Origin of the sequence: Legionella gratiana, assembly GCF_001467695.1 — a bacterium.
GTDB lineage: Bacteria > Pseudomonadota > Gammaproteobacteria > Legionellales > Legionellaceae > Legionella > Legionella gratiana.
Map to the genome: position 1 here is coordinate 57,672 of NZ_LNYE01000009.1, position 51,353 is coordinate 109,024.

Consider the following 51,353-nt stretch of genomic DNA (forward strand, 5'->3'; position numbering starts at 1 on the left):
TTCCTGCTGAAACGCAGAAACAATTTTCAGAAGAGTACGTACAATGTACAGCAACGATAAATAATTGCTCACGGCGTTTTTTATAGCGTGGATCAGGATGTGCGCTTTCGATGAATATTTTATCTTGGATGCTCATTGCTACTAAATCACAGGAACGTGCACCAATAAAAGCTATAGGCATCTCCTCTGCTTGATGGGGTTTAAACGTTAATTTTCCTTCTTTATTGCGTTCTACTTTCCATACTGTTTCATGAGGTTTAAATAAAATGGGTTTTATTGCTTGAGGGCCGTTTGCAAAAGCAAAAGCCTTGTGTTCCTGAATTTTTTCTAAACTGTAACTACCCGGAGTTTGGTGATCACGCATTCCCCAGGGTAGTTGATCCGCATGTTTGAGTACATCATAAACAATAGCACCATCTCGTATTTGAGGACCGACACAGGAAAAACCAGCCTCTTGTAATCCTTGAAACAGATTTTGCAATTGCGTGTAAGGCAAAAAATAGGGTGTCATAAAATTCCTTTAACAAATTCTAGGCAATTGTTCCCCTGCCAGCCAATCAATAATTCTCATTCCACCTAATTTTGTTTTTAGTTGGACAAAATGTCGCTCATCTTCAATGACTTGACCAATATCTTCTGCATATAATCCTAGAGGATGTGAACGCATTACTGCTAATAGTTTGTTGGCATTATTGGGGGGGCAAATAGCAATTAATTTTCCTTCATTAGCAACATATAAAGGATCCAATCCTAGTAATTCACAAGCACTGGCGACTTCAGTACGAATGGGAATTTTATTTTCATCAATCATAAAGCCAACATTTGATTGTAATGCTAATTCATTTAATGTTGTTGCAAGACCGCCACGCGTAGGATCACGTAAACAATGGATATCAGGTACAGCATCAGTCATGCAGCGCACCAAATCATGTAACGAAGCAGTATCAGATTGTATTTTTGTTTGAAATTGCAAATTATTACGATGTGCCATAATCGCAATGCCATGATCACCAATATACCCACTGACAATGACACGATCTCCCGGGTTTGCTCGATCACCTGAAATATGAATTCCTTCGGGCAGTACCCCAATCCCAGTGGTAGTAATAAAAATGCCATCTCCTTTACCGCGCTCAACGACTTTAGTATCGCCAGTAATAATTGCGACATTAGCGTGTCTTGCTGCATGAGCCATGGATTCTACAATTTTTTGTAAATCAGCAAGTGGAAATCCCTCTTCTATAATAAAACTGGCTGATAAATACAATGGTTTGGCCCCAGACATTGCGACATCATTAATTGTTCCATGAACCGACAAAGAACCGATATCACCCCCGGGGAAAAATAAAGGTGAAATAACATAAGAATCTGTGGTCATAACCATTTGGCCAGGTGATACTGTAAAACAAGCGTGATCATTTTTTTGAGCCAGCCATTGATTATCAAAAGAAGCTAAAAATAATTGCTCGATTAATTGAGCCATAACTCGGCCACCGCTACCATGAGATAGATTAATGATTCCTTCTTTAAAATTAAGTCTGAGAGTTTTAATTTTTTTAGTTATTGTGGCCTCAGTCATCATGCATTTATCCGCCCATAAGCATATACTGCAGCACATGCACCTTCAGAAGAAACCATGCAAGAACCTAATGGATTTTCTGGCACACATGCTTTAGCAAATAATTTACATTCCATTGGTTTTTTTACCCCTCGAAGTACTTCACCACAAAGACATTGTTTGTGTTCTTGTGAGACAGAATCGGGTAATTGAAAACGTTGTTCAGCATCAAATTCAGCATATTCTGCTCTAATTTTTAAAGCACTTTTTGGAATAAATCCAAGGCCGCGCCATTCAAATTGATCACGTAATTCCAAAACCTCGGTCATAATTTCTTGAGACGTCGCATTGCCTATATGATTTACTGCACGCGTATATTGAATTTCTACTTCGCAACGTTTTTCATTGAGTTGTTTTATTAACATTAAAATTGAGTGTAACAAATCCAAAGGTTCAAAGCCTGAAATCACAATGGGTTTATGATATTTTTTACACACTGCCTCATAGGGTCTACTTCCAATAACTATGCTCACATGTGCTGGACCAACAAATCCATCTAATTTGACCTCGTCGGATTGCAGTAAGCTGTTCATAGCGACAGGCGTCAAGACATGATTGCAAAAAACACTAAAATTAGAGAGTTTCAATTTTTTTGCCTGTTTTATTACTAATGCTGTTGGCGGTGTTGTTGTTTCAAAGCCAATGGCAAAAAATATCACTTCTTTTTGGGGATTTTCCTGGGCTATTTTTAAAGCATCATTTGCTGAGTAAATCATTCGAATATCAGCCCCTAATGCTTTAGCGTGTAATAGATTTTTTTGCCCAGTACCAGGAACACGCATCATGTCTGCATAAGTGCTAAGGATAACATTGGGTAAGGTGCTTAATGCAATCGCTTTATCAGTGATGGTCATTGGTAGTACACAAACAGGACAGCCTGGGCCGTGGATCATTTCAATATTATTTGGAAGTAAGCTTGGAATTCCATAACGATGTATGGCATGGGTATGTCCCCCACAAAACTCCATAAATTGATAGGATTGATTGGGATTTACCTGAGCTGCAATTTCTTTAGAAAGTACTTTAGCAAAATCGCCATTTCTAAACTCTTCGATGTATTTCATATAGAGGCATCCTGGGCCATTTGTGCAAATAGGTTTAAGGTTTTTAAAGCTTCTTGCTCATCCAATCGTGTTAAGGCATACCCCACGTGAATAATAACGTAATCACCTTCAGTTACTTTGTCTAATAAGGCAATTGAAATTTCTTTAATGATACCCCCTAAATTAATTAAGGCTCTTTCTTCATCAAGAATTTGTGTAATTTGTGCAGGTATTGCTAAACACATAGAGTTATCCTTTTATTCCTCCAATCCAAGCCTGTCCCAAAGAAATACCACCGTCATTGGGAGGTAATTTTTGTGGTAGTAAAGGAGTGATCCCGGATGCGCTGAGTGTTTTGCTCAATCCTTCAGCTATTATTTGATTCAAAAAGCATCCGCCACTTAATACTACAATATCAATCTTTTTTTCTCGACTTATTTTTTTAATCCATTCTGTAAGACCTGCTATAAGTGTTCCATGAAAGAGATTGGCACCTATTATGGGATTTTCTAAGTCCAATAGTTGCTCCAATGTGGGTATCATATCAAAATGATGATCTTTTATTTGCCAGCCATTGGGTATGATTTGTAACTGAGTAACCAGACTTTCCAATTGCATTGCAGCGTGTCCTTCATATTGTGAAATCAGCTGAACTCCTAATAGGGCACTTGCTGCATCAAATAAACGGCCGCAACTGCTGGTACTAGGACTGTTTATTTTTTTATCTAAAAGATGATGGATCAAATTTGCTTGAGAACAGTTTGGAAATCGTTTGACAATTTCACCGCTTCGGCCTAACACATGTAAAACACTGGCCCCCATTCGCCAAGGTTCGCGTGCTGCTCTATCACCACCAGGTTGTAACAGTGGGTAAAAAGATCCGATCCGTTCAAATGAATCGTGATTTAGCAACAAAAGTTCACCTCCCCAAGCTTCTCCATTTAAACCGTATCCATACCCATCTAAAGCTAACCCAAGAACTTGTTTTTGGATGCCATGTTCCGCAATAACTGAAGCCAAATGGGCATGATGATGCTGGATTGCAAATGCAGGTACGCCATATGATTTCGCAAATTGAGTAGTGTAAAAATCGGGATGTAGATCATGGGCAATTCGTTCGGGCTTTACATTCAGAAAACGCAATAAATGATTTAATGATTCATGGAAGAAATCAATGGTTGCCTTGTTATTTAAACTGCCTAGATGTTGTGAAACAAAAGCCTCATCACCACGAGTAATACAAAAGGTATTTTTAAGAAGCCCCCCAACTGCCAAGGTAGGAGGGATAGCACGCGGAAGTTGAATAGGAATAGGCAAAAAACCACGAGCACGTCGAATAAATATAGGAGTATCATGAATAAGACGCATCACCGAATCATCAATGCGCGTGACAATTTGTCGATTGTACGTGACAATTTTATCTGCAATAGTTCTAAGCTCATGTGCAGCACTCACATCCTCCCTAATGAGTGGGTCACCACCCAAATTGGCACTAGTAACTACTAAAATCATAGGTTGATATTCATCGAGCCAATCACAATTATTTTTGTTGGCTGCAAACGCATTAAAAAGTAAATAATGTAAAGGGGTATAGGGAAGCATTATTCCAAAATGATTTAGATTTGGAGCAACTCCAGCAAGTTCAATCTTTTTTTTGAGTAAGACTATAGGACGTTCAGCACTTTCCAATAACGCTCGGCAGCGTTTACTTAGTTCAGCAATTTCGGCAACACTTTTGCTATTAGCCATCATTAGCGCAAATGGTTTTTTATCACGTTTTTTTCTTTCTCGAAGTTTGAATACAGCTGTCTCATTGCTGGCATCACAAAGAAGTTGATACCCACCTAGACCTTTTAAAGCAATTATTTCTCCTTGTAATAAGGATTGTGCGATTTCTTCTATGGATAATGAGAGTTGGGGACCGCAACGAGCGCAAGCAGTAGGTTGGGCATGATAACGTCTATTGTCAGGATTTAGATAGTCTGCCTTACACTGTTGGCACAAAGGAAAAGCATCCATGGACGTATTGCAGCGATCATAGGGAAGATTTTGTGTGATAGTGAATCTGGGACCGCACTGAGTGCAATTTAAAAAAGGATAACGAAAATAGTGGCTAAGAGGATCAAAAAGCTCTTTTAAACACTCAGAACAAATGCAGGTATCAGGAGAGATAATCGTATTCGACTCACCTTGGTCACTTTCAATAATATTAAAGGTATCTTCATTTGTTTTAATGGAGACAGTTTGAAGTTGAAGGTGATTTATTTTAGCCAGTGGAGGTAAATTAGCTTTTAAATAAGGGACGAATTGGTATGCTAAGGTTCCTTGAACCTCCAGTAAAACACCTGCAACGTTATTTTTTATCCAACCGGTTAACTGGAGTAGCTTTGCTATCCGATAAACATACGGCCTAAAACCAACCCCCTGAACTCGACCTTGAATACTAATCTGCAAGCGCTCGATTTCCATGAGTGCTCACTGACATCAATTTTTGCTTTAACCAGCTGTACCAATCATCCAACCCATGACTTTTAGTAGTTGAAAGAGTTATTATGTTCACATTGTGTTTAATTCGACGCGCGTATTCGATACATTGATCCAGTTTGAAATCTACGTAAGGGAGCAGATCGGTTTTAGTGATTAGTATTAAATCAGCACAACGAAACATCTCTGGATATTTAAGTGGTTTATTATCACCTTCGGTCACTGAAAGTATGACCACTTTAAACTGTTCACCTAAATCAAATAAAGCAGGGCAAACAAGATTACCTACATTTTCAATAAATAATAGTGATTTTTCTTTTATAGAAAGATCTTCTAATGCATGGCTTACCATGTGCGCGTCTAAGTGACAGACTCTTCCAGTATTTATCTGGATGGCATCGCCGCCACTGGATTGAATTAATTCTGCATCATGGTTTGTTTGTTGGTCACCAACAATAACGGCAATATCTAATTCGCTTTTTAAATCATGAATTGTTTTTGCCAAAAGAGTAGTTTTTCCTGAGCCAGGACTAGACATTATATTGATTGCCAAAACATTTTTATTGGTTAAATAATTTTTATTATCAAGGGCAAATTGTTGATTTTGGGCTAAAATATTTTTCTCAATATGAATTAAATGTTTGTCATGCTCATGTTCATGATGATCAAACTCCGTATTTTCTTCAGAACAACCACATATTCCACACATTATTCCACCACCATTGATTGAACACGTAATTCTTCACCTTGAAGAATCTTTAATGAATGACTACCGCATGCTAAGCATCCTTCATAATACTGTCGCAAAGGAACTACTTTTTTGCAAGACTCACAGAATGCTTCTGCTGAGATATCAATGATTTCAAGCACTGCATTCTCTGCTATGGTTCCTTTACTCGCTATGTTAAAGCTAAAAATTAAAGTATCTTTTTCAACTGCAGCAAGCTGCCCAATCTCTAAAATTACTTTTTTTACAAGAGTACACTCTTTTTTTATGGCATTTTTCTTAATAATCTCGAGAATGCTTTGACACAACCATAATTCGTGCATATTAAGGCTCTATGAATATACTTTGAGACAGTTCATTATGCCCACGATGAGACTAAAAGATGCAATGATTAGTCCAGACATACGTGACAATAATAAAGACATTCTATCAGCGCGTTGGATTAATGTTGAGACAAATAAACCATTAAGCCCATCTGACGTCATCATTCCCAACATAAATACTATACCTAATAGTCCTGAAAATAAAAATCCTGCCATTGCTTTTGCTGAAAGTGAAAATAAAACCACCTGACTTACGGTATCAAAAGAAAAAGCAAAGAGTATCCCAATAGATACAATATAGAAGGGATTAATATTTTTCTTGATTAATTTTCTTGATAGATAATTTTTTAAACTGGTAGGTATCGGTGCTGTTGATGGGGATTGAAAAACATTCCAAAGTGTTAATGAGCCAAATACAAAGAGAAATGTAATGGAAATGCAGTCTCCTAATCCATTTAACCATTCTGGAATATATGATGGTGTAAATCCATGACCGACGATGAGACTGATTAAAATGACTACCATGCCGTGCCCCAACGAGAATAAAAAACCTACAACTTTTGAAAGATTTCGATGTGGGCCAACGATTCGTGTCATAGAATCTATAGTTGCCAAATGATCCAGATCAAAACCATGGCGAACTCCTAAAAAGTACGCCATTATAACTGAAACCCAGAGTGTTTTTTGCATTATTCTTCTTCTTTTTCAACACGTGCATGTCACATGGTTACAATTTAAAGATTTTTATGGGTAGTTTATTCTGCATCATGAGTTAAATCTATTTTAATTTTTGTGCCCCAGGTCAATCTTAATGAATTAAGAATTGCAAGAATATCAATGAGTTCTTGCAAAAGTGCACCAGTAACAGGATTAATGAATCCTAGTGCAGCAAATATCATCCCGATAAGACTCAGAATCATTCCTCCAAGAGCACTTTGTAATGCGATTTTGCGTGTATATAAGCTGAGGTGTATTAATTCATCTACTTTGCGTAATGTATTTTCCATAATTACGGCTCCAGCTGCTTCAGTTGTAACACTACTGGCTTGACCAAAAGCAATCCCAACTGTAGCTGCTGTTAATGCGGGGGCATCGTTAATACCATCACCCATAAAAACCGTTGGTGCTTTTAATCGTTCCTGTCGAACAAGAGCAAGTTTTTGCTCAGGACTTTGGGATGCATGCAGTTCGGTCACATTTAATAAGCTACCTAAATAGTTTACTTCAGATTCGCGATCTCCAGACACGAGCATAATTTTTTTAAATTGATGAGAGGGTGCCAAATGGCTGATAAATGACTTGCTATCAGTGCGAGGAGCATCATGAAAATGTAATGAAGCAGCATATTCATTATCCACTAAAACAATACATTCCAAACCCGGTGACGTGGGAGGAAGTAAACTGGCATATTGAGGTAGGTTTTCTAAAAGCTTTTTTCGCCCAGTAATTTGAATAAGGTGTTGATTAATAGTACCTTGTAATCCTTTTCCTGGTTCTTCCGAAATATTTATTGAGTTAAGTAAAGTTGTATTATTTTTTTTCGCCGCATTTAATACTGCATTTGCTAATGGATGCTTGGAATATCGTTCTATGCTCGCAACATATTGGAGGATCATTTCTGGTGCATAATTTGCAACCGTTATAATTTCAGTTAAAGTCGGTTTCCCATAAGTAAGAGTGCCCGTTTTATCAAAAATTGCTGTTTTACATGTGATTAACCGTTCCAAAACCGTTGGATCTTTAATGATAATTGCCTGTTTTGCCGCTCTTGAAATGGCACTAATCAAAGTAATTGGAATCGCTATTAATAATGGGCAAGGTGTTGCAATGACCAGGACTGAAAGAAAACGTAATGAGCTGCCAGTAAAATACCAAGTAACAAGTGCAAAAGTGAGTGCAACTGGCGCGAAAATTGCTCCAATTTGATCTCCTAAGCGTCTGATTGAAGGTCTTTTTTGTTCTGCCTCCTCGAGTACTTTAACTATAGCGGCAAATCGTGAATCTGAAGGCAAGGCTGTTGTTTTTATTGTCAACAATGACTCCCCATTAATAGCCCCCGATAAGACATTGGTTCCTGGCGCTTTTGATATTTGATAGGGTTCACCTGTTAAATAGGACTCGTCCATTGCTCCATGTCCTTCTGTAACGATACCATCTACCGGACAAGTTTCATGAGGATAAACCAGTAGTTCATCATGAATATGAATTTCTTGTAATGGAATGTCTTCAACTCCTTTTGCTGTTTTTCGATGAGTAATTGATGGCATACGTTCTATTAGATTAAGTAACACTGAAGATGCTTTACGCATCGCAAAAACTTCTAAAGTTTGACCACTAGCAAGCATAAGGATAATTAGAGAAGCGGCAAGATATTCATCTAAAATAACACCGGTTATTAAAGCAATTGCTGCTAGTAGATCCGCTCCTAAATTGCCCTGTAATAATTTAAATAAAATTTGTAAAAATAAGGGTATTCCTCCGATAATGATGAGAAAAAACAGTGGAAACAAGGATAATAAAGGATCAAAAAAACGCATAAATAGATGTACACTAATAGCAATTAATGAAAAAAATGCAATATACGATTGCCAGTGATATTTATATTGGATTGAAGTCATTGTATTCCATTGAATTCATTAAATTTTTTAGTATAAGTATAAGTGGTAGTATTTTGCTATTAGGTTGATCAAGAGTACAGACTGAAAAAGCCTTTTTATTTTTAATTTTTGAATTAATTCGAATATAAGATTCGCTATCAGGGAATGTATGGATTTCTGCTTTACCAATTTCAATAGATAGTTTGTTGCTTAAGGCTTGAGTAAGTTCCTTGTTTCCTGGTAATGAAAAAAGAATGGGATTGCCCATATTTAATGCTCCATATTTTTTTCAGGTGCGATTTTAATAACATTGGGCATAGATAAAGCATAGGTACAGGCATAGTCCAATATCCCTTTAGATTCAGCATGGATTCGATACAACAATTGCCCTTTTTCCACATGCGTATTTAATTTTGCAAAAAATTCTATTCCCGCTGCAGGCTCATAAGGAGCTCCTGCCAATTTCGCTATTTTAGCTAGATTCCTATTATCGATTTCAGTAACAAGTCCATTTTGGAGCGCAACAACGTCATGTGTAAATGATGAAGTAGGGGGAACTTTAAAACCTCCCTGAGCGTCACAAATGGCTAAGAATTTTTTTAATGCAGTACCATTTTCTAATAGTTTTATTGCTAACTCTGTGGCTTGCTGAAGGGGTATTTTTTTTCCTAATTCAAGCAAGATCGCAGCAAGTGTAATTGCTTTATTTTTTAAATCGATAGGTGCATCCTTTTCATTATGCAGGACAGCCAAGATATCTTTTGCTTCTAAAGCTGGGCCAATCCCATTTCCAAGAGGCTGATTTCCATTTGTTTTTAAAGTAATAACATTCAGTTTAAGAGCATTGCCTACTAAAGAAAAATAATTTTGATATTTTAAAAATTCAAGCTCAGAGCGAATTTTTGCTGTCGGCCCCACTGGAACGTCTATAAGCACATGCGTAGCACCAACCGCAATTTTCTTAGAAAGTACAGATGCTATCATTTGTCCCATAGGATCAATATCCAATACTCTTTCTACTCGAATAAGGATGTCATCTGCTGGGCTTAAACCTAATGCACCACCCCAAACCATGCAGCCTCCTTCACGTGCTACTACCTTTTGAATTTTTGAAAGAGACAGATTTACTGTTGTCATAGTTTCAATCGTATCGATAGTACCTGCAGGAGAGGTAATTGATCGTGATGAGGTTTTGGGAATAATAAGCCCAGCTGCAGCCACAATAGCCACAACTATGGGTGTTGTTCTATTACCAGGAATACCACCAACGCTATGCTTATCTAGAATAATAGGATGGTTCCAATGCAATCGCTTGCCTGTTTTAACCATGGCGTGTGTGAGGTAAATAATTTCTTTAATGCTGAGATTGTCATGACCACAAGCAGTAATAAAACTTGATAAATGAATATTGGAGTATTTACCAGCTACAATATCACTGATAATTTCATAAAATTGAGAGGCTGTTAGTGCATTTCCATATATTTTAGAACGGACATAGTTTATAGAATTTACAGGAAGTAGGTGAGATATATGGATCAGGCTGCCTTCTTTTGCACCAATTTGTTCCCAAGCACTTTCGGAAAGACTGGCTTCATGCTTTTGCAAAATATCAGAATGAATAATATTCAAGCTTGCAATTATCGATTTTTTATTTAACTGCACGATAACTCGTGCTTGTGTTTCGAATCCTTCCGAGATACAAATAAAACAATCTGAACGTATAAAAAGAATAAACTCCTGTCTCGTATCAATGCCTAATTTAACTAATTTTAATTTATTTGATCTTTTATGTGATTTATTATTCATCTTAATTTTTCTTGATCTAAATAATTAGGAATTAAGCAACTCCAATGAAATCGCTGTTCTATTTTCATTTTAAGCGATTCGGCTGACTCTTTTTCCCCATGAGTAATAAAAATTTTTCGGGGCGCATTTTTTAAATGTGCTAACCAAGACAATATTTCAGCATAATCTGCATGCGCAGAAACATTTTCCATCTGTATCACCTCAGCTTGAATTGGAATCATTTGCCCAAACATTTTTATTTCTTTTTCGCCACGAACCATTCTATCCCCACGAGTTCCGCCTGCTTGAAAACCACTGAAGAGGATGGTGTTTCTATAATTGGGAGCAAAATTTCGTATGTGATGTATCACTCGACCGCCGGTAGCCATACCACTAGCAGAGATTAAAATCATGGGCACTTTTTGTTGGCTTAGTGCAATAGACTCTTCTGTGGTGCGTACATATCGAGCAACACCACAAAGTTCAGCACATTGCTGGGGATTTAAGCGATTTTCATTTGCATGACGGGAAAAGATTTCTGTCGCATTCGTAGCCATTGGACTATCAACAATAACAGGAATATCTGCAATTACTTTTTTTGATTTTAATTGTTGAATGTAATACAACAAACATTGTGTGCGACCGACCGTAAAAGCAGGGATTAAAACGATACCACCTCGTTTTACTGTACGGTTAATTATTTCTCCAAGTTGTTCCTCAGGATTCGTTTGCTCATGCAACCGATTACCATAGGTTGACTCGACAACTAAATAATTTGACTCTAATGGTGCTTGGGGTGGATTCATAATTGGATCCTGGGTTCGGCCGAGATCCCCTGAAAAAAGTACAGATACATTATGATGACAAATTTGTATAAAAGATGCTCCAAGAATATGACCTGCATAATGAAAGCTTGCATAAAAATCATCATGCATTTTAAATTGCTTATTGAAGTCTGTAGGATGAAAGTAGTTGAGGGATAATTCAGCATCTTCGCGAGTGTAAAGAGGAAGAGCGGGATGATGTTTCGAATAGCTTCTTTTATTTGCATAAAAAGCTTCCTCTTCCTGAAGGTAGCCACTATCAGGTAATAGTATTTTACATAAATCATATGTAGCTTCAGTACAAATTATTTTTCCACGAAATCCATTTTTTACCAGCAGTGGAATATATCCACTATGATCAATATGAGCATGTGTGAGCAAGACAGAATTGATATTTTGAGGCTTAACAGGTAGTGATGCCCAATTGCGTAAACGAAGTTCTTTATAACCTTGAAAAAGACCACAGTCGACAAGGACGTTCATATGTTCCGTTTGTATTAAATATTTTGAACCAGTGACTGTTTGAGTAGCACCTAAAAACTGAATTTCCATGAATCACCCTTTAGTGTATGGATATTATCTATTATAGGTTGGTTTAGGAGAAATCTGAGAAATTAACGATTTCGAAATTGCAATTAGAATTTTCACTTTTTTGTTTACTCTTATTCAAATAAGTTTGGAACTCTTCAGAAGTGCAGGGTGCAGTTATAAAAGGAAAATGAAAGTTGCGGCTATTTTTCATTGTAGAAATAAATGCAGTTTCATCTTGGGCAGAAGGTTCGCGTAGTAAAATCATTTTTAACTCAGTAGGTATTTTGTTTGGTTGAATATGGTATCACGCTGTCTTGTTTCTCATTAATGCCGTGGAAGTGCAATGGTGAATCTAGCGCCTTTTAATATCGGTGATTGCGTAGCTGTTACTTTTCCTGCATGGAGATTAACAACTTTTTTAGCAATAGCTAATCCTAATCCAATATGTTTGTTTTCAATTCCTGTGTCTTCGGCAATCGTATATTCAGAAAAAATGTCAACATCATTTGGCAAGCCTGGACCATCATCATCTACGTGAATTAAAATATGACGATTATCCAGCGAAATGGTTAAAGAAATATGGCGCACTGCAAATTTCATGGCATTTGTAATCAAATTGGTAACCGCATGTTTTAAAATATTTTCATCTATGTATGCGCTCAAAGAATCTAACTCATGAGTATGAAATGTAATTTCAAATATTGATGAAGAATACGGCTCTAATAACTTTTTTAACCATAATATTATATCTGTCTTGGACAAGTTTAATTTTAATTCACTTGAATGCATTTTTGAGTAAATCAAAAAAGTGCTAACGATGCGATTCATGCCTGCAATATCTTCTTGTATGCTGTTCACCTGCTTATTGAGTAATACATCGTCTACGTTTTTCCTTTTGATACTGTCCGTCGCCATTTGTATGGTTGACAAAGGGGTTCTAATTTCATGTGCGACAAATCGGCACATTTGTTTATGTGATTCAATCAGTTCTTTTAAGCGCTTACCCATGTGGATGATATTTATATAAAGCCCATACAAAACAGAGGTGGTGCCTATTTTTCGATGAAAATCGAAGTTTCCTTGACTAAAATTTTTTGTTATCTGATATACTTTCTTCATATTTCTAACAAAAAGCAGTGAAAAAAATGCAATAAGACAAAGAGACAAGGAAAAGAAAGCCACTATGAAATAATACATAACATCACTAATTCTTGCCATAACTGGTAGATAGCTTAGTGGGCCAATTTTGAGTATTCCACCACTAAAATTATAATAAAGAATAACAATTTGTGACGAGTTTTTATTTGTTTCAAATACTAGACGCTTTGTTGATAAAGAATTAGTTATATTACTTGGTAAGAGTTGACTCTCGGTTTTATAAACATGGAGAGGGAAACCATATATTTTTTCTAAATTTACTAGTTCATTACTCCATGTATTTTTCGATTTTGATAATAAATGTTGAACAATTTGTTTTAAAACAGGATTCATATAATTAAAAATAATTTGGCTAGGATCTGAAAAATTGTAAGCTAATGCGTATGGGGTATTACCAATTTTTTTATATGCAGTATGTTCTACAATTACCTCGTTTAGAAATTGATAGGTTGTGCCTGATAAAAAAATTATCTCACCATTATTTAATTGGTTATTCTGCGCCAGGGTAAGTTTTAGACTGTCAATTGCTATAAGATCAACACTGTCATCTCTCTTTTTCTTTATTAGTGTACCCCAGTTTGATTTTGGGTTTTTAATTAATTCATTTTCTAAACTAATTAAAAGTCCTTGTGACATAGTTTTTCCTGCATTAATAACTATTTCTTTCTCAACTGACTTTAAATAGTTACAAAATGCTAAAACAAAAAATAAAAAAATCACAAAGAACGCAGTCAATATTTTAATATATATATTAAATTTCATTACCATACACTCTAAATAACGTGAGTTTGACGTAAAAGGCATTTCTATGCCTTAGATATTCTTTAGTAAGAAAAGCTTATTTTATGAGGTTCTTTATCAAGGGAAATCATAAATTTTTTCTAACACTTAATGGCTTTTTACCAATACCCATCAATCCCTCAGTCCAAAAAATTGGTTTTTCTTAACGTTCTCTTAATGATTAATATTTAAACTTAAAGTAATATTATTTTTCATAACGGTTTATGTCATGGTAACAATTTCTTTTGGTCAAGCACTATTGCTTTTAATGAATAAGTACAAAGATAACACATCCCTCTGCAATGCTTTGAAGCAATTCTATATTCAAGGTATCCTTTCTTCAACAGAACTCAATTACATGAAACAATTATTTAGCGAAAGTGGCTTAACAAAAGAATATGAAATTTCTTACAGTGAAAAAGAGATCGATGAGGATCCTTCCAGGCGCTATTTTGAGACCCATTTGGCATTTGAAACTTTATTAAATTCCTTGGATAAAATGAATGGAGAAGATCTTTTAAAATATTATCAAGCACTCTATAACGCTTTACCTGAAGAAACTAAAAATAAATATAATAGTTATATGGAAGGTAAAGTTTCTCCAAAGGAGGATAATTTTGCTACGGAATATATGGATGCATTCCAAAAAGTGCAAAGCCATAAAAATTATCAAAAACTAACACCGGGGCAACAAGAAAAAGTAATATTAATATTAAAAGCATCTTGGTTAGGCGTGTTACATGCTAAAAATCCCCAGATACCTCTGAATCTTTATGGTACAGGATTTTTCTCGGAAGCAAATAGAGGTAGGATAATTAAGGAAAAACCTAGCTTACCTACTGAAAAATCACCTTATTATTCCAATCATTTTGGGCTGATGAAAACCTACATGCCAGTGCCTCGCAATGATATCGCTTATGCAGAGAATGGTTTCACGTTCCTAAAACCCTCCGATCAAAATACGTTTAATCCAGAATCAGCGTGGGCTAAGCAGAATTTTTCAAAATTAGTTCATCCATTTTCCTGTTCCATATCTGGTACGACATTATGTCAATTACGTATCATGAAAAAATTACAGAACGAAGGACAACTGCCATTTAATTTCCAAGAAAAATTTACTACTTTTTTAAAATGTTTTATGTCTAGTTTATTATTTAACAGCGGTGGTCATTGTTTCAATGAATTCTTAAGTGTTTTGGAAATACCTCAAATCAAAAAGGAATATAGCTTTATTGATGGGTTTGAACAAATCAATGCGACAACTTTATTATTGCATGGAAATGAAGATGCTTTTGAGAAAGCCCTAAAGGATACACTAGATTATACCCAAGTATTATTGGCAAAAAAGGAGATGCACAATGAACTGAAGACTCAATATGGATTTTAATATGAGCTCAACGACTGTTGCCATGGATGGGAGACAGCCTGGTTTTTCTAATTTTCGCTATAGGGTGGTTTTTTCTGTAAAATTTTTGGGAACGCCCATCCATTGCGATTTCTTGTTGTGACTCAATAAATAAAAATACTCAGCATCTTCTACCTTTTTATTGAGGCGTTTCCTTCTTATTGAAGAACAAGAGCATTTAAATTATTGCACATGGTAAACAACCCCTGTTTGCGCACCTTCTACACTTTTACTATAGGCCAAGGCAACTCGTTTTACAGGCACAGCCTCAAAACCACGGAAAAAGGGTGCGTAGTTTTCCATTGATTCACTGATTACCGTTGGACTTACGGCATTAATACGAAGATGGTGGGGCATTTCAATAGCTGCACTTTTTACAAAAGAATCAATAGCTCCATTGACCATAGAAGCAGATGATCCCAGTAAGATTGGATCATGGCTTAAAATGCCACTTGTTAATGTAAAGGAGCCTCCTTTATTGATGTATTTAAGACCCGCTAGAACTAATCTTACTTGTCCCATCAACTTACTATTCAAACCTATGTTATACTGTTCCTCGGTAAATTTAATTAAAGAGCCATAGAATACTTCACCAGTTACAGCGACTACAGCATCGAATGAGCCAATTGTTTGATAGAGTAATTCAATTGAGTTGATATCTCTAATATCAACTTGAAAATCCCCATTTGTATGTCCAACTTTAATGATCGTATGACGCTCTGATAATTCTTGAGTTACAGCTTTACCTATTGTTCCCGTTGCTCCTACGACAATAATTTTCATTATTATTTCCTTTTGTTGCAGACCAATATGTAACTTTCTCAATAATCGGGTCAAATATAATCCTAAATTCGGCAGTTGAATCTACTACGAGTGCCCACTGCACTGATTTTTCTGTCTATTTTTCTGATTTTTCATCTCACCGTATGGGTGATACGCCTTCGATAAAAAATCAGCATATTAGACCCTTTCGCTACGATTCAACTGCCGAATTTAGGATAATTCTCCTATTTCTGCGGCTTGTTCCTGAGAGGCACACAAAATTTAAACTAAAAAAAGCTTTTGATCTATTCTATAGTAGATTCCCTCTAATTCATACGCTATTCTCAATTAGGGAAGACAACATTTTCAATCAAAGGAGTGATATATAATGACCTTTTCTATGTTAAAAGGGACAGCTGTTGTTCTTACAATGTTTTTTTCTTTCACTGTTCATGCAGATCCTCAACAACAAAGCGGAGATTTCCAAACTTTATGTACCGATGCTTGGATGAAAAAGGCTGATGAAGCAAAAGATAAATTAGATTATAAAAATTTTGGTGAAAAGTATTGTGGTTGTGCGGCAAAACAATCCTTAGATAATGATGATGCAGTAAAAAAGGCAATTCAACTATGCATGTCAAGAACGCTTTTGCATGATGCAATGGATTCTTTAGAAGAAGAGATTACTTTAAGTAAAGCCAAAGAAAGTGATATTAATGATTATTGTCTTGATAGATGGAGTGTTGTTTTGCCGAAACAAACAGATGATGACAAAAAATTAATCAATTCTTATTGCCAATGCGCTCAGCCAAAATTAATGGAGCTGATTAAAAAATCAGATAACATGACTGATAAAGAATATGAAGCAGGCATCGATAAAGTTGCTGATGATTGTGCCGATAATACGCTAGCTACAAAGCCTACTCCAGCCCAGTAATCCAGACAACATTTACTCAGGTATGTTATCGGAGAGAGTACTTGAGGGGTAGCGAAAGCACTACATAGTGCTTTCTCTGAAAATCTTATCAAGTTAAGGAGTATCTTTTTAATATTGGGTCGTATTTTGTGCTCGTTTTTATGCTAGTTTTTCGTGAACTTTTTTCATATTAATCGATTTTTGCCATTTTGAAATAATCAATGCCGCAATGGCATTACCGATCATATTGGTTAACGATCTCCCTCCGGACATGAAGCGATCCACCCCAAGTATTATAACCACTCCAGCAACAGGTATTGTCCCTATAGTAGCTAAAGAGCTGGCTAATATAATAAAACCACTGCCTGTAACACCAGCAGCTCCTTTTGAACTGATAATCATAATCATTAATAAAAAGATTTGTTGATTAAGGGGTAAATCTGAGTTGGTTGCTTGTGCAATAAATAAAGCTGCAAGAGTAAGATAAATTGCTGTTCCATCTAAATTAAACGAGTAACCGGTGGGTATAACCAGATCCACCACTGATTTATCACAACCTAATTCAATTAGTTTTTCCAGCAAATTGGGCAATACTGTTTCAGAAGAAGATGTTGCAAAAACGATAAAAATTTCAGTTTTAAAATACCGGATCACTTTAAAGACATTTAAGCCTAAAAGAAAATAGAGTACGCTGCCTAGTATGACTAAGATAAATGCAATACATGTTAAATAAAAACAAAGCAATAATTCAGTCAGTCCAAGTAACGAATGGACTCCATATTTACCTACGGTATAGGCCATAGCGGCAAAAGCGGCCATTGGGGCATAATGCATCATGGCATGAATGATATTAAAAAATATATTGGTTAGATGCTCGAAACCCTCTAAGATAAATTTTCCTTTACTTCCATAAGACATCAAACCTAATGCAAATATGATTGCCACAAATAATACTTGCAGAATTTCTCCATGAACAAATGCACTAAAAAATGTTTCAGGAACAATATTGAGAACAAAATCCTGGACATTGCTCATCTGTTCCGTTTTACCAAGATAGGATCGTGCTTCTGATATATTTAAAGAAGACGGATCAATATTCATACCTGTTCCAGGTTGAACTATATTCGCAATAACTAACCCAAAAGCTAAGGCACAAGTGGTAGTTATCAAAAAATAAAGCAGCGAGATACCGCCAATTTTACCCACTGCTTTTATATCACTCATTGCAGCAATTCCTGAAACGAGTGTTAAAAAAATGATGGGGGTTATCATCATTTTTATTAACTTTATAAATAAATCTGCAAAGGGTTTAAATGAAATAGCTAGTGCTGGAGCAACAATACCTAAAATGATGCCAATAATAATTCCTGCAATAACCTGAGCATGTAATTTTTTTAAATATCTCATAAATAAGCCTAATAATTGAGTTCGACATAAAAGCATAGAGAAGCCTTTTATGTCGTTAATCGAATGGTATCTCACACAGCTTGTGCCCATATAAGTGTTTGTGAACAGTATTTATACATGATCCAGTCTCAAATAAAAACAGTATTAGAACTTTTTTTAATTCTAACGACTCTCTAAAAATCAGATGCAAATAAATTTTTACCTGTTATGATGTCAACCCGTTTTTCTTGAGGTTTTTAATAAATTATGACTGATATAATTTTTATTGGCGCAGGACCTATTGGTCTTCTAGGTGCGATACAATTAAAATTGCAATTTCCAGAAAAAGAAATTCTTATGTTTGAAAAATATGAAGTTCCTGTACGTAATCACGCTATGTATGTGGAACAAAGCTCCTTTTCTGGAATGGATAGGAGTAAGGGTTTTGGAGAGGTACTTGATAGTATTCCTTCCAAAGTATTAATCAGTGATTTGGAAAAAAAACTCAGGGAATATGCCGCGTCCATTGGAATTAAAATTCAATATCAGGAAGTAAAAGATTTTAACGAATTAAAAAAACAATATCCTGAAACTGATTATTTTGTAGGAAGTGGTGGATTAAGAGGGATTATCCATCCTCAAGTTTTTAATGGGGAAAATCAAATCAATGAGTCCCTGCGTTATGCAGTTGAAGTTAAATATAAAGCCTCTGGCACCACAAGGGCACTTAATAAAGTCACCGAACTTCCAGGTGTACTTGCTTATACCAACCATTTGGTTTCCGAATATGTGGGGCATTTAAAAGAGGGACAGACGCCAATTTCACTCAGAATTTTTATTGATGAACCTACCTATCAAGCGATGAAAGGTGCAACGTTTAAAGCCCCATACACTCTTTCGGAAGATAAAATTCCCTCTAATTTATATGAAACCATAACCACCTATTTAAAAGGCAGGAAGCATCTAGCTGGTGAACTAATCGAAAAAGACAGTTTAAAAATTTCTACGATTACCTTATCTCTTTATGCAAGCAAAGATTTTTGTAAGCAAGTAGATGGAAAAATAATTTTTCAAATTGGAGAAGAGGGTTTTGCCTGCCCATTTTACCGAAGCTTTAATGATAATGCATCATGCATCCCATTTTTTACTAAAGCGATGAAAGCGCTCTTCAAAAACAGCAATGTGGAATCGAATAAAATTGGTTCAAGCTCAATTTTTAGTAGTTCTACTGTTGAAGAAACGCCACTTGAATACTATCAACATAACGTACAAGGCTTAGTAAATAGTGAGATTCGAACCATCCATTATTTAAATTTCGGGATTGATATGCTTGAAACTTCAGTTGCTTCATCTCAATCTGTTCCTAAACTCACAGGAGCGAAATTAAATTTAAAAAGAGGGGGGAAGACTTTCTTGAATGAGGTAGAAAGAGAGCCTCAAAACGATGAATCAGAAAAGCGTTCTTCATCAACGTGTGTGCTTTTATAAATAAAATACATAGGAGTAAATAAAATGCCAGGAGAACTACAAGGAAAAGTAGCTTTAATTACGGGAGGTACTAAATCAATTGGTTTAGGGATAGCTAAAAAATTTTCTCAGAATGGGGCAACAGTCATCATTACTGGAAGAACTTCTCAAGCAGAGGGAGAGCAAATTGCAGGTAAAATTGGAGCCACGGCTATTTATTTATGTTTGAATGTAGCCTCCGAAACAGATTGGGAATGTGCGGCCACATTTATCAAAGAAAAGTTTGGTCAACTTGACATCCTGGTTAATAACGCAGGTATTGATTCACCTCCAAATACAAAATCTCCCCAAGATCCTGAGCATTGTTCTATAGAAGATTGGGAGGAGGTGCATCATGTTAATCTGCGTGGTGTATTTCTTGCTATAAAATTCATGCTGCCATTTTTAAAAGAAAGTTCTGCTGCCTCAATTATTAATATGGGGTCTCGTTCGGGTTTAATTGGTGTACCGGATTATGCCGCATACTCATCCAGTAAAGCAGCTGTTTTAAACTATACAAAAACGGTTGCGATTTATTGTAAAGAACAGGGATACCCCATTAGTTGTAATGCTATTGTGCCGGCGGCGATAGATACTGAAATATGGGATAAAGATTTTGGTCACGGGCTAATGCGTGAAGAACAGGTAGCACAATACAGTAAGAAAATTCCTTGGGGGCGAATGGGAACCGTAGAAGAAGTAGCAAAACTGGCTTTATTTCTTGCCGCCAATCCTGATTCATTTATGACTGGTGCTCCATTTATTATTGATGGGGGTATTACTGCCGGCTCAGGTTCATATAGTCATAAAAAAATGGACACTGTGTTGCCAACAGTTGATGAAAAAGACGTACCTAGATTTAATGAAAAAAATATCATCTCAGCTGAGGTTCTTCCCAAGCATTCTATTTTCAGATTTCCAGAACGACCCGCTAATACAGCGACTATAGAAAATCCATTGCAGGAGATGGGACAAAAGCTTTAATCTAAAAGACCGGCAGGATAAGTTACTGAAGGGAAAGATGAGGTTTCGAGGAGCTCACGGTTTCGAAAGAACGTCGCCCTCCGCGAAAGTGGAGGGTCTAAATAACTTGCTAAACAGTCAGCGCTTTGTTTCTAGAACAATTGTGCTTTTATAGTAAGGCTTTTGATTGAGCCCCCCGCTTTCGCGGAGGGTGACGATTTGCCTAGAGACGAAGATTGGTCCTTAAGTCATTACGTGAGCGATTACGTTAAGACAGCTGATGGACGTGTTGACTTTGATACATATTTGAAATGTACTTTTAGTTCGAGATTAAAACATGGCATTTCCTACTGTAATCCATGTAAGGACTCACTTATGGTATTATAATCAAATTGGAATCCGCTCTCGAGTAATCGTTTTGGTTGGACTCGCTCAGAATCTGTTAATACAACAGATGATTCGCCGATGAGTAATTTTAATACTGACTCAGGCATGGGTATTCCAGGGGCCCATTTAATCAATCTCAATTCCCTTAACATTTCAGAATTACTGCTGGGTTGTGGTGCAGTTATATTTATTGCACCGTCATTGAGCGTATCGCTTTTGGCAATAAATTCAATCGCCTTCGCCACATCTTTGACATGCACAAAGGGAACAAATTGATTACCGGAACCAAATCGACCAGCACAGAAAAAACCAGCGAATCGATAATAAGGTAAAAGACCACCTTCATTAGATAGAACATGTCCAATTCTCAAATTAACCACGTTGCAATTCGCTTTATTGGCTCTTTCTTCAATTTCCTTACACACGTCTACTCTGAATTTTGTTCCAGGATCAACCCCAACAACGGAATCACTGTCTTCAGTTAAAATCGTATCGCCAGCATCTCCATAAAATCCTGCTGCGGAAGCTTGTAGATATTTTAATGGTTTTTCTTGAGCTCTTTCTATGTTTTGAATTATTGTGTCAATTACCCGAATGCGTGATTCGGCTATATCTGATTTTACCGAAGGAGTCCATCTGTTAGCGCCTGGATTTGATCCACTTAAATTTAATATGATTGTATTTTTATCAATTAAGTCGGACCAGTCTTCATTAATGAGCCTGACTTTGACGCCTTCAATATTTAATTGTGTTTGTGCAGAACGACTTAAACAATATACATCATATCCTTTTTTGATAAACTCCAAACAAACCTCTTTGCCAATCATTCCAGAACCACCTGCTATAATAATTCTTTTATTCGTTACAGCATCCTTTTTGTCAATTTGGAATTGACCATAATAATGCAATAACGTACCAATCATAGGAAAAGAAACCTTGCCATCAAATTTCCATCCTTCTTTTATTGGTGTTTCAATCCACTCTGATTTGGGTAGTAAAAATGTGGGTAATGGTACTTGGAATGAATCAAAAAATGTTATACCTTGAGACTCATATTTTAATGACTTATCGGATTGAAGTTTTATTTGGTAAATAAATCGAAACGCTTTGTCTAGAAACCCACCCATTCCCTCACTTAAATACATTTGTTGGTTAAACCCACGATAGGTCGAGTGGGTGGTTGAATATGTTTTCTGTTGAGGGGTATTATAGCCAAATACCCTACTCCAACGCTGTACATTTTTAGATAAATTGGTTACTTGAGCATAAAAGGGTTGCTGCTTCATATCACGGGGAAAACCTGCAAAAGTTCCCAGTATCTTTGCAAAAGAGGAAGGTTTTTCTACGGTAACAACACCTGTCCCGCTGCCGCCAATACTCGACGTTTTGAACTCTTTTACAGGATTATCGAGTTGATCAAGTTGGGGAAAAACACTGCCGAATAAAGAAGATGATGCATCATCTGTTATCGATAATCGAGGGGCCTGCCAATATTTCGACTTCGTTGAGCCGCCTAAGCTGAACGATACAAAATATTCAAATATGCTCCGTTGTAACGAAGGAAAAAAACTACTCGCAGTACGCATTACCCCATTTCGTATCATTTTAAGTATTGGATTTTGAACCTGTCCTACGGACGCAATCAAATCAGCAACATTTTGCACTGTTTTAGCACGTGGTTTTCGTTCTTGCTCGTACTCGGATAAGCCTTCTAAATAATCAACTCGATTGAGCTTAGAAGCCAGGCACGCTGCATCTTCGATACATAAACCAGCTCCTTGCGCAATATTCGGTGCAGTAGCATGTGCTGCATCCCCCATCAACACCACCCGATTGTCTCGTGATGTCCAAGGAAATTGCTCAACGCCTTGAATTTTAGCAATATCTGTTCTTAGTATTTTGTCCGTTGAATTAATTAATTCTTCGTAATCAACTACAACCTCCCCAGAATCCGTACAAATAGGTTTCCAGTCTTTAATCAATTCTTTTAGAAATTCCTTAGTGTCTTCGTTAACTACCTGAACTCCATTAATTGGCGATAAATATTTGTGATCTTTTTGTGTTTTAACCGCGATAAACCAGAAGGCATTTGGTGGTTTTAGTGGAACATAACCAAAACGAATTTCATGATTTCCATACTGTTTAGAGGTACCATTTCCCCATGTTTCAAATGCTGCGGACCACCATTTATGCTGGGTGTCTGCTGGAAGTTGTGTATTTGCACGAAAATAAGTATAACCAAGGTCGGTTTCTAGGACTGGTGGCAGTTCTAATTCAGACATCAGACAATTTCTGATTTTTGAGTGAATGCCATCACAAGCGATTAGTAAATCACCTTCATATTTAGTACCATCAGCATTAATTACAATTTGATCCTTATCTCTTTCATATCCGCGGATTTTTTGTGACGTAACAATTTCAACATCATCCCTATTTTTTAAACCTGCCGACAGCATATTTATTAAATCATCACGGTTTAAACATTGAACAGGAAATCGGTTACCAAAGTCTTCATTAGCTCTTGCTAATATTTTACCCTCTACATCTCGGTAACTCGGAGATGGCATAATATAACCAAATTGTTCTATAAAATTTTGATAGTTTGGTATGTTTTTTAATACGGCCTGACTTGGTGGCCAAATGCCTATTCCCCCTCCGATACTTTGCTTATTACTATCGCATGACGGCCGAGATTCAAATAAAGTTACGTGAAACTTAACGTCTTTATTGCTCTGAATTAATAAATTAGCTAAAGTCAATCCCGAGATACCACCGCCGACTATTAACACACGAACTGATTTAACCACGGTATTCGTCCTTATTGATTATAAAATATACATATTAGCATGATTTTATCATGGGTTAAATCAACTGAGAGGTATTATTCAGTTCATAACATTCATTTCACAGATTTTTTTATGATAATCTTCTAAAAACAGTTGTATTTTTTCTTTATTTAGTTCTTTGATATTGTTGATAGTTTGTGAGATATCTTTAATCATTTCTTTCTGAATGAGTCTAATGGAATTGATATAACTGTATGAGTGTAAACTAAAGCAAGTTAAATTGTGGTATGTAGCAAAAGAGTCTTTAAAATTTACCATAAGATAATGTTCTATCTCACGCAACAATATCGATTTTTGTAAATCAGAATCGAATAATTCAGGATAATTTTCTAGTGACATAATAGTAATAGCATTAGTATCTTTTTTTCTTAGTTCTTCAAAAGCGGGAATAGCTGTTTGCCAGTCATCATTATATTTATCCAAAAATTGATTAAATAAATAGCAATCTTCAAAGCAACAATTTAATCCTTGCCCCAAAAAAGGTACCATCGCATGCATACTATCGCCCATTAATGCAACTTTATCTAAGTTCCAATGACCTTCATTAATTGTAACTAATGAACCTATGGGATTATTATAAAGATCATTTTCTAGATTGCTAATGAATGGAAAGACATCTGAATATTGATCTTTAAAGTAAGTAAGCATTTTCTGCGGTGGGTGATCTTTCTCCAACATTTCAAAACTATATTCACCTGTACTCGGTAAAAGAAATGCGCATGTAAAAGAATGATCATAATTCGGTTGTGCAACTAACATGCTATTTTTACGAGGCCACATGTGCATGGCTTCAAGTTGTAGCGGGTGATTTTCCAAATAGGGTATGGTTAATTCTTTATATTGATATGGAAAATAACTGTGTTGAAACGTACTCTCTTTTTGTTTTTCAATACACTTCCTAACCATTGAATTGGCGCCATCGCATCCAAAAAGAAAAAATGGTTTGATGTTATACTGTTTTTTTAAATTATTATCGAAGAGGATAGATTCACCTGATGTTGTATCCATGTCAACAAAGACTTGATTGAAATGTACCATGATTGCTGGTACGGATTCAGTTTCGTGCAGTAAATCAAAATGCAGTTGGGAGCGTGATACGGTATGAATGCAATCATTCTCATATTTTCCATACGCAAGAGAGATTATTTCTTCGTTAGGTAAATGAATGATTCGATCGCGCATTGGAACGGATTTACTTAGTATTTTTTCAGCCAAACCTATTTCTGTTAAAGATAATAACCCACGAGATGATAGGTCAATACTCATCTTGCGTCCTTTGTCAAAGCGATGTGTTGTCATTCTAGGATCTGGACGTTGCTCATAAATATCGATCTGGTATCCTCTGCGGGCTAGATAAAGTGATAACATTAGTCCAGTTAAGCCCGCGCCAATAATAGCAATCCTCATTGCCTCTGCTCCTGCAAAAATTTACTTATAGGTAAGGTCTCTAATTTGTTATTGTACGAATTGCATGAATTAACTTTTGAATATCTTCTTCATTATTGAAAAAATGGGTAGATACTCTTAGTCCACCTACATTTGATGTATAGCGCAAAGATAAATATATTTTCTTTTCTAGCAATGCTTTAAGTAGGGCTAAGTCTTTTTCGGCATTATTATAAAAACTGAACACGGTAATGCCCGATTGTGAGGCTTCATCTTCTTGAGTAATTTTAAAGACATTTAGCTTGTTAAGCTCTTGATGTAATAAATTACTTAGTTCACGAATTCTTGATTCAATGGACTTAATTCCAATTTGATTAATAAGTGAAATGGATTTTCCCAGCCCAATTGCGCCTACATAATTTGATGTACCACCAATCTCAAATTGTTTTGCAGTTTTAGAAAAATTAAAAGCTTGAAAAGGAGTAATAGAAGGTGTCCTAAAATAAGTTCCCCATCCTCCTTGTGGTTCTTCGAGGGACAAATAACCGAAAGAATTAGGCGAGAGTTCATTTAAGACGCGGTCAGAGAGATACATTATCCCACAGCCAAAAGGTGAATTTAGCCATTTATGTCCACCAGCAATGTAGAAATCGACGTAGTGTTTTTGGAGATTGACTTCCATGGCACCCATTTCATGGATTCCATCTACAACTAACCAGATTTTATTTTGTTGACATAGCCTTCCTAGTGCTTCGAGATCAATTCGATACCCTGTGCACCATTGTACTGCCGATACACAAATCGCTTTTGTGTTTTTATCTATCCTCTTTTCAAATTCATTAATAGTTAATTTTCCATTTTGTGTCTCAACTGGTTTAATTTCTATGCCCTTGCTTTCTTGTTTTTTGATCCAAGGAATAGAAACTTGCAAAAATTCGGAATCCGCTATCAATACATTATCGCCATGATTTAAATTTAAAGCGTTTGCGGCTATGTTTAATCCAAACGTAGTGCTTTCAATCAAAGCTAGATTTTTGACGTTAACTTGAAGTAATTTTGCGGCTTCATCAATGGCTTCTAATCTCAATCTATCCATTTGAATGTGATGTGATGAGGCATCTTCAGCGTAGCAGTGCAAAGCTATATCTAGAAAATTATCAATTGCTAGCTTAGAAGGAACAGGAAGTAAACTAACACAAGCTGCGTCTAAAAAAACTTTATTCATTAATCCTGGAAACAATTGTCTTACTTCTGAAAATTTCATACTAAATTCCTTTTTCTTAAATGATGAAGCGTGTAAATTATGCATTAACTATTAGGTGTCAATCAATATCAGGTATTTTAATGATCCATCATTCAGTGGTTATATCGAGTAGAATAATCCTAAAAAAGAGATGCATGGATTACACCACTCATATTGTTTATGATGGCAAATATCAATCTGAACGGTTTACGAGTATCTATATGTTGTTTGATTATGGTTGTATCGGACTTTACCGGAAATAAGAATTAACCAATAGGCTCATGTGAAGAGCCTTGGAGATAGCGATGGAATATGAAAAACAACAAATGGGTGAAAAGCTCATAGCTGGTTTCCAAAACCCGCCACTTCCGACAACATCAGCTGAATTTATTACTGTATTAGCTCATTATCATCGAGCTGAGATCGGTCGCATGGCCGGCTGGCGAGACCGAATCGATCGAACCACTAACTGGGCAATCACCGCTGTAGCCGCAATGCTTTCACTCTCACTCTCAACTGCATTGGCACATCATGGGGTCCTGCTGTTCGCGATGATACTCGTTTTGCTACTTCTGCTCATAGAGTCAAGAAGATATCGATTCTTTGATGTCTACAGAGGACGTGTGCGTCTCATTGAGCGACACTATTTCGCTCCGATGTTCACTGCGGCCAGAGCAATTGAGGAGCACTGGGCAGAAACTCTGGGACAAGACTTACGTGAACCACGCTTTCTTATGAGTCTCCGTGCCGCAATTTCACGACGGCTGCGTAGAAACTATATCTGGATGTTCCTTATTTTGTTAATGGCATGGATCCTAAAAATATCTTCCCCAAAGCTCCAAAATATCGGCACACATCAGGAGATGGGGATGTCTTTCAGTCGAATCGTGAAAAATGCCGCATTAGGTCCAATTCCCGGATGGGCTGTGATTACAACCGTTGCTGTATTTTTTGGATGGCTCGCCTATGCGTGCCTTTATTCCCCTAAATATATTGGCGAGTTGTCGTATGGCGATGTTCATGTTTGATGATGCATCTAATGGCTGGTGAGGATGTTAAAGAAAAGTACTGGTGATTTATAAACTTTATCTATAGAATACCTCATTTGTATTGATCTCAGATGAATCATTCTGACTTTTATTATATATGATTATGAATTTCATTAATAAAATAGTTTTACCAACGCTAACGGCGTTAACAATAACGAGTCAGTGTTTTGCGGTTACCCCCAATAAACCTCCAGTACAAGGTCTGGTGAACATGGGGGATATTACTTTTTATAACCAGCAGGATAGTATCGATCCTCCATCTCCAAATAATTCTTTAGATAAATTAACATTGCCTAATACAGTACAACTATTTGGTGGTACAGTAATAAATGTTACTTGGGCTCAGTTACAACCTAATCCACCTGATGAAAACGGTATTATTACGCTCGATACAACAAGTATTGATCAAGCACTTAGTGCTATAAATGCGTATAATCAGGCCAATCCTAATGCAAAGATTTATGCTAAGTTGAGGGTGTGGGCGGGATTTACTGCTCCAAATTGGGTAAAAAATTTAAATGGAAATGAGCCAATTAATATTGTTGCTCAAAAAGGTACTATAACCCAGAAGGGTTCAGTGGCTCATTGGTGGGAAGATGATTACTTAGAAAACTGGACAAATTTTTTATCTGCCTTGGCAAATACAACAGATATAAACGGTTATACTTATGATGCAGAACCATTGATAAGAGAGATCAGTATTACTTCTTGTGCTTCAGCAACTGATGAACCTTTTATTTCATGGGCTGATCCAAATGCGGAAAATACGCTAATTAGTGCAGGGTATACGGATCTTGCGCAACAGAATTGTTTGTCAAATGCTATAAATGAGCATTATGCCGCTTGGAAAAATACGTGGCTTGATTTTCCAATCAGTCCCTATTTTCCCATGCAAGCGGAAAATTCAAAGCCCAATTTTGCTTTTTCATACAGCGTAATGCAGCAATGTGCTGATAGTGGAACTTGTATTATCAGTAATCAAGGTTTGAATCAACAGTCTTTTTTGAACAGTAATTTGGTGCAAATATATCAAAAAATATTGAGCTTTGTTGCTAATGGTAATTCATATGCTGATTTTCAAACCGTTTCCCCTGCTGTGTTGGCAAGTAATGAGAATGATAATTTGTGTTATGTGATCCAAACTGGAGCGCAATATTATGCACAATCGATTGAATTATGGCCTTCTGTTGCTAAATTAAGCGGCTTCGATACATTATCGCGTAATCAAATACAAATCTTGGCAGCAATTCTTCAAGGCAATACAAGTGTATCGTGCGAGGGTTTTCAGTTTATCAAAAAGTATAAAGACTATTAATAATTGGTTAAGTTTTGAGTGATACAATTAAATTGTAGCGATATTAAATCTCCTAGGTTATAAATCACTTTTTTTATCGCTACATTCAACTTTATGCTATAGCAGAAAAAAATAAATAGCCCGGAATTGCGTAATGTCCTTTGCTTCGTAGAAGAAATCTATATTGAGAGTTTAAGGATCAATATTCCGTGATTTATTAGAACAATGCATGATGACCTTCTGTAAAATCCAAAACTGTTGTTTTAAGGAGTTACTGAGCGCATGATGGGATTTTGCAGTGAGATAAGTGTTTCTGTTGAGTGTATTTCATCGATAAATTGAATTTTATTCACTAAGAGTTGTTGTAGCGCATCTATTGATTGGCACATTACTTTAATAAAAATATTAAAATGATGGCCAATAGTGTAATAAGCCTCGATGACTTCCTCCAGATCTTCCAATTTTTTAAGAGTAGATTGGTACTCTTTTGCATGGTTCAGAGTAATTCCAATGAAACAACAAACATCATACCCTAATCGTTTTGGGTTAATATGCACATGCACTCCCTCAATAATACCCGCTTGCCGCATTTTTTCTACACGCACGTGAATCGTAGCAGGGCTTACAGCATATGCCTTGGCTAATTCTGCATAAGGCGTACGTGCATTTTTCATTAATGCATGGAGTATTTTTTTATCCAAATCATCGATTTGATAATTTTCTAGGTCTTTCATTGTTAATTTTTAAATATTATTTAATAAAAATTAAATTTTATTAAATTAAATCTTGTATATCAATGTTTATTTTATTTTAACAATAAAAATAATTGGAAAATTCAATATAATATAACATTCATATAATCTGAGGTAACATGATGAAACAGTCATTTATTGAAAAACAAAGGCAAATAAGCTTTGTTAAAACTTTTTTTTCGCGGGAATTGGAACAAAAATTAGGTCTCCTTGAAGTGCAAGGACCATTATTAGCTTGTGTAGGTGATGGTATACAAGATAATCTCTCAGGTACAGAACAAGCTGTTTCTGTTAAGGTTAAAGCCATACCTGGGCGTAGGTATGAAGTTGTGCATTCATTAGCTAAATGGAAAAGAAAGTTACTGGGGGAGTGTGCTTTTCAAGCTGGAGAAGGTATTTATACTCATATGCGCGCTTTAAGACCTGACGAGGAAGTGTTAAGTGCTACCCATTCGGTTTTTGTCGATCAATGGGATTGGGAGCGGGTTATAGATGATAAGGACCGTTGTTTAAGTTATTTGAAGAAAACAGTCATTGAACTTTATGAAGCACTAAAAGAAACAGAAAAAGCTGTTAGTGATCTTTACGGTCTAAATCGATTTTTACCCCAATACATACATTTTGTTTATACGGAAGAGTTACTTGGCTTATATCCCGATCTATCGCCTAAAGAACGAGAGCGAGCGATTACTAAAAAATATGGAGCAGTTTTTTTAATTGGAATAGGGGGAGCTTTGTCCGATGGCAAACCTCATGATTTACGTGCTCCCGATTATGATGATTGGAGTTCGGTGAATGAAGTAGGATTAACTGGGTTAAATGGAGATATTCTAGTTTGGAATCCGGTAATAGAGGATGTTTTTGAACTTTCTTCTATGGGAATTCGAGTCAATGAAGCCATGCTAAAATATCAATTGGCATTGACCGGTTACCAACATCGTTTGGATTTTGATTGGCATCAGAAATTACTCTCCGGTGCTTTACCTCAAACAATCGGTGGTGGTATTGGTCAATCTCGTTTAGTGATGCTTTTTTTACAAAAGGAACATATTGGACAAGTGCAATGTAGCGTTTGGCCTGATGAAGTTGTAGAAATTTGAACCATGAAGAAAGCTCGAGCGTATTCCAATAGTCTAGAATACGCCCTCGCTTATATTACTTATAGTTTTTATAATTTGCCAAATCCCCAATTTATTTGTATTAAAATGTAACAAATTTGCGCGCAATAGCGCGTTTGTTTAGAATACTATTGCTTTAAATGAATCAATCTTACTTGATAGATTCCATCCCAACTCACATTGGTTCCCAAAAGCGATAAGTACCGTTTTTTCCTTTTTGGTTATCTCTTCTAGCGAGTTAGGCAGGGGGGGTGAAACTCTATAATTTCTAGATTTTTATTGTTTTTTAGTAATGTAATAAGCGTGTCGGTTTGCGCTAATGTGTTGTCTTTTAAAAGTATTATTTTATTCATGTTATTTCTACTGCTTTATCCACGTTTCATGTAAATGTCGCCAAAGCAATGGTTGTTTTGGATTGTTTGTTGGAATAAAAATTGCTGTGGATAAACGTCTCAACTGCTCCTTTTCGGTGAGTTGCTGAAGTTCCTCATAGCTAACAATAATATTTTCTGGACAAGAAAAAATTTCTTTAAAATGTTCAATTTTAATTGTTACTTGCGGGCGAGAACCTGCTGCCTTAGCGTACCAATTGCTAAGCCATATAAAATCTCTTAAGATTCCATCAGGTTGGATTATAGTAAAATACGGATGAAAATAACTTAAGAACGGCAATCGAGTTTCGTCCATAGTTTTGTTGTGGAATAAATTTTCAATTTGGACATGAAGTTCAATGACTTCTTGATAGGCTTGCGTAACTTGCATCGATGTATTTTGCATTTTAACTCTGATAAAGTAGCAATTTTTTTCATTATAACGTAAAGCCGTAAATTTACGTGAATTCGACGTAAAAAGCATGGAAATATCTTTTGTGTCGCTAAATCTTATCCCATAAAATGCCAGCATTGATACGGATCCAAATGAGATCAGTTCAATAATTAACATCAATGGTCAATTCGTTTTGGCCAAGTAAAATGAAATACAGCACCTTGGTTTTTACCGGACTCGACCCATATATTGGCACCTTGAGTTTCAACAATTTTTTTGGCAATACTCAGTCCTACTCCGCTACTTTCTAAAACATCGCGAGGTTGTAGTGTTTGAAAAAGCTGAAAAATTCGATCTTGGTAAGCACCTTCTATTCCAGGCCCATCATCAGCAACAAAAAACTCATAATGTGAGTTCTTTTCAATAACGCCCACTTTAATGTGCCCCTTCTGAAGATGATGATGTTTCACACTATTATCAATGAGTTCGTAAAGGACTTCTTGCAATGGTGTCTTTTCTGCTTCGATAGCAAAAGTGCACCGATCACAATGAATATCGAAGTCATTCGCAGCATCAACTCTGTAGGCGACACTACTTACTAATTCGGAAAAGTTAATTTTTTCAATTTTTGAATGTATCACTCCAGCTTGAGTATATTTTAATAGTCCATCCAATAAGTTCGACATGCGGTAGGCACGTTTCCGTAAAAAAGATAAATACTTCCTGGATTGAGGAGTCAATTGATTCCCTATATCTTCCTCTATCCACGAAACGAGATGTTCTATTGCGGGTAATGGCGATTTTAAATCATGAGACGCTAAATAAACAAAACGTTCTAATTCATCTTCTGCATTTTTTACTAAAACCAAATTAGCGACTCTTGCCTTAAGTTCTTGAATAGAAAAAGGTTTTACCATATAGTCTTGGGCGCCTTCTTGGAGTATACGGACACAAAGATCATCGTCTGTTTTAGCAGTTACAATCATGATAGGGGTGGAAAGTAGAGGGGCATGTTGTCTTATAGCATGGACCATTTCTATTCCATTCATTTTAGGCATCATGATATCAGTAATAATGACATGAGGAAGTAACTCAAAAGCTTTATCTAAACCCTCTTTACCATCTTGAGCACAGACAATGCGATAATCGTTACTTAGAATTTCACACAAAAATTCATTCATTGCTAAATTATCTTCCACTATTAGAACAAGAGGGCGGTTGAAATTTCCTATTCCTTTTGTGGGTATCCTATCTGTTTTTTGCTGTTTATCTACGCCGTGCGCTGTCTCAAGCTTTCTTGACGGTGGTTGTTTATCGTGTACGAGTTGATTTTCTGGGGCTTTTAATGGAATTTGAATGGCAAAACGAGCACCACCTAATTTTGATTTCCGCACTTTAATTGTACCATTATGCAATTCAACAAAATCTTTTGCGATTGCAAGTCCTAAGCCAGTACCTGTGGAATGATACAAGCTTTCTTCCATTTGAAAGAAACGTTCAAAAATTGTTTCTTTAAATTTTGCAGGGATTCCTGGACCATTGTCTTCAATATAAAATGCTGCATTATCCTTTTTTTTATGTAACTTAAGATTAATTTCTCCATGAATTGGATTGAATTTTATTGAGTTAGAAAGTAAGTTGAGAATAACACGCTCAATTTTTTCACTATCAATTTGAATGAATAATTTTTTAGGGAGGTTACAAGAAACTCGTAGTTCTTTTGCTTCAATATCTGCTTCAAATAAAGATAGAATTTTTTTAATAAGACGTACAAAATCAATGTTGTAATAATTAATTTTTAATTTCCCTGCATCAAATTTTGCAATATCTAACAAATCGTTCACATGTTTTAATAATAGAAGAGCATTCTCTTTAACTAATTGTATGTTTTTTATTTGTGAGGGTGTTAATGATTTATCCTGTAATAATATATCTATTGGCCCTAAAATTAACATCAGTGGGGTACGTAGTTCATGGCTAATATTTGCAAAAAATTGCGTTTTCGTTTGATCAAGTAAGGCTAAATGGTTATTAGCTTCCCGCAATTGTTTGTTGACTGTTTGAATTTCTTGGGCGCGTTGATAAATTTCAATTTCCATTTCTCCTGTTCGAGTACGCAGTTCTTTCATTATTTTTAGTTGTTCAGAACGCGATTTTTTCAGCTGGATATATTCGGTAACATCCTCAACTCGGTGAATAATGTATTTAATTCTGTTATTGGCATCTAAAATAGGTAAATTTATCGGACTCCAATACCGTACTTCATATCCTCCTCCTTTTTCTTCAGGACGACGAATATCATATTTTTGGATTGCCATTGTGTCACAGGTTTTATTTTTTAAAACCCTGTTTAATGAAGCACGTAAATTATTTACTCCCGTCGCGTGAGGATCCTCAGGATTATCTGGGAACGCTGTAAATATATTTTTTCCAATAATTTGCTCTCTAGTCACCATAGTGGCGTGCAGATAACTATTACTGGCCGCAATAATTGTAAAATTTTTGTCTAAAATAAGATACAGTCCGGGCGTAGACTCAAAGATTGTTTTAAAATCAATTTTTGTATTCTTCATTGGGTTGACCTCACAATCCATGTATTTTAAGTATAAAATATTTGCAATTTTTTTAAAGAAAAATCAGATTGAGAGGGTTTTGTAGGGTGAACATTGGATTTGAGAGGTGAGTCACTAGAGCTCGGAGCATTTTGCTCCGAGCTGACTTCCTATTTTGCGGGAACTTCTTTCCACCAATTTGTTTTGGTTTCTGTTGCCCAGTGTCCTTCACGCATTCGAGCAACAAAAGCCTCCGCTTTTTCAGGAGATGATATTTTGGGATCTAATTGAATACACCAATCCCATTCACCTGTTGTAGACCACATTCTTTTTACACCATCCCATTTTGCCATTTCATTCATAGCAGACATAGGTTTGTTACTTTTCATAAAAATTACACTATTCCATGCATCCATTATTACTATCCTTATAAAAATTTGTTTAAAATAAGCTTAAGATCACTTAAGCATATTAAGGATAGAATAATTCTAGAATTCTTTCCATGCCTCTCATAACTTTTTATAATCACTTGTAAACACGTTAATGTAACAATTTGGCTGCTTCAGAAACAATAGCTTTGCGAGCGGCATCAAATTGGCCATTATCCCACACAGAGTCTATTTGTAATGAATTATTATCCAAAAATTCATTATAGGCTGCTAGCCCAATTAATAGATGAGAAAATTTAATTGTTCTAAACTTGGCTATGCATTCAAGCAAAGTCAATTTTTCAGTTTCAGAGCCGCTAATGTCATCTCCAAATTCACCATCTACACCCTTGAATTTCTCCTTAAACCACTTTTCTAAGGGTTGGGTTATTATAAAGGTGTGCGACATTTGAAAGCCACCTGCGGCACGTGTATCAAGATATTGTTGAATGTCTACACGTTTCGCATTTGTTTTAATGTACTCAAAAGCTTCAGTAAATAAAGGAGTTAACTCAAAAGTTTGTACTTGAATAAGAGCACGTAATTCAACTAATGACTTTTTTACAGAGTCATTTTGCTCCTTCTCTTTTTGTGCGTCAATCGCATCTACCAAGTGATGCAGACGTGCAGCATTTGTATCTTCATCTCCAGCTATTTCCTTTAAATTTATTCGAAACTCATTAGGTAACGATTGAGCTTGTTTGCTGTCTAAAGTTTCTAATAAACGTTTGTCAAATACAGCTTTATCCAATTCGTTATATAATGGTGCAGCCTTTATATAAAGATTGGCATGTTCTTCTTCCAAATGTTCTTCGAGCATTTTATGCTCTAAATTATTGGCTTTGGTCGAATGACTCATTTCAACCATACCCCCACCTGGTAATAGATAAAAACCAAAACGTTTTGCAAAACGAATTTGTCCTTTTGCATTGATACTTATCCTATCTACAGATTCATTGAAAAGCTTACCGAGCATTTGAATTTGAATAGGATATAATTGATTTACTGGAGGATGATTAATATCCAGTTGATCTAAATCAAAATCATCTTCTTTGTTAATTTTTTTAAGATGGGCTTTTTGAGCGGTACGAAATTTTTTCCAAATTTCAGGAGTGTATGCAGAAATCGGTTTTTTCAGTCTCATTTGTCCTGGCGAACCAAATTCAAACCAATCCTGCAATTCATCATCTAAGTCCATTTTATAGAAATCAATCAAAATATCAAAGAACTGTTGATGTTCCATTCGATTCAAAGCGTCGGCATAATTGATTAATGTCGCCGCATAAGATAATACTTTATAATGCTCCTTCGCTTCATTCGTAGAGGTAATTTCTCCAGATAGTTTTTGTACGGTGGTAATTACATCAAGCAATAGAGTCTTTCTTGTTTGAGCATTTGTATTTTTATATTGAAGGAGCATTGGTTCCAGGTTACTAAATAATTGTAATTGAGAAGACATAGTTACTCCTATATAAAAGAGCGGTATCAATTATTTTAAGCATTTGCTTGAGCAGGGAAGAAAATAAGATGTTCTTTTTTTATTATGGTTGTTAAGTATTCTAAAGCTGTAGTAACTTTTTCTGGCTCATCAAAAAACTCAATGACTAAAGGAAGAGAAAAGGGTACATCTAAAAAAGAGTTATTAGGGGCATTTGTTTCACCAAAGCCACTGATAGCGCGAAAAATGCTTATTCCACGAATTTTAGCGTCATTTTGTAAATAATTTAAAATAGAAGGAATATTTGGGGCTTGTTCTAAGGTATAAATCCGTACTACTGTAATCTCTACGGTTTGAATCTTGATTTCGCGTAACATGCTCTCTCCCTGATACATATACAAATGATTACCTCATAATCTTTATTAAGTATAACAATACAAGATCACTAAAATAAAAATAAGTTTCTTAAACGCATTTGCAAAATTACCTCATGCTCTATAATACGTTGTTTGTAGCGGTTTTGGAAAAAATCGCTGTTTACTGTAAATTAACTAGGGATCTGTTTAAAAAGGTATTTCATGAAAAGGATATTTAAAGTCTCGAAAAATGAGATTAATTTACCTGTCATTGTGATTGTTATCAGTGTCTTAATTGGTATTTATCATATTTTTTCTTATTTAATTCCTTTTACAAGCCATGCTTTTGTGGTGACTAATGTGACACCTATAGCAGCAGATGTTTCCGGTTTTATTACTAAAATTTATGTGCATAATGGGAGTATTGTTAAAAAGGATCAACCTTTATTTGAAGTTTATCAGAAACCTTATCGTTTAACTTATGAATATGCAACAGCACGCTATGAAGAAGCAATAGAATCACTTAAAGTGATTAATCGCCAAACCCAAAAAACTGAAACATTATTAGCTGCAGCAAAATATGCTTACGAAAAAGCTAAGTTTGAATATCAATTAAAAAAAGCGCCTAGTGTACGTGAAGCTTTGTCAAAACTCGAAGTGCGTACACTTGATTATGATTTGCATTCGCTGGAACAAAAGATGGATTCACTAAAAAAGCAAATTGCTATTGAAGATCAGCAAATCATTCAACAAAGAAAGCTCATTAAAGCACTCAAAGCAGAAAAACATAACGCTCGCGTTAATCTTGATTTAACTACAGTCAGAGCTCCGGCCGATGGCGTAGTTGATAATCTTTATATTGGTCCAGGTACACCGGTTAAAATTCATGAGCCTTTATTCTCATTTATCGATACGTCAGCATGGTGGGTACAAGCAAACTTATATGAAACTGACCTAAGGCGAGTAAGGCCAGGTGATGAAGTTTATATCATGCTTCGGATGTATTATTTTAATAAAATCTTTCATGGAAGGATAGTCAATACCCTATGGGCTGCGGACCGACAAACGACCGATCCCCGTACGCAACAGCAAAAAGTGAGTAGCAATAATCAATGGCTTTTGGAACCACAACGTTTCCCAATTCAGATAGAAATTCTTGATCCAGATCCTAAATATCCCCTTCATCCTGGTGCTAGTGCTTATGTTTATATCAAAACTCACTCACATCATTGAAGTTTATGATCCATACGGGAATCATCGTGTTAATGGATTGAAATCCGCGTATGTTTTGTTGATCCTCTTTGCTGTTAATTTTGTTTTTTCAATTCCTAACCCCTATTTTTATTATTTTTATATTCCGATAACCGCAATGGCTGCAGAAGTGGTGGGTGATACTCCAAAGAAAAAGAATCTGCTGCTTTTTTATTGTATCTTGTGGTCTGCTATTAGTGCTTTTCTTTTTGATTTTTTTTCTGTTACACCGTTTTTTCCTATTCTTGCATTTGTTTATTCTCTTCTGCTGTATTTACTCGCTATTGACAGCAGAATGCATACTATGGTTATTGCGCCTGTTGCTTTAAGTTTGGGTGCTTATTCTTTGTTGTATGGAGAGATTAATACGAGTTTTTATGAAATTTTAAATAATTGCTTGAACACTTTTATAGCTTTAGTAGTTGTTTTTGCTGCATTAGCCTTTTTTCCTCGCAGCTATTATTATCGTCTGTGGCTAAGAGCTTTGTTATTGCTGATGACACAAATTACGGAACATTTATCTCTAATGATTGCCAATCAACGAATTATTTTTGATCCAGTTCGTGGTCATACGACCCATTTAGTGCGTTATGCTAGGATGCTACCTCGCACTTTTCCACTTCGCTCCATCTGGAAAATAAATTTACTCATGAATCAATTACATTTACTTGTTTGTGTTATTGAAGCAGATACGATTATGATGGAACATGAAACGGTTAATTTATTTATTCAAAAACTTCAAGTATTGAAACATGCCGTGGAACAAGAGCGGCCTTGTGATTTAGCGGCAACACCTTGGGTGATTTTAAATAAACTAGTATATTCTTGGAATTATCTGTGTTTAAAATTGTAGATTATCGTAAAACGCGAGCATTACAGATCTGTATCGTTTTTGCAACAGCTTTGGCAGTACAGAGATTATTGGGATACTCTCATGCCGGATGGATAGGCTTTGCAGTAATGATGATTTATGCAGGCTTTGAAAGAGGGGCAAGCTTACTGCGTACCATTCATCGATTTTGGGGGGCTGTTTTTGGATTACTTCTCTCCTATTTTTTGTGGATTATGGGACAAATAGATTTTCGCTTAATCTTAGTTGTTATTCCTTTTATCGTATTTATGGCTTATTTTTCTTTAGGTAAGCTTTATGCATTTCCTACTATTTTTACAGTGACTTTGACTTCATTAGGTACTGATTATTATGGAGGAACTAATTACGCTGTTCCTAATTTCTTTTTTGACTACCTATTGTCCACCGTTGTTGCTTTTTTATTGTGCGTTATGTTTGAGTTTTTTATATTTCGTGGCAGTCAATTATCGCGTAAATTTTATCTTGATTTGCAAAAAAGAATTATCACGCGTTTAAATAAACTCTTTCAGATAGTTATCCAGCGTCCAATGCGCGACAGTAGTTATTTACAAGCAAGTATTAGTTTGAATACTAATATGTTGGATTTATACGCTTTTGTTGATGCGGCAAAGCATGATACCCATCCAGAAGTAAAGTTCCTTGAGGAGTTGGCTTTTTTTAATTCTGTGGTACACCAAGCATATCATAATATCCGTAGATTATTCGTTTTAGCACCTCATCGTAATGAGCTACTGGAATTAGAAACTCAAAATATACTGGAGCAACTTACCCGAGAAAACCAAAACCAAAGGATAAAATACATTGGGGAATAAATTAATAAGGACAATTAGCTTACTGACTTTGAGTTTTATCATGAGCTCTTGCATTCAGCGCGCCCAAAATCCTGTATTAGTTGTTCCCGATCAGTGGGCTGTTAAAGATACTTATTACACGAACTCTAATGAAAACCTACCGTGTTTTGCATGGTGGAAGCAATTTAACGATCCTAATTTAGATTCACTTATTGATAGCGCTTTAATTTATAATAACGATATTAAAGTTGCTGTTGCTAATATTGAAGCAGCTCAAGGCGAATTAAAGCGTGTGCAGATGAGTTGGATTCCTGAGGTTACTGGAAATGCAGGATATTCTTCATTTCCTTATTTAGGTTTCCCAGGTGTTTTGCTCACTGTAGTGCCTACTTATACCATTAATATTTTTAAGCAGATTAAAGAACAACAAAAAGCCAAATATGAATTAAAAGCTACAAAAGCGATGTATCTGGGTGTTCGACTTGCTGTAATGAGTCAGATTGTCAGCAATTACTTTAATTATTTGAGCCAGATAGAGCAATTGACATTACTGCATGCATTAGAGCATGACCTTTCTAAGTTAATTGCCATAGCCCGCACTATGTATCAAGGTGGTTTATATGCGCGAACCGAATTAGATCTCGCTAAAACCGAGCTTTCTTTAATTCAAGCAAAACAAAGAGTAGTGCAACACAATATTATAGTCAGTGAAAATGCATTGCATTATTTATTGGATGAAAATCCAGGTCAGATTCTAGTGAATCGTCCTTTCAAGGATTTAAATGGTCAAAAAATGATTATCGGTGCGCTTCCTATAAATATCATTGAAAATCGACCTGATATGGAACAAGCGAAACAAGAGTTATATGCTGCTAATACAGGGATTGGTAGTGCTTTTAGCCATTTGTTACCTGCAATTAACTTAGCAATGGCTCGGGGTGAAATTGCTAAAGTTGAAAATGGAGGGCAATTAGGCCAGGCGATTCATTTTAACCAGGCTATCGTTGAAGTTCCTTTTTTAAAAGCATCAACCTATGGGCAATTAATAAAAGCTAAAGGATTAGATAAAGCATCTTATTCTCGATACAGCAATACTTTGCGCAAGGTGCTTAGAGATGTAACTAATGATTTGTCGGCCCATGAATTGTACACCAAACGTCTTAATGATGTATTAAAAGCAGAGCGAGAATTGAGCAATGCTTATCATTTAAATCAAACCTTATATCAAAGAGGAATTATCAGTCATCTGAGTTTGATTAAAGAAAAGGTGAAATTAGATGAGCTTGCGCTAGAGGTCAATCAGCACAAGTTAGAGCAATTAATGACTGTTGTTAATTTGTATCAAGATTTAGCGGCTGGGTATAATTACGTTCCTACTCCTGAAATGTCCAAGCAGTAATTTGCTGAGTAAGAGTTAACACCATTAAGTCTTAATTCTGCTGGGGTAAGGTGATCGAACAAGATGAAAATCAGCATCTTCAGCTCAGCACTTGTCACTCACTCCCTACGGATCCAACAGCTTATTTTAGAATGAATTATGACATCATGAAGGTATTTTTATTGGAAAATACTTCTTTAAAAGGATGCTTCAATTCGTTGTGTATATTTTTTATAATTTTACCCAAGCGCCCATCGTGTAACGTTTTTAATTCTTCCTCTGAATAGGATGGCTCTTTACCAGTTCTTAGTTCCTCAATTACCTTCTTTGCAGCAGCGATTTTAGCGTGTTTACTGATAGCATCAATATTTTTTCCGCAGCTAAAAAAGCGAGCTTTCCAATGAAATTCAGGCTCTGTTTCTCTTTGTTGTATATAAGAGGTTAATGCATTGATATGTTTTTGGTACTTAATCTCATTATCTTTAATATTTTGTTGGATTATCAAATTTTTTGCTAAGCATCTAAATAACTCCGATACATTGTGACTGTTTTTAGAGCTTACTTCAAAAAAAGATAAATCGTGCTGATTTGCAAACTGTTTGGCTGTGTTGTAATCAACTAATTTTTTTGAGGTTAAATCTAATTTTGTACCTACCAACACAACAAGAGTATTTTTAAATCGAGAATCATTAATTATTTGTTGCGCATTGTTAAAACTTGCTACATCAGTACAGTCAAATAACACAATATTACAATCACAATGTCGAGGATTGCGAACTAAATAGGAATCCTTATAAAGGTGTAATTTTACTTTCTTATCATCTATGATTAAAATTTTTCCGCCATTATCCGTACTGCAATAAGGATAGCCTGCAGAAAAACTATCTGCCATAAAGCGTTGAATGAGTGAGCTCTTGCCAATACCTTCTTTCTCCAACCATGTTTCTTTAAGTACACTTTGGTTTTCTTTTTTTCCATGAATTCCAATTACAAACGAATAATCATATTCATTTGCATTTTTATTTTCTTCAATAAGTTTTGGCATAAGAGACTCATAGGACAATATTAATGATATTTAATCATTTGACTATAGTGTTGATTATTGATCCAATTGAATGTTTTTATATCTCATATGAATTTTTTAGATAATTTATCATTTACAGAGAGTTACAATGCCCGGAAGCTGAGCTCAACTCTAGAGTACTTTATTGTAGGGTATCCATTCCCTATAATTTTATATTGAAAAATATTGGCTCTTTTCCACTTGTTCTTCGCTTTGAGTTGTAGGGATATTTTGTAGAATATCTTGAATCGATGATTGAGTGTAACGTCGTTGAGGATTGTTTTTTTCAAATAGTCCATCTCTAAAAAATGCAGCATGATAACTTGAAATATTTGAGTCACCGTAGTCAAAAACAATTTCTTGATTACCATAAACTGCTTGAAATTGGGCAGCAATATAAGCCTCTAATATATGGGTTTGTTCCTCATTTAAATCATTTCGTTCAAATCTTCCGGAGACAAGATATACTTGGAGATAACCTGTTCGTTGACAGACATACCCCGCATAAAATGCAGAACCGTCATAATCATTTTCGGGAAGAGTTAATGAAGGATGGCCATACCGATCGTTCCAATTTAAAAATGAATGAAGAGACTTACTAAAACTGTCCTTAAATCCCGTATATCCATACTCTTTTTCATAAGCATTTTTTATACCAGTGGCCAAAATAAAATCGCTGCGTAAAGCCCAAATTCGCTTTTCTTGTGGTCGCAAGGGATAGTGAATACTTGTAATCTCTTGATAGCCTGGATTGATACTCCCTTCATTGGAATAACTATATTTGGGTTTAACCGGCGCAATATTATTTTTAATATAGTTTTGAGCTTTTTCAAAGCATGAATCACGATGCGCTATTTGAACTGCTGCGCTAATTGAAGAAGATTGATAGATTCTAGGACTTTTATGTTTAGAGATCGATTTATTCTTAAAAAATAATGCAGAATCAATATCGTCTTGTTCCGGAGTTGTATCATAAAATACTACTTTTTGGAGTCCGTAAGCTTTTTGAAACTTTAATGCCAGATAAGACTCAATGACGTGAATTTGTTCCTTTGTTAGCGGTAAAATTCCTTCGTCAACTCGATTACATCGATTGTATCTCCCAGAGGATAAGAAAACTTCCAAGTATCCATGCCGTTGGCAAATAAATCCGGCATAAAGAACAGTTCCATCGTAATTATTATCGGCTATGGCAAGGGAAGGATGGCCATATCGATCGTTCCAATTTAAGTATGGATATTGTGATTCTTCAAAAGTTTCTTTTAACCCTTGATAACCATGTTGCTGCTCCGCGTTTTTAACTCCAGTTGCTAGAATAAAATCACTGCGTAACGCAAATATGCGCTTTTCATTAGGTCGAAGTAAGGCATCAACTTCCTCAATACGTTGAAAAGCTGGATTTACTCCTGACTCTTCGGAATAAGTATATTTAGGTGGAACTCCTTTAATATGGCGTTGAATGTAAGATTTCAATACAAACTCTACATTAAAAATTTTTGACAAAATGTCTGTTATGCTAGAACTCATGATAATTGCCTCATTTTGTCCCAAATTAATCCATTTGCTTCTATGGATAGAAATTTGGGTTACATTCAGCAGCAAAATTAATTATCAAATTTTTGCCACTAAATTTGAATTTGAGCGCTTTATACTGGGAGTAGATTCGAACCAGTATCGTTAAACCTGGACACTGGTATTGGTGAGGATTAATTTGTTAGCGCTTTTTCAAATAACTCCGCCCAATCTCGACAACAGTGTCCAGGCAGCGCATTATCATTTGTTGAAAGCATTGGTGTTGCATATTAGCGAGCATCAATATGTAATAAAAACTCATTATGTCACTTGGTTGAACATTGTGTCAAATAGTTTTTTCTCTGCACCAAAACCGGTGTCTAACTTAAAAATGGATCCCCGCTTGGCGAGGACAACAGATTATTTAAGTTTGGTAGTGGAGACTAGGTTATTCGGAGATGGAGTGATCTCATTTCGGTAGCAATATTAGATTTGGCACACTACCTCTTGTTGCGTTGCCTGAAGAGTAGGAGCAAAATGATTTTCTTTAGATGCAAATAAATTTCTCGCTTTGGGGTTCACGGCATTAGGCTCCTGTACAACTGCCAGATTTGTTTTAGGTTGCGAACGATAACCCAAAGCGTGTAAAACTTTTGAAGTTGTATGTTCAGAATGCTCTAGATCCATAACTGCATTTTTACTGTTTGCTGCCGCAGACACAATTGCTTGTTGTTTAAAACGATATAAATTGGCCAATACAATTGTGGATTCCAGCACCACTAAAGCAACACCAATTGCAGGGTTGAGTGTAAAACCTAAAGCAACAAATAATCCTGCTGCCACTAAAGTAATGGTTGAATTATAAGCCAAACTCACGAATAAGTTTTGGTAAATATTATCTTTGGTTTTTTGAGCGACATCAAAAGCTGTGGCAATAGGAAATAACAGTCCCTGTTGGATTACTATTCCAGCTTGCTGTTGCGTGATGGTATCCCCAATGTTGGATTGGACAGCAATGCCTATATCTGCATAGGCAAGCGCTGTGAGATCATTGGCCGCATCACCTACCATCGCAACTTTCAGGCCTTTGCGCTTTAACAGTTGAATATAACTTGCTTTAGATATTTCCCCAGACTTAGTGACAGCACCTACGGTATTTGCACAAATATTATCTTTAGAAATACCTAATAATAAGGCATATTTTTCCGCGGTTGCTCTATCAGCTCCTGTGCAAATATGTATTGTTTTACCCAAACGTTTTAGGTGATTTATTGTTGCAATGGCATCTTCACGCAAAGGGTCAGCTAAGGCAATTTGTCCTATTACTTTTTCTCCACGTACAATATAAACAGAACCATTTTTAGGATTATCATAAGGTTTAGCTATATGCGTAATTCCATTTGCTAAAAGCATATCTTTATTACCGACCATAAAAGTTTCGCCATTAATTACGCCTTTTATACCGGAATGATGACTTTTATCAATAGAAGTAATTTCTAAAGACTCATCGGATACAGCATTTTGATCGTGTAGGTATGATTTAATGATCTTTGCTACTGGATGATCGGATTGGCTTTCTAATAATGCGATATGATGCAAGAGTTTTTTATCATCGATATACAGCGCATCTACTACAACCTCGCCTTTAGTGAGTGTACCATTTAAATCAAAAACAATAGTATCAATATCAGCGGCAGCTTGTAATGCTTTGCCGTTTTTAAATTGAATCCCTTGTTCGGAGGCTTTTTTCATCCCAATTTTAACGGCCATGGGCGTAATCAAACTTAATGCACAGGGACAGGCACTTACAAGAACCGATATGACGCATTGGATGGCAAGTGCAGGAGTAAACAATGAACCTATGACAATACCTGAAACGAGCGCTACACCGAGCAAAGCCGGAATAAAATATTTCAATACTCGATCCGCAAATAACTCGATAGGTGCTTTTTCATTATTCGCTTGAGTAATATTTTTTGCGATCAAGGAGAGATAGGAATTTGGATACGTTTTTGTAACACGCATGTGCAATGAAGGAAGGTGATCCGCTAAACGCATGCCTGCTTTTACTGTATCACCCGGTTTAAATTTTTTGAGCTTGGGTGAACCATCGATTCGAGTAGTATAAAGTAGGGCTTCTTCGGTTAATATGCCATCAACAGGAATAACCTCTCCTTGTTTCACCATAATGATGTCATTAGGGATTAACGTCTTGACAGAAACTTGCTTCTCAGGATTTCCCTTCAATAGGACTAATGGAGTAATACAATCGCGTACATCTAATTTTTTATTGATTTCACCCACTAAAGTATGCTCAATTCCTTCTGCTAAATGCCAAAAGCCTAACACAAGAGGTGCGGCTTCAAACATCATCGGTAATCCAGGGATAAACATGCTGGCGATAGACACAGCGACGATGGTCAAAGTACTAATCGTATATAAAGTTGTGGTATCCCATTTTTTGTCACGCAACGCATCCCATGTTGATTGATAAACAGTATGGCCTAGATATAAGGTCATTAACGTAGTAAGTCCTGTTATGACGTAATAAGCAGTCATAGGAATATTGAAACTTGCAATAGAAAGAGCAAGCAAGCCTATTCCCCAAATCAAACCTAGAGCAGCCTTAAGCCAATGGTTTTCATGACTATGACTATGGTCATGAGAATGGTCATGAGAATGGTCATGAGAATGGTCATGAGAATGGTCATGAGAATGGTCATGAGAATGGTCATGAGAATGATTATGACAATGGCCGGGGCAGTAATCCTGAGAAGGCTTATTTGAATGATTGTGCTTGGATTTTTTTCTGTGTTTCTTAAGAGGCAAAGAGTGTACGGGATTCGATGTATGTTGATGAGCTTCGTATACTATTTCTTCTTCATCTGAAAGTGCTTCTTTCTCTATTAGTTCACTTACAGCGATGTCTTCTGCCAACAAAAGTTGAGTTACTTTAGTCTGTATGGCATGAGCATCTTTGGATTTGCACAATAAACTGATGCTTTTATTTTGACTGGTCAAATCGATTGCTACTCGTACTAATCTCAATTCTTTGGCTTCATTCAAAATGTGTTCTATTTTTTCGGCGGTTTTTTTCGGATCGAGAAATGGAACATCATCTGAAAGGTACAATCGATAATTATAATACATGGTTTTACCCCTAAAAATTCAAAAGGAAAGTGGCTCAAAATCCCTCAAATTGCACACAAGCTCCCTGAAAGTGTTACATTATAACAATTCATTGCTAAAGAACAAGAACAAATAAATAATTTTTATACATAGTAAAATGTGGGCCGATGGTTGCATCAACAAAGACCTTTGCTCTCTGGCGACCCTCTTGCTCAAGTCAAAGATTTACAAACTGATGCTCCGGATTGGAATGGATTGACCTCGCGTCAGATGATGCGATTAAAATCAGCTTGCGAGCAGCGTATTAAAAGCTGTACTCGTAAAAATCAAAATCCTGTGATGGAGGCGGCTCTATTTTATGTACTTATGGGAACAGGGCTTCGGAGTCAGAGGTGGTATCACTTAACATAGGACAGTATCGGCAAAAAGGACTGTATGATGTTCTGCGCCGTAAGTCAAAACGCGTAAGTCAAAAAATTCCATTGCCACAAGAGAGTAGGGAATATTTGGATCACTATTTAGAAAAAAGAGAGGCAGAAGAAGGTGAGCCTTTATTTATTACAAGATATGGTACTCGTTTGCAAACTTTGGATGTTTGTCGGATCTGCCAGAGGGTATTAAAGCAAGCACTGGCATTTTTACCTGAGCATGAAAAATTTGAATTTACTCCTCATCAGTTGCGACACACCTTTTTAAAAAGATGAAATCTCAGTATCAATTAAGGTTATTAACACCCGATCCATTTTTGAATTTTGAAGAAAGAGCAGGCATAAAAATCATGGGATGAGTATTGATGATATTTGTAAAATGATTAAAATATCTCGACTAAGCCACTTTAAGTGATAGTATTTTATCCAAAAGTTATGTCAAAAGGACAACTGAGATTACTGAATAGCGCTGAAGACCTAGAAATGGCTTTGTGATTTTTTGTTTAGAGAACCCTGTTTGTTCCAATGATTGTCATATCTCTATTACGAGTACTATTGAAAATTTTAAATGGATAGCCGTGACAGAAATTACGATTTTAATTAATTTTAAATTGGAGAGTACATGTGAATAATAAAGTTGTAGGGAAACCAAATAATTTGTTTCGGATATGTAGTATTGCTTGTTTGGGTTTATTAATTTGTGTTAGCAAAAGTGCAGTTGCAGAAAATACCTTTACTCTAGGTCAAATGGCTTCACAAATTACAAATTCATTTGAACAGTTGGCTAAATTAATTACTGCTGGTTCCTATATAGCTGGGTTAGGTTTTTCTATCAGCGCTATTCTGAAATTTAAACAGCACAAAGATAACCCAACCCAAATCCCGATTGGAACACCAATAGCTTTGGTGTTTATTTCTGCTGTGCTGTTGTTTCTCCCATCTTTCTTAGGAGTAGTCGGTTCTACAATGTTTGGAGAAAACGGCGGTGAAGTAGCAGGACCTAAAGGAACAGTTTTTGCGAGCGTAGATCAAAGGGTTTTTCAATAGCTATGGAATATTTTGTCTGATTCTGCAAAGAGGCTGATTAATCTCTAAATCAGCCTTTAATTAGAAACTCTCTTGAGTGTTGTAATTCAAGAGAGTACTGCATTATATGGATTACGCGAGTAGCTTGACTAATGCTTGGGCGCTAGCGGTTGAAGATGCGGGATTTTGTCCCGTAATTAGATGGTTATCAATGATAACGAAACTTTGCCAATTAGGTGCTTTTTCGAATAGACCTCCTAATCGTTTCAACTCATCTTCTACGAGAATCTCACTTACTTCATGATGCATTTAAGAATTAGTGAACTCTGCTTAGGTACTTGTTTTGGATAAATTTCCTCGCGTACAATTTGCACCAAATCAGGATGAGGATAATCCCAGTATTTATACGAACCAATACCAAAACGGTGGCGTTCCATAATGACTGTCTTTTCTACTCAAATTAAAGAGTCTTCGAAGACATAGTGCATTATAGTGATCAGCTAGGTAATGATGCTTTACATTCTGTGATACACTAGTAAATTAAATATTAAAAAGCTAAAGATGATTATGAAGCATAATTTGTTGGACAAGGCCTATAAGCATTGCGTGGCTCATGGCTATCGATTTACAGAGCCAAGGGAACGTGTCCTCAAAATTTTAGTAAAAGAGGGCGCTCCGCTTAGTGCTTATGAGATATTGCAAAAATTATCCATGGAAGTTGAAAATCCCAAGCCACCTACAGTCTATCGCGCCATTCAATTCTGGCATCAAGAGGGATTTATTCACTGCATTGATAGCCTTAAATCGTACGTTGCCTGTTTGCATGGGCATCATGTGGGGCAAGCACAATTTCTCATCTGCAATCAATGTGATTTTGTCAAAGAATTAGAGTGCATTATAGATTTCACCCCCGTAAAAGAATCAGCTGACTCCATTCAATTTTCAATTATAAATTGTACTGTAGAAATCAAAGGATTGTGCGTACAATGCAATCGAACTCATCTAGGGAACTAGGGTGTATATTACTTTGAAAGCAATAATTTTATTGGCTCTATACAAAGTTAGTTTTGATCGCATAAGATAGAATGTTAAATCACATCTAATAATCGCAATTAGCACCTGTTTTTCGCTTAAGGATATGCTATGACTTGCAAACTTGCTTCTTTAATGTCGCGTATAACTCTAGGGATTTTAGCATTATGTCTTCCTATTTTAGGGCAGGCGCTTTCTAAACCGACATTCGGTATCGTAGCAACTACTCCAACTCAAGTTACAGTCCCAGTACAGGGTCAGTAACAGTAAATTATCAAGTCACCAATAATACCAAACTAACACGCACCTTAACTATGGTGCCAATAAAGGGGATTAGTCAAAATACGGGTGGTTTAGAAAATTGCAAAAATCCTTTCACATTGGCACCTAAACAATCCTGTATGCTCTCTTTGCAATTGCATGGAAATGAACATCGGGAACTCAGGGATTTGTTACTGGAGTCAATGTTGGTAATGCCACTATTTCTGCCTTTTTCAATGAGTTATCAGGTTCAGCACCCATACAAGTTACTGCTGCTGTTGTGACTCAACTTCAGATTACACCAAGTAAGCCCTCTATTGCTAAAGGGACAAATCAGCAATTTACTGCAACGGGTATTTTATCTAACGGAACTACTTCGGATTTGACGACTCAAGTGAATTGGACTCCGCAAATCCTGCTGTCGCTACTATCTCATTGCTTGTGATAACGGTGGCTTATTACACTTAATAGCAGCACCTACGGACATCAGTTCAGGTATTATGTGGGAACAACTTAACTGTCTTTGGGCACACTACGCAGTCATAGGCGGGTTTTCCCCTGGAGGCGATTATTGGCGCTCCACTGAATCATCTGTGAATTCTGCTTATAATGCAATCACTAGAAATTTTACCTATGGGATACCTAGTGACGTGGATAAGATTACGCCTCTTAGGGTTTGTTGTGTGAGACAATTTATGTAAATGAGTAAGAGGTAGGTATTACTGTCATTAATTTAAGGATTCTGTTATTTTCACGAAAGCTGAAATCCATTTTTATAGAAGTATAATGCCTCCATCAACAGGGGTCCTCGCTTTCGCGAGGACTCAAATCCTAAGTTAATGGCAGTGGAGGTGGGGCTATCTTCTTAGAATAGAAGTGCTCTAAATTAGAATCGCTCCACGGTTACTATTTAGAAAGAGAAAGATATGATGTCAGAATATTCTCCTGTATGGCCTCATGGCGAGATTGTTAAAGAATTTAAAGGTATCTATGTTGTACGCGGTACAAACATTACTTATTTTGAGAATATGAAGATTCAACACAGTAGGAACATGATCATAATTGAAAGTGATGGTGATTTAGCACTTATTAATACTGTGCGTCTGAATGAGGACGGATTAAGAAAGCTTGATGAGTTAGGATGTGTTAAGCATGTTATTCAGATCGGGGCTTTTCATGGTAGGGATGATGGTTTTTATTTAGATCGATACAATGCCTGTTTATGGACTGTTCCTACTGAAGATCAAGAGGGAAAATCTCGGTATCCTATAATCCACTACTTAAAAAATGCTGATGAGCTACCCATAAAAAATACTCATTTCTTTATGTTTAAAAACTCTGCTCCTGCAGAAGGGTTTCTATACATTGATAACCATGAGGGTATTATTATCACTTGTGACAGCATTAAAAATTGGGTGGAAGCGGATCAATTTTTTAGTGAAGACACCGCAAAAGCAGCTAAATCTCAAGGAGAAATTGCAAAAGCTCAAATTTCACCTATTTGGCTGAAAGCCACGGGAGTGCAAAGCAGTGATTTTGCACCTTTATTAAAATTGAAATTTAAACATCTTCTTAGCGCTCACGGGGATGTTTTAAGAAATACAGCCTATAAAGATGTCAAAAATTCTGTGAGGCAAATTGATTAAAACATATCGTCACTCATTTCCTCTTGGTGCGGATTAATATTAGATGAGTGCATTGAATCAACAAAACCTCCTGGAATTTTTCGAGTTTCACTAGCCCATTCACCTAAATCAATAAGTTTGCATCGATCAGAACAAAAAGGCTTGAATGGGTTATCTGAGTGCCAGGTGTTTCGTTTATTACATGCAGGACAGCTGATTTTTTGATGTGTGTTCATAATGTTCTTCATTAACTTATGTTAGTAAGTATACATATGGTGCTTCCTTTGAGCAATTAGTTTTAGCGACGTAAAAGGCAAAGAAATGCCTTTTACGTCGAACTCACGTTCGATTAATCGTTCCTTATGTAATCGCTGTAATAACAGATGAAAGTATACCATGCCCGCATCAGGATGCCATTTTGCTGTAATTTCAGAGATTTTTTTATAATTCGGTTTACTCTCAAGATGAAGCAATTGATATACTAATATTGGTAAATTTGCGGCCTGATAAATCGGTTACTTGTCCCCTGATATGCATTAAAGCTGGATTCTTTTCAAGCATCTC

At 36.1% G+C, this 51,353-nt stretch carries 47 protein-coding genes (1 of these 47 only partly in view); 18 read left to right on the forward strand and 29 right to left on the reverse strand.

The annotated features are described in order from the left end of the window. The 13 genes from Lgra_RS04135 to Lgra_RS04200 form a co-directional block, all read right to left on the reverse strand. On the reverse strand, positions 1-511 hold the 5' end (the start) of the coding sequence (locus tag Lgra_RS04135) for a 4Fe-4S dicluster domain-containing protein (protein ID WP_058498025.1). 629 nt of this gene lie to the left of the window's left edge; the window shows 511 of its 1,140 coding nt (coding positions 1-511); the start codon lies at positions 509-511; the stop codon falls past the left edge of the window. A 9-nt stretch (positions 512-520) separates the two neighbouring features. Beyond that, complete coding sequence (hypE, locus tag Lgra_RS04140; RefSeq protein WP_058498062.1) at positions 521-1,579, reverse strand: hydrogenase expression/formation protein HypE; 1,059 nt, start codon at positions 1,577-1,579, stop codon at positions 521-523. Next, positions 1,579-2,682, reverse strand: coding sequence for a hydrogenase formation protein HypD (gene hypD / locus Lgra_RS04145; protein WP_058498026.1), 1,104 nt, complete (start codon positions 2,680-2,682; stop codon positions 1,579-1,581). The genes hypE and hypD overlap by 1 nt, the downstream gene beginning before the upstream one ends. Next, positions 2,679-2,906, reverse strand: coding sequence for a HypC/HybG/HupF family hydrogenase formation chaperone (locus Lgra_RS04150; protein WP_058498027.1), 228 nt, complete (start codon positions 2,904-2,906; stop codon positions 2,679-2,681). The genes hypD and Lgra_RS04150 overlap by 4 nt, the downstream gene beginning before the upstream one ends. Before the next feature lie 4 nt (positions 2,907-2,910). Next, positions 2,911-5,130: a carbamoyltransferase HypF gene (gene hypF, locus Lgra_RS04155; RefSeq protein ID WP_115385452.1), complete on the reverse strand. Its 2,220-nt coding sequence runs from the start codon at positions 5,128-5,130 to the stop codon at positions 2,911-2,913. Then, positions 5,105-5,854, reverse strand: coding sequence for a hydrogenase nickel incorporation protein HypB (hypB, locus tag Lgra_RS04160; protein ID WP_058498028.1), 750 nt, complete (start codon positions 5,852-5,854; stop codon positions 5,105-5,107). The genes hypF and hypB overlap by 26 nt, the downstream gene beginning before the upstream one ends. Then, complete coding sequence (gene hypA, locus Lgra_RS04165; protein ID WP_058498029.1) at positions 5,854-6,195, reverse strand: hydrogenase maturation nickel metallochaperone HypA; 342 nt, start codon at positions 6,193-6,195, stop codon at positions 5,854-5,856. The genes hypB and hypA overlap by 1 nt, the downstream gene beginning before the upstream one ends. A 9-nt stretch (positions 6,196-6,204) precedes the next feature. Next, a complete protein-coding gene (locus Lgra_RS04170; RefSeq protein ID WP_058498030.1) occupies positions 6,205-6,885 on the reverse strand; it encodes a HoxN/HupN/NixA family nickel/cobalt transporter in 681 nt (226 codons plus the stop codon). Between the two features lie 65 nt (positions 6,886-6,950). Beyond that, entirely contained in the window at positions 6,951-8,813 is a 1,863-nt protein-coding gene (locus tag Lgra_RS04175; protein WP_058498031.1) for a heavy metal translocating P-type ATPase, read from the reverse strand. Beyond that, positions 8,794-9,060 (reverse strand): ribose-phosphate pyrophosphokinase-like domain-containing protein, encoded by a 267-nt coding sequence (locus tag Lgra_RS04180; protein WP_058498032.1) that lies wholly within the window; start codon positions 9,058-9,060, stop codon positions 8,794-8,796. Before Lgra_RS04180 ends, Lgra_RS04175 begins: the two co-directional genes overlap by 20 nt. A gap of 2 nt (positions 9,061-9,062) precedes the next feature. Then, complete coding sequence (locus Lgra_RS04185) at positions 9,063-10,598, reverse strand: thymidine phosphorylase family protein (protein WP_058498033.1); 1,536 nt, start codon at positions 10,596-10,598, stop codon at positions 9,063-9,065. Next, positions 10,595-11,953 carry an MBL fold metallo-hydrolase RNA specificity domain-containing protein gene (locus Lgra_RS04190; protein ID WP_058498034.1) on the reverse strand — a complete coding sequence of 453 codons (1,359 nt, stop codon included), beginning with the start codon at positions 11,951-11,953 and terminating at the stop codon, positions 10,595-10,597. The genes Lgra_RS04185 and Lgra_RS04190 overlap by 4 nt, the downstream gene beginning before the upstream one ends. Before the next feature lie 303 nt (positions 11,954-12,256). After that, complete coding sequence (locus Lgra_RS04200; RefSeq protein WP_238584344.1) at positions 12,257-13,894, reverse strand: sensor histidine kinase; 1,638 nt, start codon at positions 13,892-13,894, stop codon at positions 12,257-12,259. 205 nt (positions 13,895-14,099) lie between these two features. Between Lgra_RS04200 and Lgra_RS04205 the strand changes: the two genes are divergently transcribed. Further along, positions 14,100-15,257, forward strand: coding sequence for a hypothetical protein (locus tag Lgra_RS04205; protein ID WP_058498036.1), 1,158 nt, complete (start codon positions 14,100-14,102; stop codon positions 15,255-15,257). Positions 15,258-15,458: 201 nt separating this feature from the next. On the opposite strand, the gene Lgra_RS04210 is transcribed toward Lgra_RS04205, so the two are convergent. After that, positions 15,459-16,058, reverse strand: coding sequence for a short chain dehydrogenase (locus Lgra_RS04210; RefSeq protein ID WP_058498037.1), 600 nt, complete (start codon positions 16,056-16,058; stop codon positions 15,459-15,461). A gap of 367 nt (positions 16,059-16,425) precedes the next feature. Here Lgra_RS04210 and Lgra_RS04215 point away from each other — a divergent pair, with 367 nt between their 5' ends. Next, on the forward strand, positions 16,426-16,974 hold the full coding sequence (locus Lgra_RS04215; RefSeq protein ID WP_058498038.1) for a hypothetical protein: 549 nt from the start codon (positions 16,426-16,428) through the stop codon (positions 16,972-16,974). 138 nt (positions 16,975-17,112) lie between these two features. On the opposite strand, the gene dctA is transcribed toward Lgra_RS04215, so the two are convergent. Continuing rightward, the gene (dctA, locus tag Lgra_RS04220; RefSeq protein ID WP_058498065.1) at positions 17,113-18,360 is read right to left on the reverse strand and encodes a C4-dicarboxylate transporter DctA; all 1,248 of its coding nucleotides are present in this window, start codon (positions 18,358-18,360) and stop codon (positions 17,113-17,115) included. A gap of 246 nt (positions 18,361-18,606) precedes the next feature. Here dctA and Lgra_RS18200 point away from each other — a divergent pair, with 246 nt between their 5' ends. Together Lgra_RS18200 and Lgra_RS04235 are read left to right on the forward strand one after the other, a co-directional pair. Continuing rightward, positions 18,607-19,827 (forward strand): hypothetical protein, encoded by a 1,221-nt coding sequence (locus Lgra_RS18200; protein WP_238584345.1) that lies wholly within the window; start codon positions 18,607-18,609, stop codon positions 19,825-19,827. 24 nt (positions 19,828-19,851) lie between these two features. After that, complete coding sequence (locus Lgra_RS04235) at positions 19,852-20,829, forward strand: SDR family NAD(P)-dependent oxidoreductase (protein ID WP_058498039.1); 978 nt, start codon at positions 19,852-19,854, stop codon at positions 20,827-20,829. A 326-nt stretch (positions 20,830-21,155) separates the two neighbouring features. Here Lgra_RS04235 and Lgra_RS04240 read toward each other — a convergent pair whose 3' ends face one another. The 3 genes from Lgra_RS04240 to Lgra_RS04250 all read right to left on the reverse strand — a co-directional run bounded on the left by Lgra_RS04240 (position 21,156) and on the right by Lgra_RS04250 (position 26,691). Further along, on the reverse strand, positions 21,156-24,002 hold the full coding sequence (locus Lgra_RS04240; RefSeq protein WP_058498040.1) for a TIGR01777 family oxidoreductase: 2,847 nt from the start codon (positions 24,000-24,002) through the stop codon (positions 21,156-21,158). Positions 24,003-24,080: 78 nt separating this feature from the next. Next, complete coding sequence (locus tag Lgra_RS04245; RefSeq protein WP_058498041.1) at positions 24,081-25,448, reverse strand: FAD-dependent oxidoreductase; 1,368 nt, start codon at positions 25,446-25,448, stop codon at positions 24,081-24,083. A gap of 40 nt (positions 25,449-25,488) precedes the next feature. Beyond that, positions 25,489-26,691, reverse strand: a complete 1,203-nt coding sequence (locus Lgra_RS04250; protein ID WP_058498042.1) for an aminotransferase class V-fold PLP-dependent enzyme — start codon at positions 26,689-26,691, stop codon at positions 25,489-25,491. A 284-nt stretch (positions 26,692-26,975) separates the two neighbouring features. Here Lgra_RS04250 and Lgra_RS04255 point away from each other — a divergent pair, with 284 nt between their 5' ends. Then, positions 26,976-27,698 (forward strand): DUF2270 domain-containing protein, encoded by a 723-nt coding sequence (locus Lgra_RS04255; RefSeq protein ID WP_058498043.1) that lies wholly within the window; start codon positions 26,976-26,978, stop codon positions 27,696-27,698. Positions 27,699-27,822: 124 nt separating this feature from the next. Next, entirely contained in the window at positions 27,823-29,034 is a 1,212-nt protein-coding gene (locus tag Lgra_RS04260) for a hypothetical protein (protein ID WP_238584346.1), read from the forward strand. A gap of 242 nt (positions 29,035-29,276) precedes the next feature. Here Lgra_RS04260 and asnC read toward each other — a convergent pair whose 3' ends face one another. Then, positions 29,277-29,747 carry a transcriptional regulator AsnC gene (asnC, locus tag Lgra_RS04265; protein WP_058498044.1) on the reverse strand — a complete coding sequence of 157 codons (471 nt, stop codon included), beginning with the start codon at positions 29,745-29,747 and terminating at the stop codon, positions 29,277-29,279. A gap of 137 nt (positions 29,748-29,884) precedes the next feature. Between asnC and asnA the strand changes: the two genes are divergently transcribed. Further along, entirely contained in the window at positions 29,885-30,865 is a 981-nt protein-coding gene (gene asnA / locus Lgra_RS04270; protein WP_238584347.1) for an aspartate--ammonia ligase, read from the forward strand. Between the two features lie 378 nt (positions 30,866-31,243). On the opposite strand, the gene Lgra_RS04275 is transcribed toward asnA, so the two are convergent. From Lgra_RS04275 to Lgra_RS04295, 5 genes are all read right to left on the reverse strand, one after another. Next, positions 31,244-31,738, reverse strand: a complete 495-nt coding sequence (locus Lgra_RS04275) for a hypothetical protein (RefSeq protein WP_238584348.1) — start codon at positions 31,736-31,738, stop codon at positions 31,244-31,246. Between the two features lie 86 nt (positions 31,739-31,824). After that, entirely contained in the window at positions 31,825-34,221 is a 2,397-nt protein-coding gene (locus Lgra_RS04280) for an ATP-binding protein (protein WP_058498046.1), read from the reverse strand. A gap of 149 nt (positions 34,222-34,370) precedes the next feature. Then, positions 34,371-34,616, reverse strand: a complete 246-nt coding sequence (locus Lgra_RS04285) for a hypothetical protein (RefSeq protein ID WP_058498047.1) — start codon at positions 34,614-34,616, stop codon at positions 34,371-34,373. A gap of 124 nt (positions 34,617-34,740) precedes the next feature. Then, complete coding sequence (locus tag Lgra_RS04290) at positions 34,741-36,087, reverse strand: hypothetical protein (protein ID WP_058498048.1); 1,347 nt, start codon at positions 36,085-36,087, stop codon at positions 34,741-34,743. Between the two features lie 35 nt (positions 36,088-36,122). Then, positions 36,123-36,443 (reverse strand): DUF190 domain-containing protein, encoded by a 321-nt coding sequence (locus Lgra_RS04295; protein WP_058498049.1) that lies wholly within the window; start codon positions 36,441-36,443, stop codon positions 36,123-36,125. Positions 36,444-36,644: 201 nt separating this feature from the next. Here Lgra_RS04295 and Lgra_RS04300 point away from each other — a divergent pair, with 201 nt between their 5' ends. The 4 genes from Lgra_RS04300 to Lgra_RS04315 are packed head-to-tail and all read left to right on the forward strand — an operon-like array spanning position 36,645 to position 40,734. Continuing rightward, a complete protein-coding gene (locus Lgra_RS04300) occupies positions 36,645-37,655 on the forward strand; it encodes an HlyD family secretion protein (RefSeq protein WP_058498050.1) in 1,011 nt (336 codons plus the stop codon). Then, a complete protein-coding gene (locus tag Lgra_RS04305; RefSeq protein WP_058498051.1) occupies positions 37,624-38,526 on the forward strand; it encodes a hypothetical protein in 903 nt (300 codons plus the stop codon). The genes Lgra_RS04300 and Lgra_RS04305 overlap by 32 nt, the downstream gene beginning before the upstream one ends. Then, positions 38,511-39,356, forward strand: coding sequence for an FUSC family protein (locus Lgra_RS04310; RefSeq protein WP_238584349.1), 846 nt, complete (start codon positions 38,511-38,513; stop codon positions 39,354-39,356). Before Lgra_RS04305 ends, Lgra_RS04310 begins: the two co-directional genes overlap by 16 nt. A 40-nt stretch (positions 39,357-39,396) precedes the next feature. Next, positions 39,397-40,734, forward strand: a complete 1,338-nt coding sequence (locus Lgra_RS04315; protein ID WP_058498053.1) for a TolC family protein — start codon at positions 39,397-39,399, stop codon at positions 40,732-40,734. A 136-nt stretch (positions 40,735-40,870) separates the two neighbouring features. Here Lgra_RS04315 and Lgra_RS04320 read toward each other — a convergent pair whose 3' ends face one another. From Lgra_RS04320 to Lgra_RS04330, 3 genes are all read right to left on the reverse strand, one after another. Then, complete coding sequence (locus Lgra_RS04320) at positions 40,871-41,758, reverse strand: Rab family GTPase (RefSeq protein WP_058498054.1); 888 nt, start codon at positions 41,756-41,758, stop codon at positions 40,871-40,873. Between the two features lie 189 nt (positions 41,759-41,947). Continuing rightward, on the reverse strand, positions 41,948-43,303 hold the full coding sequence (locus Lgra_RS04325) for a hypothetical protein (protein ID WP_058498055.1): 1,356 nt from the start codon (positions 43,301-43,303) through the stop codon (positions 41,948-41,950). A gap of 471 nt (positions 43,304-43,774) precedes the next feature. Further along, positions 43,775-46,438: a heavy metal translocating P-type ATPase gene (locus tag Lgra_RS04330; protein ID WP_058498056.1), complete on the reverse strand. Its 2,664-nt coding sequence runs from the start codon at positions 46,436-46,438 to the stop codon at positions 43,775-43,777. A gap of 138 nt (positions 46,439-46,576) precedes the next feature. Here Lgra_RS04330 and Lgra_RS18205 point away from each other — a divergent pair, with 138 nt between their 5' ends. The 3 genes from Lgra_RS18205 to Lgra_RS04340 all read left to right on the forward strand — a co-directional run bounded on the left by Lgra_RS18205 (position 46,577) and on the right by Lgra_RS04340 (position 47,892). After that, positions 46,577-46,828: a hypothetical protein gene (locus tag Lgra_RS18205; protein ID WP_238584350.1), complete on the forward strand. Its 252-nt coding sequence runs from the start codon at positions 46,577-46,579 to the stop codon at positions 46,826-46,828. Continuing rightward, positions 46,810-47,121, forward strand: coding sequence for a tyrosine-type recombinase/integrase (locus Lgra_RS18210; protein ID WP_238584351.1), 312 nt, complete (start codon positions 46,810-46,812; stop codon positions 47,119-47,121). The genes Lgra_RS18205 and Lgra_RS18210 overlap by 19 nt, the downstream gene beginning before the upstream one ends. Before the next feature lie 348 nt (positions 47,122-47,469). Beyond that, positions 47,470-47,892: a hypothetical protein gene (locus Lgra_RS04340; RefSeq protein ID WP_058498057.1), complete on the forward strand. Its 423-nt coding sequence runs from the start codon at positions 47,470-47,472 to the stop codon at positions 47,890-47,892. A gap of 111 nt (positions 47,893-48,003) precedes the next feature. Here the strand turns inward: Lgra_RS04340 and Lgra_RS17385 are convergent, their stop codons facing one another. Continuing rightward, entirely contained in the window at positions 48,004-48,180 is a 177-nt protein-coding gene (locus tag Lgra_RS17385) for a type 1 glutamine amidotransferase family protein (RefSeq protein ID WP_238584352.1), read from the reverse strand. Positions 48,181-48,438: 258 nt separating this feature from the next. Here Lgra_RS17385 and Lgra_RS04345 point away from each other — a divergent pair, with 258 nt between their 5' ends. The 4 genes from Lgra_RS04345 (at position 48,439) to Lgra_RS04350 (ending at position 50,810) form a co-directional block, all read left to right on the forward strand. Further along, positions 48,439-48,885, forward strand: a complete 447-nt coding sequence (locus Lgra_RS04345; protein ID WP_058498058.1) for a Fur family transcriptional regulator — start codon at positions 48,439-48,441, stop codon at positions 48,883-48,885. Between the two features lie 129 nt (positions 48,886-49,014). Next, complete coding sequence (locus tag Lgra_RS18215) at positions 49,015-49,167, forward strand: hypothetical protein (protein WP_238584353.1); 153 nt, start codon at positions 49,015-49,017, stop codon at positions 49,165-49,167. A 277-nt stretch (positions 49,168-49,444) separates the two neighbouring features. Next, positions 49,445-49,609: a hypothetical protein gene (locus Lgra_RS18220; protein WP_238584354.1), complete on the forward strand. Its 165-nt coding sequence runs from the start codon at positions 49,445-49,447 to the stop codon at positions 49,607-49,609. Between the two features lie 481 nt (positions 49,610-50,090). Further along, positions 50,091-50,810, forward strand: coding sequence for a hypothetical protein (locus Lgra_RS04350; RefSeq protein ID WP_238584355.1), 720 nt, complete (start codon positions 50,091-50,093; stop codon positions 50,808-50,810). On the opposite strand, the gene Lgra_RS04355 is transcribed toward Lgra_RS04350, so the two are convergent. Continuing rightward, positions 50,807-51,025, reverse strand: coding sequence for a DNA gyrase inhibitor YacG (locus Lgra_RS04355; protein WP_058498059.1), 219 nt, complete (start codon positions 51,023-51,025; stop codon positions 50,807-50,809). The genes Lgra_RS04350 and Lgra_RS04355 overlap by 4 nt on opposite strands. Positions 51,026-51,353 lie beyond the last annotated feature (328 nt).

What these genes read in the sequence shown, in the direction of transcription:
- Lgra_RS04290 (WP_058498048.1), bottom strand. Translation starts at nt 36,087, where the DNA reads ATGTCTTCTCAATTACAATTATTTAGTAACCTGGAACCAATGCTCCTT.
- Lgra_RS04295 (WP_058498049.1), bottom strand. Translation starts at nt 36,443, where the DNA reads ATGTTACGCGAAATCAAGATTCAAACCGTAGAGATTACAGTAGTACGG.
- Lgra_RS04275 (WP_238584348.1), bottom strand. Translation starts at nt 31,738, where the DNA reads ATGCTTTTTACGTCGAATTCACGTAAATTTACGGCTTTACGTTATAAT.
- Lgra_RS04190 (WP_058498034.1), bottom strand. Translation starts at nt 11,953, where the DNA reads ATGGAAATTCAGTTTTTAGGTGCTACTCAAACAGTCACTGGTTCAAAA.
- Lgra_RS04325 (WP_058498055.1), bottom strand. Translation starts at nt 43,303, where the DNA reads ATGAGTTCTAGCATAACAGACATTTTGTCAAAAATTTTTAATGTAGAG.
- Lgra_RS17385 (WP_238584352.1), bottom strand. Translation starts at nt 48,180, where the DNA reads ATGCATCATGAAGTAAGTGAGATTCTCGTAGAAGATGAGTTGAAACGA.
- Lgra_RS04185 (WP_058498033.1), bottom strand. Translation starts at nt 10,598, where the DNA reads ATGAATAATAAATCACATAAAAGATCAAATAAATTAAAATTAGTTAAA.
- Lgra_RS04345 (WP_058498058.1), top strand. Translation starts at nt 48,439, where the DNA reads ATGAAGCATAATTTGTTGGACAAGGCCTATAAGCATTGCGTGGCTCAT.
- Lgra_RS04305 (WP_058498051.1), top strand. Translation starts at nt 37,624, where the DNA reads ATGTTTATATCAAAACTCACTCACATCATTGAAGTTTATGATCCATAC.
- Lgra_RS18200 (WP_238584345.1), top strand. Translation starts at nt 18,607, where the DNA reads ATGACTGATATAATTTTTATTGGCGCAGGACCTATTGGTCTTCTAGGT.
- Lgra_RS04255 (WP_058498043.1), top strand. Translation starts at nt 26,976, where the DNA reads ATGGAATATGAAAAACAACAAATGGGTGAAAAGCTCATAGCTGGTTTC.
- Lgra_RS04315 (WP_058498053.1), top strand. Translation starts at nt 39,397, where the DNA reads ATGAGCTCTTGCATTCAGCGCGCCCAAAATCCTGTATTAGTTGTTCCC.
- Lgra_RS04235 (WP_058498039.1), top strand. Translation starts at nt 19,852, where the DNA reads ATGCCAGGAGAACTACAAGGAAAAGTAGCTTTAATTACGGGAGGTACT.
- hypD (WP_058498026.1), bottom strand. Translation starts at nt 2,682, where the DNA reads ATGAAATACATCGAAGAGTTTAGAAATGGCGATTTTGCTAAAGTACTT.
- Lgra_RS04175 (WP_058498031.1), bottom strand. Translation starts at nt 8,813, where the DNA reads ATGACTTCAATCCAATATAAATATCACTGGCAATCGTATATTGCATTT.
- hypE (WP_058498062.1), bottom strand. Translation starts at nt 1,579, where the DNA reads ATGACTGAGGCCACAATAACTAAAAAAATTAAAACTCTCAGACTTAAT.
- Lgra_RS04150 (WP_058498027.1), bottom strand. Translation starts at nt 2,906, where the DNA reads ATGTGTTTAGCAATACCTGCACAAATTACACAAATTCTTGATGAAGAA.
- Lgra_RS04350 (WP_238584355.1), top strand. Translation starts at nt 50,091, where the DNA reads ATGATGTCAGAATATTCTCCTGTATGGCCTCATGGCGAGATTGTTAAA.
- Lgra_RS04285 (WP_058498047.1), bottom strand. Translation starts at nt 34,616, where the DNA reads ATGGATGCATGGAATAGTGTAATTTTTATGAAAAGTAACAAACCTATG.
- Lgra_RS04215 (WP_058498038.1), top strand. Translation starts at nt 16,426, where the DNA reads ATGACCTTTTCTATGTTAAAAGGGACAGCTGTTGTTCTTACAATGTTT.
- asnC (WP_058498044.1), bottom strand. Translation starts at nt 29,747, where the DNA reads ATGAAAGACCTAGAAAATTATCAAATCGATGATTTGGATAAAAAAATA.
- asnA (WP_238584347.1), top strand. Translation starts at nt 29,885, where the DNA reads ATGATGAAACAGTCATTTATTGAAAAACAAAGGCAAATAAGCTTTGTT.
- Lgra_RS04205 (WP_058498036.1), top strand. Translation starts at nt 14,100, where the DNA reads ATGGTAACAATTTCTTTTGGTCAAGCACTATTGCTTTTAATGAATAAG.
- hypA (WP_058498029.1), bottom strand. Translation starts at nt 6,195, where the DNA reads ATGCACGAATTATGGTTGTGTCAAAGCATTCTCGAGATTATTAAGAAA.
- Lgra_RS04210 (WP_058498037.1), bottom strand. Translation starts at nt 16,058, where the DNA reads ATGAAAATTATTGTCGTAGGAGCAACGGGAACAATAGGTAAAGCTGTA.
- Lgra_RS04280 (WP_058498046.1), bottom strand. Translation starts at nt 34,221, where the DNA reads ATGAAGAATACAAAAATTGATTTTAAAACAATCTTTGAGTCTACGCCC.
- dctA (WP_058498065.1), bottom strand. Translation starts at nt 18,360, where the DNA reads ATGAGATATTTAAAAAAATTACATGCTCAGGTTATTGCAGGAATTATT.
- hypF (WP_115385452.1), bottom strand. Translation starts at nt 5,130, where the DNA reads ATGGAAATCGAGCGCTTGCAGATTAGTATTCAAGGTCGAGTTCAGGGG.
- Lgra_RS04245 (WP_058498041.1), bottom strand. Translation starts at nt 25,448, where the DNA reads ATGAGGATTGCTATTATTGGCGCGGGCTTAACTGGACTAATGTTATCA.
- hypB (WP_058498028.1), bottom strand. Translation starts at nt 5,854, where the DNA reads ATGTGTGGAATATGTGGTTGTTCTGAAGAAAATACGGAGTTTGATCAT.
- Lgra_RS04355 (WP_058498059.1), bottom strand. Translation starts at nt 51,025, where the DNA reads ATGAACACACATCAAAAAATCAGCTGTCCTGCATGTAATAAACGAAAC.
- Lgra_RS04300 (WP_058498050.1), top strand. Translation starts at nt 36,645, where the DNA reads ATGAAAAGGATATTTAAAGTCTCGAAAAATGAGATTAATTTACCTGTC.
- Lgra_RS04330 (WP_058498056.1), bottom strand. Translation starts at nt 46,438, where the DNA reads ATGTATTATAATTATCGATTGTACCTTTCAGATGATGTTCCATTTCTC.
- Lgra_RS18215 (WP_238584353.1), top strand. Translation starts at nt 49,015, where the DNA reads ATGACTTGCAAACTTGCTTCTTTAATGTCGCGTATAACTCTAGGGATT.
- Lgra_RS04170 (WP_058498030.1), bottom strand. Translation starts at nt 6,885, where the DNA reads ATGCAAAAAACACTCTGGGTTTCAGTTATAATGGCGTACTTTTTAGGA.
- Lgra_RS04200 (WP_238584344.1), bottom strand. Translation starts at nt 13,894, where the DNA reads ATGCCTTTTACGTCAAACTCACGTTATTTAGAGTGTATGGTAATGAAA.
- Lgra_RS04250 (WP_058498042.1), bottom strand. Translation starts at nt 26,691, where the DNA reads ATGAAATTTTCAGAAGTAAGACAATTGTTTCCAGGATTAATGAATAAA.
- Lgra_RS04320 (WP_058498054.1), bottom strand. Translation starts at nt 41,758, where the DNA reads ATGCCAAAACTTATTGAAGAAAATAAAAATGCAAATGAATATGATTAT.
- Lgra_RS04180 (WP_058498032.1), bottom strand. Translation starts at nt 9,060, where the DNA reads ATGGGCAATCCCATTCTTTTTTCATTACCAGGAAACAAGGAACTTACT.
- Lgra_RS04260 (WP_238584346.1), top strand. Translation starts at nt 27,823, where the DNA reads ATGAATTTCATTAATAAAATAGTTTTACCAACGCTAACGGCGTTAACA.